Annotated in this window: 50 protein-coding genes (1 of these 50 only partly in view); 25 read left to right on the forward strand and 25 right to left on the reverse strand. The window is 67.3% G+C overall.

Features of this window, described 5'->3' with window-relative positions; genetic code table 11:
• The first annotated feature begins 9 nt into the window (after positions 1-9).
• The 5 genes from AC3WMR_RS15990 (at position 10) to AC3WMR_RS16010 (ending at position 7,457) form a co-directional block, all read left to right on the forward strand.
• Positions 10-4,158 carry a hemagglutinin repeat-containing protein gene (locus AC3WMR_RS15990; RefSeq protein ID WP_492264223.1) on the forward strand — a complete coding sequence of 1,383 codons (4,149 nt, stop codon included), beginning with the start codon at positions 10-12 and terminating at the stop codon, positions 4,156-4,158.
• Positions 4,155-4,607, forward strand: coding sequence for a hypothetical protein (locus AC3WMR_RS15995; RefSeq protein ID WP_492264222.1), 453 nt, complete (start codon positions 4,155-4,157; stop codon positions 4,605-4,607). Before AC3WMR_RS15990 ends, AC3WMR_RS15995 begins: the two co-directional genes overlap by 4 nt.
• Positions 4,608-4,760: 153 nt before the next feature.
• Positions 4,761-5,309, forward strand: a complete 549-nt coding sequence (locus AC3WMR_RS16000) for a hemagglutinin repeat-containing protein (RefSeq protein ID WP_492264221.1) — start codon at positions 4,761-4,763, stop codon at positions 5,307-5,309.
• Positions 5,260-7,113, forward strand: coding sequence for a hypothetical protein (locus AC3WMR_RS16005; protein WP_492264220.1), 1,854 nt, complete (start codon positions 5,260-5,262; stop codon positions 7,111-7,113). Before AC3WMR_RS16000 ends, AC3WMR_RS16005 begins: the two co-directional genes overlap by 50 nt.
• Entirely contained in the window at positions 7,110-7,457 is a 348-nt protein-coding gene (locus AC3WMR_RS16010) for an Imm8 family immunity protein (protein WP_492264219.1), read from the forward strand. The genes AC3WMR_RS16005 and AC3WMR_RS16010 overlap by 4 nt, the downstream gene beginning before the upstream one ends.
• Before the next feature lie 81 nt (positions 7,458-7,538).
• On the opposite strand, the gene AC3WMR_RS16015 is transcribed toward AC3WMR_RS16010, so the two are convergent.
• Positions 7,539-8,012, reverse strand: coding sequence for an Lrp/AsnC family transcriptional regulator (locus AC3WMR_RS16015; RefSeq protein WP_492264218.1), 474 nt, complete (start codon positions 8,010-8,012; stop codon positions 7,539-7,541).
• Between the two features lie 138 nt (positions 8,013-8,150).
• On the opposite strand from AC3WMR_RS16015, the gene kynU reads away from it, so the two are divergent.
• Positions 8,151-9,401, forward strand: coding sequence for a kynureninase (kynU, locus tag AC3WMR_RS16020; RefSeq protein WP_492264217.1), 1,251 nt, complete (start codon positions 8,151-8,153; stop codon positions 9,399-9,401).
• Positions 9,402-9,463: 62 nt separating this feature from the next.
• Complete coding sequence (locus tag AC3WMR_RS16025) at positions 9,464-10,870, forward strand: amino acid permease (protein WP_175191140.1); 1,407 nt, start codon at positions 9,464-9,466, stop codon at positions 10,868-10,870.
• A gap of 16 nt (positions 10,871-10,886) precedes the next feature.
• Here AC3WMR_RS16025 and AC3WMR_RS16030 read toward each other — a convergent pair whose 3' ends face one another.
• Positions 10,887-11,855 carry a LysR family transcriptional regulator gene (locus tag AC3WMR_RS16030; RefSeq protein WP_492264216.1) on the reverse strand — a complete coding sequence of 323 codons (969 nt, stop codon included), beginning with the start codon at positions 11,853-11,855 and terminating at the stop codon, positions 10,887-10,889.
• Positions 11,856-11,956: 101 nt separating this feature from the next.
• Between AC3WMR_RS16030 and AC3WMR_RS16035 the strand changes: the two genes are divergently transcribed.
• Positions 11,957-13,099, forward strand: coding sequence for a threonine synthase (locus AC3WMR_RS16035; RefSeq protein WP_492264215.1), 1,143 nt, complete (start codon positions 11,957-11,959; stop codon positions 13,097-13,099).
• On the opposite strand, the gene AC3WMR_RS16040 is transcribed toward AC3WMR_RS16035, so the two are convergent.
• Positions 13,094-14,023 (reverse strand): LysR family transcriptional regulator, encoded by a 930-nt coding sequence (locus tag AC3WMR_RS16040; protein WP_492264214.1) that lies wholly within the window; start codon positions 14,021-14,023, stop codon positions 13,094-13,096. The genes AC3WMR_RS16035 and AC3WMR_RS16040 overlap by 6 nt on opposite strands.
• Positions 14,024-14,144: 121 nt before the next feature.
• Here AC3WMR_RS16040 and AC3WMR_RS16045 point away from each other — a divergent pair, with 121 nt between their 5' ends.
• Positions 14,145-15,455, forward strand: a complete 1,311-nt coding sequence (locus tag AC3WMR_RS16045) for an SLC13 family permease (RefSeq protein ID WP_492264213.1) — start codon at positions 14,145-14,147, stop codon at positions 15,453-15,455.
• Here AC3WMR_RS16045 and AC3WMR_RS16050 read toward each other — a convergent pair.
• The 4 genes from AC3WMR_RS16050 to AC3WMR_RS16065 form a co-directional block, all read right to left on the reverse strand.
• Complete coding sequence (locus AC3WMR_RS16050) at positions 15,427-15,849, reverse strand: VOC family protein (protein ID WP_025139316.1); 423 nt, start codon at positions 15,847-15,849, stop codon at positions 15,427-15,429. The two genes, AC3WMR_RS16045 and AC3WMR_RS16050, sit on opposite strands and share 29 nt — an antisense overlap.
• A gap of 87 nt (positions 15,850-15,936) precedes the next feature.
• Complete coding sequence (locus AC3WMR_RS16055; RefSeq protein WP_492264212.1) at positions 15,937-16,629, reverse strand: helix-turn-helix transcriptional regulator; 693 nt, start codon at positions 16,627-16,629, stop codon at positions 15,937-15,939.
• A 157-nt stretch (positions 16,630-16,786) separates the two neighbouring features.
• Positions 16,787-17,746, reverse strand: a complete 960-nt coding sequence (locus AC3WMR_RS16060) for an alpha/beta hydrolase (protein WP_492281577.1) — start codon at positions 17,744-17,746, stop codon at positions 16,787-16,789.
• Positions 17,746-18,744: a tripartite tricarboxylate transporter substrate binding protein gene (locus AC3WMR_RS16065; protein WP_492264210.1), complete on the reverse strand. Its 999-nt coding sequence runs from the start codon at positions 18,742-18,744 to the stop codon at positions 17,746-17,748. The genes AC3WMR_RS16060 and AC3WMR_RS16065 overlap by 1 nt, the downstream gene beginning before the upstream one ends.
• Positions 18,745-18,901: 157 nt before the next feature.
• Between AC3WMR_RS16065 and AC3WMR_RS16070 the strand changes: the two genes are divergently transcribed.
• Positions 18,902-19,843, forward strand: coding sequence for a LysR family transcriptional regulator (locus tag AC3WMR_RS16070; RefSeq protein WP_492264209.1), 942 nt, complete (start codon positions 18,902-18,904; stop codon positions 19,841-19,843).
• A gap of 87 nt (positions 19,844-19,930) precedes the next feature.
• Here the strand turns inward: AC3WMR_RS16070 and AC3WMR_RS16075 are convergent, their stop codons facing one another.
• A complete protein-coding gene (locus tag AC3WMR_RS16075) occupies positions 19,931-20,794 on the reverse strand; it encodes a hypothetical protein (RefSeq protein WP_492264208.1) in 864 nt (287 codons plus the stop codon).
• 157 nt (positions 20,795-20,951) lie between these two features.
• Complete coding sequence (locus tag AC3WMR_RS16080) at positions 20,952-21,419, reverse strand: CopD family protein (protein WP_492264207.1); 468 nt, start codon at positions 21,417-21,419, stop codon at positions 20,952-20,954.
• A 162-nt stretch (positions 21,420-21,581) separates the two neighbouring features.
• On the opposite strand from AC3WMR_RS16080, the gene AC3WMR_RS16085 reads away from it, so the two are divergent.
• The 8 genes from AC3WMR_RS16085 to AC3WMR_RS16120 all read left to right on the forward strand — a co-directional run bounded on the left by AC3WMR_RS16085 (position 21,582) and on the right by AC3WMR_RS16120 (position 30,103).
• Positions 21,582-22,091: a sigma-70 family RNA polymerase sigma factor gene (locus AC3WMR_RS16085; RefSeq protein ID WP_492264206.1), complete on the forward strand. Its 510-nt coding sequence runs from the start codon at positions 21,582-21,584 to the stop codon at positions 22,089-22,091.
• A complete protein-coding gene (locus AC3WMR_RS16090; protein ID WP_492264205.1) occupies positions 22,088-23,071 on the forward strand; it encodes a FecR domain-containing protein in 984 nt (327 codons plus the stop codon). Before AC3WMR_RS16085 ends, AC3WMR_RS16090 begins: the two co-directional genes overlap by 4 nt.
• A gap of 121 nt (positions 23,072-23,192) precedes the next feature.
• Positions 23,193-25,805, forward strand: coding sequence for a TonB-dependent receptor (locus AC3WMR_RS16095; protein WP_492264204.1), 2,613 nt, complete (start codon positions 23,193-23,195; stop codon positions 25,803-25,805).
• A gap of 82 nt (positions 25,806-25,887) precedes the next feature.
• Positions 25,888-26,934 (forward strand): hemin-degrading factor, encoded by a 1,047-nt coding sequence (locus AC3WMR_RS16100; RefSeq protein WP_492264234.1) that lies wholly within the window; start codon positions 25,888-25,890, stop codon positions 26,932-26,934.
• A 10-nt stretch (positions 26,935-26,944) separates the two neighbouring features.
• On the forward strand, positions 26,945-27,778 hold the full coding sequence (locus AC3WMR_RS16105; protein WP_492264203.1) for a heme/hemin ABC transporter substrate-binding protein: 834 nt from the start codon (positions 26,945-26,947) through the stop codon (positions 27,776-27,778).
• The gene (locus AC3WMR_RS16110; RefSeq protein WP_492264202.1) at positions 27,762-28,760 is read left to right on the forward strand and encodes a FecCD family ABC transporter permease; all 999 of its coding nucleotides are present in this window, start codon (positions 27,762-27,764) and stop codon (positions 28,758-28,760) included. Before AC3WMR_RS16105 ends, AC3WMR_RS16110 begins: the two co-directional genes overlap by 17 nt.
• Positions 28,757-29,545: a heme ABC transporter ATP-binding protein gene (locus tag AC3WMR_RS16115; RefSeq protein ID WP_492264201.1), complete on the forward strand. Its 789-nt coding sequence runs from the start codon at positions 28,757-28,759 to the stop codon at positions 29,543-29,545. The genes AC3WMR_RS16110 and AC3WMR_RS16115 overlap by 4 nt, the downstream gene beginning before the upstream one ends.
• A gap of 75 nt (positions 29,546-29,620) precedes the next feature.
• Positions 29,621-30,103, forward strand: coding sequence for a YajQ family cyclic di-GMP-binding protein (locus tag AC3WMR_RS16120; RefSeq protein WP_006390968.1), 483 nt, complete (start codon positions 29,621-29,623; stop codon positions 30,101-30,103).
• A gap of 599 nt (positions 30,104-30,702) precedes the next feature.
• Here AC3WMR_RS16120 and AC3WMR_RS16125 read toward each other — a convergent pair.
• Positions 30,703-32,151, reverse strand: coding sequence for an AlkA N-terminal domain-containing protein (locus AC3WMR_RS16125; RefSeq protein WP_492264233.1), 1,449 nt, complete (start codon positions 32,149-32,151; stop codon positions 30,703-30,705).
• A 148-nt stretch (positions 32,152-32,299) separates the two neighbouring features.
• On the opposite strand from AC3WMR_RS16125, the gene AC3WMR_RS16130 reads away from it, so the two are divergent.
• Positions 32,300-32,878, forward strand: coding sequence for a methylated-DNA--[protein]-cysteine S-methyltransferase (locus AC3WMR_RS16130; protein WP_492264200.1), 579 nt, complete (start codon positions 32,300-32,302; stop codon positions 32,876-32,878).
• A 5-nt stretch (positions 32,879-32,883) separates the two neighbouring features.
• Here the strand turns inward: AC3WMR_RS16130 and AC3WMR_RS16135 are convergent, their stop codons facing one another.
• The 10 genes from AC3WMR_RS16135 to urtA all read right to left on the reverse strand — a co-directional run bounded on the left by AC3WMR_RS16135 (position 32,884) and on the right by urtA (position 44,099).
• Positions 32,884-33,489: a phosphatase PAP2 family protein gene (locus AC3WMR_RS16135; protein ID WP_492264199.1), complete on the reverse strand. Its 606-nt coding sequence runs from the start codon at positions 33,487-33,489 to the stop codon at positions 32,884-32,886.
• Positions 33,490-33,580: 91 nt separating this feature from the next.
• Positions 33,581-34,009, reverse strand: coding sequence for an arsenate reductase (glutaredoxin) (arsC, locus tag AC3WMR_RS16140; RefSeq protein ID WP_492264198.1), 429 nt, complete (start codon positions 34,007-34,009; stop codon positions 33,581-33,583).
• A gap of 144 nt (positions 34,010-34,153) precedes the next feature.
• The gene (locus AC3WMR_RS16145) at positions 34,154-35,701 is read right to left on the reverse strand and encodes a PepSY domain-containing protein (protein WP_492264197.1); all 1,548 of its coding nucleotides are present in this window, start codon (positions 35,699-35,701) and stop codon (positions 34,154-34,156) included.
• Between the two features lie 7 nt (positions 35,702-35,708).
• Complete coding sequence (locus AC3WMR_RS16150; protein ID WP_492264196.1) at positions 35,709-37,910, reverse strand: TonB-dependent receptor; 2,202 nt, start codon at positions 37,908-37,910, stop codon at positions 35,709-35,711.
• Between the two features lie 180 nt (positions 37,911-38,090).
• Positions 38,091-38,489, reverse strand: coding sequence for a DUF2946 domain-containing protein (locus tag AC3WMR_RS16155; protein ID WP_492264195.1), 399 nt, complete (start codon positions 38,487-38,489; stop codon positions 38,091-38,093).
• 43 nt (positions 38,490-38,532) lie between these two features.
• Positions 38,533-39,231 carry an urea ABC transporter ATP-binding subunit UrtE gene (gene urtE, locus AC3WMR_RS16160; protein ID WP_492264194.1) on the reverse strand — a complete coding sequence of 233 codons (699 nt, stop codon included), beginning with the start codon at positions 39,229-39,231 and terminating at the stop codon, positions 38,533-38,535.
• Between the two features lies 1 nt (position 39,232).
• Positions 39,233-40,072 (reverse strand): urea ABC transporter ATP-binding protein UrtD, encoded by an 840-nt coding sequence (gene urtD / locus AC3WMR_RS16165; protein WP_492264193.1) that lies wholly within the window; start codon positions 40,070-40,072, stop codon positions 39,233-39,235.
• The gene (gene urtC / locus AC3WMR_RS16170; RefSeq protein WP_492264192.1) at positions 40,069-41,196 is read right to left on the reverse strand and encodes an urea ABC transporter permease subunit UrtC; all 1,128 of its coding nucleotides are present in this window, start codon (positions 41,194-41,196) and stop codon (positions 40,069-40,071) included. Before urtC ends, urtD begins: the two co-directional genes overlap by 4 nt.
• Positions 41,193-42,824 carry an urea ABC transporter permease subunit UrtB gene (gene urtB, locus AC3WMR_RS16175; protein WP_492264191.1) on the reverse strand — a complete coding sequence of 544 codons (1,632 nt, stop codon included), beginning with the start codon at positions 42,822-42,824 and terminating at the stop codon, positions 41,193-41,195. The genes urtC and urtB overlap by 4 nt, the downstream gene beginning before the upstream one ends.
• 21 nt (positions 42,825-42,845) lie before the next feature.
• Positions 42,846-44,099: an urea ABC transporter substrate-binding protein gene (gene urtA, locus AC3WMR_RS16180; protein WP_175194010.1), complete on the reverse strand. Its 1,254-nt coding sequence runs from the start codon at positions 44,097-44,099 to the stop codon at positions 42,846-42,848.
• Between the two features lie 378 nt (positions 44,100-44,477).
• On the opposite strand from urtA, the gene atzF reads away from it, so the two are divergent.
• The 4 genes from atzF to AC3WMR_RS16200 all read left to right on the forward strand — a co-directional run bounded on the left by atzF (position 44,478) and on the right by AC3WMR_RS16200 (position 51,701).
• Positions 44,478-46,313 (forward strand): allophanate hydrolase, encoded by a 1,836-nt coding sequence (atzF, locus tag AC3WMR_RS16185; protein ID WP_492264190.1) that lies wholly within the window; start codon positions 44,478-44,480, stop codon positions 46,311-46,313.
• Positions 46,314-46,340: 27 nt separating this feature from the next.
• Positions 46,341-49,976 carry an urea carboxylase gene (uca, locus tag AC3WMR_RS16190; RefSeq protein WP_492264189.1) on the forward strand — a complete coding sequence of 1,212 codons (3,636 nt, stop codon included), beginning with the start codon at positions 46,341-46,343 and terminating at the stop codon, positions 49,974-49,976.
• A gap of 2 nt (positions 49,977-49,978) precedes the next feature.
• Positions 49,979-50,695, forward strand: coding sequence for a GntR family transcriptional regulator (locus AC3WMR_RS16195; protein WP_492264232.1), 717 nt, complete (start codon positions 49,979-49,981; stop codon positions 50,693-50,695).
• Positions 50,696-51,266: 571 nt separating this feature from the next.
• The gene (locus AC3WMR_RS16200) at positions 51,267-51,701 is read left to right on the forward strand and encodes a hypothetical protein (protein ID WP_492264188.1); all 435 of its coding nucleotides are present in this window, start codon (positions 51,267-51,269) and stop codon (positions 51,699-51,701) included.
• Between the two features lie 54 nt (positions 51,702-51,755).
• Here AC3WMR_RS16200 and AC3WMR_RS16205 read toward each other — a convergent pair whose 3' ends face one another.
• The 5 genes from AC3WMR_RS16205 to AC3WMR_RS16225 all read right to left on the reverse strand — a co-directional run bounded on the left by AC3WMR_RS16205 (position 51,756) and on the right by AC3WMR_RS16225 (position 54,981).
• The gene (locus tag AC3WMR_RS16205) at positions 51,756-52,571 is read right to left on the reverse strand and encodes an anti-sigma factor family protein (protein ID WP_492264187.1); all 816 of its coding nucleotides are present in this window, start codon (positions 52,569-52,571) and stop codon (positions 51,756-51,758) included.
• Position 52,572: 1 nt separating this feature from the next.
• Entirely contained in the window at positions 52,573-53,085 is a 513-nt protein-coding gene (locus AC3WMR_RS16210) for an RNA polymerase sigma factor (RefSeq protein WP_025137262.1), read from the reverse strand.
• Between the two features lie 31 nt (positions 53,086-53,116).
• On the reverse strand, positions 53,117-53,485 hold the full coding sequence (locus AC3WMR_RS16215; protein WP_025137263.1) for a COG4315 family predicted lipoprotein: 369 nt from the start codon (positions 53,483-53,485) through the stop codon (positions 53,117-53,119).
• Between the two features lie 99 nt (positions 53,486-53,584).
• Entirely contained in the window at positions 53,585-54,046 is a 462-nt protein-coding gene (locus AC3WMR_RS16220) for a GNAT family N-acetyltransferase (protein ID WP_492264186.1), read from the reverse strand.
• The gene (locus tag AC3WMR_RS16225; protein ID WP_025137265.1) at positions 54,043-54,981 is read right to left on the reverse strand and encodes a LysR family transcriptional regulator; all 939 of its coding nucleotides are present in this window, start codon (positions 54,979-54,981) and stop codon (positions 54,043-54,045) included. Before AC3WMR_RS16225 ends, AC3WMR_RS16220 begins: the two co-directional genes overlap by 4 nt.
• Before the next feature lie 61 nt (positions 54,982-55,042).
• Here AC3WMR_RS16225 and AC3WMR_RS16230 point away from each other — a divergent pair, with 61 nt between their 5' ends.
• Both AC3WMR_RS16230 and AC3WMR_RS16235 read left to right on the forward strand, forming a co-directional pair.
• Entirely contained in the window at positions 55,043-56,176 is a 1,134-nt protein-coding gene (locus tag AC3WMR_RS16230; RefSeq protein ID WP_492264185.1) for a 4-oxalomesaconate tautomerase, read from the forward strand.
• Between the two features lie 142 nt (positions 56,177-56,318).
• Positions 56,319-56,493, forward strand: the beginning of a protein-coding gene (locus AC3WMR_RS16235; RefSeq protein ID WP_492264184.1) for a tripartite tricarboxylate transporter substrate binding protein. The gene runs 797 nt beyond the window's last position; only the first 175 of its 972 coding nucleotides appear in the window; it begins with the start codon at positions 56,319-56,321; the stop codon falls past the right edge of the window.

Below are 56,493 nucleotides of genomic sequence, written 5' to 3' on the forward strand. Positions count from 1 at the left end.
GCTCGCATCGTGGGCAGCGACGTCGTTGCCGGCAAGGCGGCGGGCGACGTGACCGGCAGGACAGGCAACATCGACATCCAAGCCGAGAACGTCGCCATTCTGGCCGGACGCGATACGGAAAGGACGCACAGCGACTACGCCAACAAGCAAAGCAGCTTTGGCGTGAAGATCGTGGGTACGCCCGTGGACACTTTTAAGAACCTGTCCAACGCCGGTTCGGCAAAAGCCAAGGTCCAGGAATTGGCCCACAGCGGGGCCACCACGCCTGGCGTAACCCTTAACTTCAGCAGCAGCAAGCGTAGCGGCTCGCAAGATACCTACAGCCAGGTCAGCAGCGGCTCGGACCTGAGCGCCGCGGGCGACATCCTGATCCGCGCCACCGGCAGCGGTGCCAAGGATGCTTCCGGCCGCGCGATGGATGGCGACATTGCCCTGGTCGGCTCCAACCTGCGCGCCCAGGGCGGCGTGGTGCTGGATGCCAAGCGCGACATCGCCGTTGTCGGCGCGCAGAACCAATACCGCCAATCCAGCAAGAACGACAGCAAGAGCACCAGCTTCTCGTTTGGCAGCATCAGCCTGGGTGATATGGGCCGTGCCATCGACGGCGGTCCGAACGCGAGCGGTGTCAAGACGTTCCCCTACGGCAGCCAGATCGCAAATTCGCGCGACCTGGCCTCGGGCAGCTGGCAGACGGCATCGCTGATCACCGGCAACACGGTCTATATGAATAGCCGCGATGGCGATATCCGTATCGCCGGATCGGCCATCGACGCCGTCAAGAACGTGGGGCTGTCCGCCAGCCAGGGGTCGATTTCCATCGACACCGGCACGGCTACCCGCGATCACACCAGCAGTCACAGCAGCAAAAGTATCGGTGACCTGAGCGGTGAAGTCGGCGGCGACGCGGTGGGTATACGCAAGACCCGCGGCGGTTTGACGGAGAGCAGCAAGACGACCAGCGGCGCAGGCAGCACCATCGTCAGCCGCCAGGGCGACGTGTCCATCATCGCCAAGGAAGACCTGCTGATTCGCGGCAGCGACATCCGTGCCGGCCGCGATGTGCTGTTGGGCGGTCAGGCGGTCACCATCGACGGCAGCTTCGACACGTCGGCCTTCCGGGATTTCCAGAAGCGCAGCCAGATCGCGGTCACGACCAGCGTCAACAGCCCGGTCATCAAGGCGGTGGAGACCATCGACCGCATGCGCCATGCGGCACAGGACACCAACAACGGCAGAATCCAGGCGGTCGCGGCGGTCGCCGCTGGCCTGGCTGCCAAGAACCTCTACGACTCGGTGGCGACGAATCCCGCGCAGATGGGAGGCATCAGCGTCAACGTCGACGTGGGCGCCAGCAGCGCCAGCCAGACCCGCAGCGGACAGCGCAGCACCGCCATCGGTTCGGCCGTCTCGGCAGGCCGGGACCTGGCCATCATCGCCACGGGGAACGGCGCTCAGTCCAACATCACGGTGTCGGGCTCGAACCTGACTGCGGGTCGCAATGTGCTGCTGAACGCAGAGGGCGACATCCTGCTCACCGCGCAGCAAAACACCTCCAGCCAGAAGCGCGAGGGCAAGAGCAGCAATGCCAGCATCGGCGTGGGCTTTGCGGTGGGCGGCAGTCAGAATGGCTTTGCCATCAACGTCGGCGCTGGCGGCAGCACCAGCAAGAGCAACGGCCAGGACAGCACCTGGAACAACACCCATGTGGTGGCGGGGGACAAGCTCACCCTCAGTTCGGGTGGCGATACCGTGCTGCGCGGCGCGCAGGCCAGCGCGGCGCAAATCGTTGCCACCGTCGGCGGCAATCTCATCATCGAAAGCCTGCAAGACATCAGCAACTATGCGGCGCGCGACCGCAGCGGCGGCGTGCAGGTCAGCCTGTGCATTCCACCGCTTTGCTACGGGGCAAGCAGCGTCAGCGGCAACTATGGCCAGACCAAGATCAACAGCCAATACGCCAGCGTGACCGAGCAAACGGGTATGTGGGCCGGCGATGGCGGCTTCCAGTTGAACGTAGGCAAGAACACGGGGTTGATTGGCGGTGTGATTGCCAGCAGTGACAAGGCTGTGACTGACGGCAAGAACGTGCTGATCACCGGCACCCTGACTAGTCGAGACATCGAGAACCGCGCTAGTTACGAGGGTCAGTCCTTACAACTGGGCGGGGGCTTCAACTTCGGTGGCGGGGGTTCGGGCGGCAAGGACGGCGGCAAAGATGGCGCCAAGGGCGGCGGTGCCGGCAGTGGCAATAGCGCCATCGGCACCGACAACCAAGGCAACGTCGCCGGCGGCAGCAAAGCCACGCCGGGTTCCACGCTGCCCAGTTTCGACGGCGTGAGCGCCAATGTGCCGATTGCGATGGGGGCGAGTGGCGAGGCCAGCTCCACTACGAAGAGCGCTATCAGCGGCGGCACCATCGTCATTCGGGACGAGGCGGGCCAAAAGGCGCTGACGGGCCAGACCGCCGCGGAAGCGATTGCGGCGTTGAACCGGGATACCAAGGACACGTTGAACGCGCTGGATCGGATCTTTGACGAGAAGGAGATCCGGGCGGGGTTTGAGGTGACGAAGGCCTTGGCGCAGGAAACTGGGACGTTCTTGGCGAATCGGGCGGCGGAGGCGGATGCGCTGAAGGAAGCGATGCGCACCGAGAACGATCCGGCTAGATACGCAGACCTGGAACGGCAGTTTAAGGCTGCAAAAGAATGGCTACCCGGTGGGACCTATCGCCAATTTGCCAACGCCGTTTTGGCTGGACTCGGCAGCAATGTGACCGGCGCTGCTACAGGCATCGCGCAAAACGCTTTGGTCAACTATCTGCAACAGCAAGGCGCTGCGCAGGTCGGTAAGTGGGTGAGCGAAGGCCTCGTGCGAAATGGCTCACCCGAACATGCCGCATTGCAGGCGATCGTGGGTTGCGCAGGCGCAGCCGCGAGCGGCCAGAGTTGTGGCGCGGGAGCGACGGGCGGCGCCGCTGCGATCCTCGTGAACGCATTGCTGGATAGGACTAGTGGGAATACCAACGCCGAGAAAGAGGCACGTCGCAATCTTGTCGCGTCGCTCATTGCCGGCGCAGCGGCAGTTGCAGGTGCAGATGGCATCGCGACGATCACGAATGCGGCGATTGCTGAGCTGGACAACAACACGCTGAATCTGGCGCACGATCAGGATCTCATCGGCCGGCTGTCGCAGATCGACAAGTTGGATTCGAAGCAGCAAGACGATTTGATGCAGCAGATCAAAGCCGCGCACGCCGCGGGTACGCAGGCAGCGTTGGATCAGATGAAGAGTATCTTCGGTCCCGGCGAGTTGCAGGAAACGCGGGACCAGTTGGAGTCGATGCTTGGCAGTGGATCGGCATGTGGGCAGGTGCCTGCTTGCGCGTTCCAGCTGACGAAGTCAATTAAAGAACTCGACGGCCTGCTGGCTCAGTACAAGACGCAAAGCGAATTGACGCCCAAGGTTGATGCGGCGCTGATGGTTTTCGACATCGCTACGAGCGGCATCCTGGGCGTAATTCGAAATTCGGCGATTGACATAATTCGCCTGAGTGCTACGCGTGCAGCGGGTGGATCATTGGAAATGACGGTCGCCAAGATGGCCTATACGGATGGCGCATCTTGGACGGTCCGCAACGGGGAGGTGCTGCTGGCCGAGGGCAATACGGTCATAGCGAGGCAGAATCCTATTACAGGAAAATATGAGACGGTTTTTGCTTCTCCCGCGCGACCGACGGTTATTCCTCCCCCTGCTGAATTCATCCCACCGGGGATGGACAGGCCGTTCCGTCCTATCAATCCGAGCTTTCCGCCTGAGGCAACGGTGGTTGATGCGATGAATAGCCCTCTACTTCGGGAAATGATCAATAGGTGTGGACAGGTTGATTGCTCTGACATAGCTGCAAAATTGCTAGAGAGCGCAGGCGGTAAAGGGATAATTCTGGAAGTGCGCCCCAAAAATCCCGGCAATCTAAACGTTTACGAAAATAGTATTTTCCAAAAGAATTATACGTATCACCAAATTTATACTGATGGTAGATACGTTTATGATCCAAGGTTGTCTAGTTCTCCCATTCCGAAGGGGGATTGGGAAATGCACATTAAAGGAATTAACCCTGATGGTGTGTACATTTCTTCAAAGCTAAAGGGGCTGGAATGAATTTAAAAATAATCGAAGACAGAGAAGGTGCTTTGCTAAACATCATTGATAAGCTGGAGCCTTTGGCCTGGCGGACCTATAAGCAGAGATATCCGCAAGTATGGGTGCGTGATCATGCTGAAGTTCAGGATCATTCAATTTTTCCGCCCTATGTATCTTTCAGATTCGTCAATGAAAATATTTCCGCAGTGGGTGCATTGAAAGACGCATTATCTAGCTATAAGGGGAAGCTGCGGTGGTCTATGGAATCTTATAAAAGGATTGCGATGCCCGGAGTAAATTGGTCTATTACTCCGGAGGAAGTAATTTTGATGGATAGAAAGCTAAATGATAGTTCCGTAGAAATATATGATTATTTTTCGAAAAATTATCCGTTATTTGGGCCAATAGCTTATGATGACTTAGGTGAATTGACCGAGCACGTTGAGAGGAAATTGTTTGGTATATAGTAAAGAAATAAAATGGCGAAATAAAAAATAACGAACCCCGGTGTCAGACTACGTTTTCGGCGAGCGCCTCTGGAAACGGTTGTCTGAATTGAGGTTTTTAGTCCGACACTGAGGATTCAAGAACCCCGCGCGGACGGAGGCGTCAACGTCGACGTGGGCGCTAGCAGTTCCAGCCAGACCCGCAGCGGACAAAGCAGCACCGCCAGCGGCTCAGCTATCTCGGCGGGTCGGGACCTGGCCATTATCGCTACGGGCAACGGCGCCCAGTCCAACATCACGGTGTCGGGCTCGAACCTGACTGCGGGTCGCAATGTGCTGCTGAACGCGCAGGGCGACATCCTGCTCACCGCGCAGCAAAACAAGTCCAGCCAGAAGAGCGACGGCAAGAGCAGCAACGCCAGCATTGGCGTGGGCTTAGCGCTGGGTGGCAGCCAGAATGGCTTTGCCATCAACGTCGGGGCTGGCGGCAGCTCCAGCAAGGGGAGCGGCCAGGACAGCACCTGGAACAACACCCATGTGGTGGCGGGTGACACGCTCACCCTCAGTTCGGGTGGCGATACCGTGCTGCGCGGCGCGCAGGCCAGCGCGGCGCAAATCGTCGCCACCGTCGGCGGCAACCTCATCATCGAAAGCCTGCAAGATATCAGCAACTATGCGGCGCGCGACCGCAGCGGCGGCGTGCAGGTCAGCCTGTGCATTTGACGGCAAGAACGTGCTGATCACCGGGACCCTGACCAGCCAGGACATCGAGAACCGCGCCAGTTATGACGGGCAGTCCATGCAGCTTGGCGGAGGCTTCAACTTCGGTGGTGGCGCCGCTGGCGGAAAGGCCGGTGGCAAAGATGGTGTGAAAGGCGGCGGCAGCGGCGGTAGTCAAAGCGCCATCGGCACCGACAACCAAGGCAACGTCGCCGGCGGCAGCAAAGCCACGCCGGGTTCCACGCTGCCCAGTTTCGACGGCGTGAGCGCCAATGTGCCGATTGCGATGGGGGCGAGTGGCGAGGCCAGCTCCACTACGAAGAGCGCCATCAGCGGCGGCACCCTCGTCATTCGGGACGAGGCGGGCCAAAAGGCGCTGACGGGCCAGACCGCGGCGGAAGCGATTGCGGCGTTGAACCGGGATACCAAGGACACGTTGAACGCGCTGGATCGGATCTTTGATGAGAAGGAGGTCCGGGCGGGGTTTGAGGTGGCCAAGACCTTGGCGCAGGAGACGGGGACGTTTCTGGCGAATCGGGCGGCGGAGGCGGATGCGCTGAAGCGTGCCATTGATGCGGCGCCTCCCGGGCCTTATCGCACCGAACTTGAAGGGCAGTATGCCCAGGTCCGCAATTGGGGAATGGGGGGCGAGTACCGTCAGCTTTTGACCGCATTTGTGGCGGCAGCGGGCGGCAACGTAACGGGAGGAGTGGGGCAGCTTGTCCAAGCCGCGGGCGTCAACTATTTGCAAAGTCTCGGCGCAGCACAGATCAAGGAGATCTCCGCCAGCCTGGGCGGCGAAGGTTCGCCGGCGCATATCGCACTCCAGGCTGTATTGGCTTGTGGCGGCGCTGCGGGGCAAGGAGCAAGTTGCAGTGCTGGAGCAATTGGCGCATCCGCGAGCATCGTGATCAGTGGCTTGCTGGACAAGCTTCAAGGCGAAGCCTCTGGAGGCTTGACGCCCGAGGACAGGGAGGCTCGCGCGAACCTTTTGAGCACGATATTGGCTGGTATATCGAGTGCATTGTCGTCTGAGCAGGTTGCGAGTCTTGTCTCCGCTGGGCGGATAGAAGTAGAGAACAACACCTTAAAAGATTACACAAAGGTCAGCACCCCATTATTTGCTGAAAAGGTCAAGGGGTTGGCAGAGTGCATTGGTGACCGGTCTTGCCAGACTGCGGCAGAGCACTTCTTGGGGTGGATCAAGGTCATTGATGAGCAAGACCTGCCTGCATGCCAAGGTGATGTGACATGTGTCAAGAACAGAGCCCTTGAGCGTGAAGCCTACTTGCAAGGCTATGCCTCCGCGACGGCGCGGTTGAGTGACCCGTTGATCGCGGGCATGGATTTGCTGGATGCGACTCCAGGTGCGGAGGCTTTTGATCGATTTAAGCTGAAAGACGCGTTAGTGCGGTTTCGGAATGGGACGCCCGATTACACGAGCAAGGCGGACCAGTTCGTGGCCAACACGATGTCTTCGTCGCTTGTGGTTATTGCCGCTCAGGATCCAAGGCTGGCCGCTGCAGTGAGGGGTAGTGGGAGCAGCAATCCGAATTTCTCTGTGGGCGAAGGGACGTATGTGGAAGCGGAGCGTCTAGGAAAAATATGGGTCGGTGATGGTGCTCAACCATTGAAGGGTATTCCGGGTGGATATATAAGCGCTGATGGGGCTAGGGTATATCGACCGCCGACGGCCAAGCCAAACACTCCTATTGAATACAATCCAACAGGGATTCAGGCGAATTTTCAGCTCCGGGATCCCAGAACTGGTGCATTCTTATCAAATGGGCATTTGATTGTAAAATGAAAAAACTAATCCTAAAGCACGTTGGGTTCGGTAACGAAAGCCTGGACGTTTTTATTCCAGAAAATCCAAATAGCTTTTGTTTGTGGCTGGATCTGTCAATAGGATATTCGGATGAGGACGGAGGGAATTTTTTTCAAGTGGGCGTTTGCACCCCGGTTTGGTTGGCGCATCAGGTATCCATTCGGCAAATAATTGCACCACGGCATCTGTTAATTGTTGAGAAATTCTGTTTTGATGTCATCAGGAATAAAGTAGAGGAAATAATAAGTCAATCCACTCGAGATAGTGGAGCCGATAGTATGAGGGCGCTATGTAGGTACTTCTCGTGGGAATTTGATATTTAAATTAAAAGACAAGATGTCGCACTACGTCTTTGGCCTGAAGAGGTCGCTTTGAAAACGTAGTCTGATGCAACCTGGCCCCAACTACCGCCATCCCCCGAGCGGCAGCATGCCGCCGCGGTTCTTCACCTTGCGCATGACCAGATGCGAACACAGGTCGCGCACGCCGGCGATCTTGCTGAGCTTTTCCTCGACGAACTGCGAGAACGCCGCCAGGTTGCGGGTGCGCACCGTCAGGATGTAGTTTGACGCGCCGGTGACGATGCTGGCTTCGGTGATTTCGTCATACAGGGCGATGCCCGCCAGGAATTGCTCGTGCCAGCCGGGGCGGGACTGGTCCAGCGATACGTGGACGATGGCTTCCAGTTCGAAACCCAGTTTGTCGGCGTCGAGCACGGCGCGGTAGCCGCGGACGAAGCCGCCTTCTTCCAGGGCGCGCACCCGCCGCAGGCAGGCCGACGGCGACAGGGCCACCTGCTCGGCCAGGTCCTGGTTGCTGAGCTGGCTGTTCTCTTGCAGGCGGTACAGAATGCGCTGGTCGATGGCGTCTAGTTGCACGGTGCAATCCAATTCGAAAAAAAGGTCCAGGACGCAATTTAATGCGAAATCCTAGGGTAAGCCACGCCTGATTTTGCAACTCTTCGGCTCGTCGGCGCTGCTAGTATGTTCGCAGCATAATGCCCGAAGGAGCTTTGAATGCATACCCGCGAAGCCTGCGTTGCCGCAGACCGCCAGGACCCCCTTGCGCCGCTCAAGGCGCGTTTCGACCTGCCGCCCGGCGTGCTCTATATGGATGGCAATTCGCTGGGCGTGATGCCCCGCGCCGCCGCCGCCCGCGCCGCCGACGTGATCACCCAGGAATGGGGCACGGGCCTGATCCGCAGCTGGAACACCGCCGGCTGGTTCGAACTGCCGTCGCGCCTGGGCGACAAGCTGGCCGGTCTGCTGGGCGCCCGCGAAGGCGAACTGGTGATCACCGACACCACCTCGCTGAACATCTTCAAGGCCCTGGCCGCCAGCCTGCGCATCCAGCAGAAGCAGCAGCCCAAGCGCCGCGTGATCCTGTCGGAACGCGACAACTTTCCGACCGACCTGTACATGATCCAGGGCATGATCGACCTGCTGCAGCAGGGCTACGAAATGCGCCTGATCGACGACGAACTGCCGCTGGACCAGGCGCTGGACGATTCCGTGGCGGTGGTGCTGCTGTCGCACGTGAACTACCGCAGCGGCCAGATGCACGACATGGCCGCCGTCACGCGCACCGCCCACGAGCGCGGCGCGCTGGTCATCTGGGACCTGGCTCACGCGGCTGGCGCGGTGCCGGTGGACCTGAACGGCTCGGGCGCCGACTACGCCGTGGGCTGCACCTATAAGTACTTGAACGGCGGCCCCGGCGCGCCGGCCTTCATCTGGGTGGCGCCGCGCCACATCCAGGACTTTTGGCAGCCGCTGTCCGGCTGGTGGGGGCACCAGCGGCCCTTCGACATGACGGTGGCCTACGAGCCCGCGGGCGGCATCCGCCGCTACCTGTGCGGCACGCAGCCCATCGTGTCGCTGGCCATGGTCGAATGCGGCCTGGACGTGGCGCGCGAGGCCGACATGGCCGAGGTGCGCAAGAAATCGCTGGCGCTGGGCGACCTGTTCATCGCGCTGGTCGAGGAACGCTGCGCCGGCCATCCCCTGACGCTGGTGACGCCGCGCAACCATGCCGATCGCGGCAGCCACGTCAGCCTGCGCCATCCCAACGGCTACGAGGTCATGCAGGCGTTGATCGCGCGCGGCCTGATCGGCGACTACCGCGAACCCGAAGTGCTGCGCTTTGGCCTGACGCCGCTGTACTTCGGCTACGCCGACGTGTGGGACGCGGTCGAGATCCTTAAAGACGTGCTGGACAGCCGCGCCTGGGACAAGCCCGAATTCAAGCAGCGTTCCGCCGTGACCTGATACGCGGCGCGCAAGACCGGCAATCACCGCATCCATCAAGAGAGTGCAGTACCGGAGGAGACATGGGACAACAACAAGGGTTCGGGAAAATCACCGAACGGGAACAGGGGCTCAAGCGGCGCCTGACATCGGGCCAGATGAGCATGATCGCGATCGGGGGGGCCATCGGTACGGGCCTGTTCCTGGGCAGCAAGTTCGCGATCGGCTTTGCCGGCCCCAGCGTGATCATCAGCTACGCCATCGGCGGGCTGATCACGCTGCTGCTGATGGGCTGCCTGGCCGAGATGACGGTGGCGCATTCCACGTCGGGCTCGTTCGGCGCCTACGCCGAGCACTACATTGGGCCGCTGGCGGGCTTTCTGGTGCGCTATGCGTACTGGTCGTGCGTGGTGCTGGCAGTGGGCACGGAAGTCACGGCGGTGGCCGAGTACATGAAGTACTGGTTCCCCGGCGTGCCGGGGTGGCAGTGGGTGTGCCTGTTCTCGGCGGCGCTGATCTTCATCAACGCCATGAGCGTGAAGGCCTTCGGCACCATCGAATACTGGTTCTCCACCATCAAGATCAGCGCCATCGTGGCGTTCATCATCCTGGGCGCCTATGTGGTCTGGGGCAATCCGCAGTTCGGCACGGCGCAGTACACCGCGCACGGCGGCTTCTTTCCCAATGGCGTGTGGGGCATGTGGATCGCGGTGGTCATTTCCATTTTCAGCTACCTGAGCGTGGAGATGATCGCGGTGGCGGCGGGTGAAGCCGAAGACCCCGAGCGTGCGGTGAAAAAGGCCTTTCGCGCCACCATCGTGCGCCTGGTGATCTTCTACCTGCTGACGCTGGCACTGATCCTGGCCATCGTGCCATGGGACCAGGCCGGCAAGGGCGGCAGCCCGTTCGTGACGGTGATGCAGGCGGTGAACGTGCCGTACGCGGCGGGCGTCATCAACTTCATCGTGCTGGTGGCGGCGTTGTCGGCCATGAACAGCCAGCTGTACATCACCACCCGCATGATGTTCAGCCTGTCGCGGGCCGGCCATGCGCCCGCGGCGATGGGCAAGCTGACGCGCAGCGGCACGCCGTTGAACGCTTTGCTGCTGTCCACCAGCGGCATCGCGATTGCCACCGTGCTGAACGTGCTGTACCCCGAAAGTTCGTTCACGCTGATGATGGCGATTTCGATGTTCGGCGCGCTGTTCACCTGGATGATGATTTTCGTCACGCACTATTTCTTTCGCCGCCGCTGGGCGCGCGAAGGCGGTGCGGCGCTGTCGTTCCGGATGCCGGGCTTTCCGCTGTTGACGCTGTTGGGGGCGGGCGCGATGCTGGCGATTCTGCTGACCACCTATTTCACGGGGGTGTTCAAGATGACGTTGGTGTTCGGCGTGCCGTTCCTGCTGGCGCTGGCGGCGCTGTATCACCTGCTGTTCAGGAAGTCTGCGCAAGCGCTGGTGCTGAAGGCGCGTGAACAGCGCCCCTGACATGGCTTCGTAGTGTTCAGGCCGGTCGGCGCTGCCCGGGGTTTCCTGGCGGCATCGACCGGCCTTGCTGCTTCGGGGCCTGGAGGTCTTCGGCGCACTCGCGGATGGCGGCCAGCATGGCGCGGGCCCGCGCCGGCAGGGTGCGCGACGCGTACACGGCATGCATCTGCGGCGACGCGCCTTGCGCCGACGTGGCGGTGTACCCCGGGCAGACCTGCACCAGGGTGCCGCGGGCGATCTCGGGGGCGGCGGCCCAGTCCGCCAGCCGCGCGATGCCCACGCCTTGCAGCGCCAGCGCCATCAGGCCGCTGCCGGTGCTGACGCGCACCGCAGGGTTGGCATGCATGCGCACGATGCGCTTGTCGCGGCGCAGGTGCCAGTCCTTCAGCACGCGGGGACCGGTGTGCATGATGAGCCGGTGGCGGACCAGTTCTTCCGGTTCGCGCGGCAAGCCCATGCGGGCGACGTAATCGGGGCTGGCGCACAGCAGCCGCGCGTAGGGCCAGAGCCGCGCGCCCAGCAGGTCGCTGGACGCCGGAAAGCCGCCGCGAATGGCGAAGTCCAGTCCTTCGGCGATGGGGTCGACCGATTTATCGGTATAGGTGATGTCCACGGTGACGCCGGGGTAGTCGGCGGCATAGCGGCGCAACACGGCCGGCAGCAGGGTCACGCCCAGCAGGTCCGGCGCCGAGAATCGCAGCCGGCCCTGCGCGCCCAATTGCGTGTCGCGCAGCGCCTCGCGCGCTTGCGCTTCCCGCCCCAGCAGGTCGCGGGCCGACTGGAAGTAGCTTTCGCCCTGCGGTGTCAGCACCACGCTGCTCTTGCTGCGCAACAGCAGCTGCACGCCCACCTGGCGTTCCAGCGCCTGCACCGCGCGGGTCACGGCGCTGGGCGACGCGCCCAGCGCGCGCGCCGCCAGCACGAAGCTCTGGCGTTCGGCGACGGTGCAGAACACCTGGTATTCCCATAGCGCGCCTCGTTCCATGGCGATTCTCCATTGCGTTTATCGCAACATGATATTGCAACGTGGCGTCGGTCTGCGGACTTAGACTGCGTGCATCGCCATTCCGTCTTGCAGTGATTGCCATGTCCGATCCCCATTCTTTCGACCCCCATTATTTCGACCCCGTCACCGGCGCGCGCCACGCGCTGGACGAAGCGCGCTGGTGTTCCGATGCCCGCACACCGCTCATGATCTCGCCGCTGCCCGGCATCTCGCGCGACGATATCGACCGCAGCCAGCGGTCGCTGTGGCGCTACCGCGCCGCCTTGCCGCGCGACGTGGCGCAGCCGGTGTCCCTGGGTGAAGGTTGCACGCCGATGGTCGAGCGCGCCTGGGGCGGCCTGCGCCCGCACTTCAAGCTGGAATGGTTCAACCCCACGTGCAGCTTCAAGGACCGGGGGGCCGCCGTGATGTTGTCGTGGCTGCGCCAGATTGGCGTGCAGGCCATCGCCGAAGACAGCTCGGGCAATGGCGGCGCGGCCATTGCCGCCTTCGGCGCGGCCGCGCAGATGGGCGTCACGATCTTCGCGCCGGCCTATACGTCCAGCGCCAAGGTCGCGCAGATTCGCGCCTTTGGCGCCGACGTGCGGCTGGTGGAAGGCCCGCGTGAGAATGCCGAGACCGAGGCGATCCGCGCGTCCGCCGAGATTTTCTACGCCAGCCACAACTGGCAGCCGTTCTTCCTGCAGGGCACCAAGTCGATCGCCTACGAAATGTGGGAAGACTTCGGCTTCGAGGCGCCGGACAACATCGTGATCCCGGCCGGAGCGGGCAGCAATGTGCTGGGCTGCGCCATCGGCTTTGCCGAGCTGCTGGCGGCCGGCCAGATCCGCCGCCTGCCGCGCCTGTTCGTGACGCAGCCGCTGCATTGTTCGCCGGTGGACGCCAGCTTTCAGGCGGGGGTGGATACGCCGGTGGCGCGCGAGGTGTTGCCCACGGTGGCCGAAGGCACGTCCATCAAGCGGCCGGTGCGCCTGCGCGAGGTGTTGCAGGCCATTCGCGCGAGTGGCGGCCAGACCGTGGCGGTGCCGGAAGCCGACATCATCGGCGCGGTGCGCAAGCTGGCGGCTATGGGGCTGTATGCCGAACCCACCAGCGCCACGGCTGCGGCCGCGCTGGACCTGCTGGCCGCGCGCGGTGCGATCAGCCAGGCAGAGCGCACCGTGGTGCTGCTGACCGGCACCGGCGTGAAGGCCACGCAATTCATGACCGATCTGTATTCATGAGGGCTCGGCATCCGGCGCCGGCATGAAGGGCGCTGCGCCGGTGTCCGCCAGCAGGTGATCCAGCAAGCGCCGGGCGCGCGCATTGAGCGCCTGGCGCGATTGCACGCACACCAGCAGTTCGCGCGAGGCCCAGGCATCGGACAGCGCTACCGGCACCACCTTGAGCAGCCGCCGCATGCTGTGCGCGGTGGTCTCGGGCACGATGCCCACGCCGACGCCGGCTTCGACCAGCCGGCACATGGCGTCGAAGCTGCGCAACTGCACCCGCAGCTTGATGGGCTTGCCGGCCACCAGCGCCTGGCGCGCCAGGAAGCGCTGCAGAGCGCTGCTGCGGTCCAGCCCGATGAAGTCTTCGTCCAGCACGTCGCGAAACGCGATTTCGTCCACGCCGGCCAACGCGTGGGCGGCCGGCACGATCAGCACGAAGCGGTCGGAGCGATAGGCATAGGTTTCCAGCGCGCCGGTATCGACCGTGCCGGCGACGATGCCGATGTCGGCCGAGCCGTCGGCGATGCATTCGACGATTTCGTCGCTGAGCATTTCCTGCAGTTCGACGTTGATGCGCGGATGCGCCGCCAGGAAGCCGGAAAGCGCCTCGGGTAGAAACGCGGTCAGGGCGTTGGTGTTGGACAGCATGCGCACCGAGCCGCCGAATTCGCCGGAAAAGCCGGCCAGGTCGTCGCGCAGGCGGTCGGCCTGGGCCAGCATGACGCGGGCGTGCGCGGCCAGCTTCAGGCCGGCCGGGGTGGGAACGACGCCCTGGCGGCGCCGTTCGAGCAGCGGTGCGCCAAGCGAGGCTTCGAGATTGCGGATGCGGGCGCTGGCGGCGGCCAGCGCCAGGTTGGCGCGGGCGGCGCCGTGGGTGATGCTGCCGGCCTGCACCACGTGCAGGAACAGCGCCAGGTCGGTCAGGTCGAAACGCATGGTCGGGGTCTGTGCGGCGAGCCTACGCGGCACGTTGAGGCAGCCTCTGCGAATCGCGCATTTCCAGCGGCGGACAGGGTCCGTACACTGCGCCGATCCGTGTTACCGCCGTAGGTTGCCCATGCATCTTGTCGCCTCCAATTTTCCGATTCTACCCGCGCTGCTCACGGCCATCACGATCGCGCTGTGGGCCTTTTCGCGCCTGCCGGAATACCTGACCGCGCTGCTGTTCTTCAGCGCCGCGACGATTCTGGCGGTGGTGCCGCGCGAGGTGGTGTTCTCGGGGTTTGCGTCGGCGGCGTTCTGGCTGGTGCTGAGCGGCTACGTGCTGGGCCTGGCGCTGAAGAACACGGGCCTGGCCGACCGCCTGGCCGGCGCCTTGTCGCAGCGCCTGTCGGGGTCGTATCCGGTGGTGGTGGCGGGCGTGGTGCTGCTGACGTACCTGCTGGCCTTCATCATGCCGTCGAACATGGGCCGCATCGCCTTGCTGATGCCGATTGTGTTGGCCTTTGCTGACCAGATCGGCCTGGCGCCGGGCAGCCGGGGCCGCATCGGGCTGGCGCTGGCGGTGGGCTTCGGCACGTTTCAGCTGTCGACCTCGATCCTGCCGGCCAACGTGCCGAACCTGGTGATGGCGGGCAGCATCGAGACCAGCTATGGCCTGCAACTGGGGTATTTGCCCTATCTGTGGTTGCACGCGCCGGTGCTCGGCGTGCTGAAAGGCGCGGTGCTGGTGGCCTGTATTGCGGGGTTGTTCCGCGATACGCCGCAGCCGGCCGCGCCGGCACCCGCGCCGCTGCCGCTGTCTGCGGCCGAAAAACGCCTGGCTGTGCTGTTGGGGCTGACCCTGCTGGGCTGGGTGACGGACGGCTGGCATGGCGTGTCGCCGGCCTGGGTGGGCCTGGCGTCCGCCTGCGTGTGCCTCTTGCCCAAGGTGGGATTCGTCAGCGGCGAGCAGTTCGGCAAGGAAGTGAATTTTCGCACCGCCATCTACGTGGCGGGCATCCTGGGCCTGGCCGCAATGGTGGCCGACAGCGGCCTGGGCGGCATCATCGGGCGGGCGTTGCTGGCGTGGCTGCCGCTGTCGCCCGAGGCGCCGATGCAGAGTTTCTTTTCGTTGGTCGGCTTGTCGGCCGCGTTGAATTTCGTGGTGACGGCCAACGGCGTGCCGGCCCTGTACACGCCGCTGGCCGAGACGCTGGCGCAGGCGTCGGGCTTGCCGTTGATGACGGTGTTGATGGCGCAGGTGGTGGGCTATGCCACGATCGTCATGCCATACCAGGCCTCGCCCATCGTGGTGGCGATGGGCATGGGCCAGGTACCGGCGCGCAGCGGCCTGGCGCTCTGCCTGGCGACGGCGCTGGTGTCGTTCGTGCTGCTGGTGCCGCTGGATTACCTGTGGTTCAGGCTCCTGGGAATGCTGGGATCGTGATGAGTTCGGCCTCGGCCGCAGCGGGTTCGGGGGCCGGCGCGAACACCCGCAGGCGGTGGCCGTCGGGGTCCAGCGCGACGAAGGTGCGGCCGAAGTCCATGTCGGTGGGCGCTTGCAGGATGGGCAGGCCGCGCAGGCTCCAGTCGATGTGGCGTTGGTTCAGGGCGTCGGCGTCGGGCACGGTGAAGGCCAGTTCGGTGCAGCCGCCGCGTCCGGCTGCGGCCGGTTCCACGGTGTGGCGCGACCACAGGCCCAGCATCAGGCCGGAATCCAGGGCAAACAGGGCAAAGGTGGGCGAGCTTTCGACGGGCGGGCGGTTCAGCAGCGCACTGTAGAACGCGGCGCTGGCCGAGGGCTTGTCGACGTAGAAAATGACGAAATTCTTGGCGGACATGATGCGCTCCTGGGTGAATGAGCGCTCATCTTAGAAAGGCATGCTGTCAGATTTTGTCAGTAGTGTTTTGGGCGATGTCGCACCGGCTCAGCAGCCGTCGCGTTTGACGGCATTGATGGCGCGCCATTCCTTGAGCAAGGCGTGGCGGCGGCGCGGGTAGCGTTCCCCGGATGCCAGCGTGGCGATGCGGTCGGTGCGGAAATGGCGATAGTCCTGGCGCAGTTCGCACCAGGCCATGACGATGCGCACGCTGTCGAAAAAGCCCAGCGCGAAGGGCCAGATCACGCGTTCGGAATCGGCCCCCTTGTCGTCGCGGTAGGTGATGGCAATCTTCTGTTCGCCGCGGATCGCCTGGCGGATGAGCGCCAGGTCGACCTTGTCGACCACGGCCCAGGTGCTGGGCCCGACCAGCAGCGGAATGGCGTCCAGTTCGTCGCGCAGTTCCTGCGGCAGCACCGCACTGATCTTGGCCAGCGCGTTGGCGGCCGCCTGCCCCAGGCGCGGGTCCGAGCGGTCGGCCACCCAGCGGGTGCCCAGCACCAGGGCCTCGATTTCCTCGGTGCTGAACATCAGCGGCGGCAGCATGAAGCCGGGGCGCAGCACGTAGCCCACGCCAGGTTCACCCTCGATCTCGGCGCCCTGGGCCTGTAGCGTGGCGATGTCGCGGTACAGCGTGCGCAGGCTGATGCCCAGGTCGGCCGCCAAGCGATGGCCGCTGACGGGCAGGCGGTGGCAGCGCAGGGTTTGCAGCAGATCCAGAAGGCGTTCGGCGCGGGACATGGGGGGAAGGCGGGGCTTGAGGCGGGATGGCTGCAATGCTGCCACGAATTGGCAGTGGCAGGAAGCGCCGCGCAAGGCAGTCCCGGCCGACGTCGCCGCGGCGGCCGGCCAGGCATCCCCCGGCCTGCCGCGCGGTACTGCGTTCAATGCGCCGGGATTACGCCGTCTGCCCGATCAGCCAGTCGTGCACCCGCTCGGCGATATCGAGGCTGTTGCGGTCCATCATCAGCATGTGCGAATTGCCGTGGATGGCCAGCTCCGGCAGCGTCAGCAGCGTGACGCTGGGGTGGCGGGCGGCGAATGCCTGGGCCCGCTGGCGCATGCGCGGCCAGCGCGGGTCGGTGTCCATGTGGTCGCCCATCACGATGAGGGTGGGCGTGTCGTAGATGGCGTCGGGTTCCAGGTCGGGAATGCTGGCCGGTTCCAGCGCCACCAGCGCCCGCACGCCGGCCGGGCGGGCATGCGCGGCGCGGATGCCGAACACGCCAGCCTGCGAATGGCACACCACCACGGCCGGGCCGATGCGGTCCAGGAAGGCCAGGTAGGCGCGCAGGATGGCCGCGTCGGTGTGGACCCAGCGCGGCACCATCTGCGCGGCCAGCTGGCCGAACGATTCCAGCGGAAATTGCGTGTCGGGGTAGGCGCTGCCGGGGCCGGGCCGGGTGCCCGGGCGGCCGATGCGAAAGCGGGTGTAGCAGTCTTCCTGCGCCTGCACCACGGGCGCTTCCGGCCAGACGTGCGGCGCGGCGCCGGCGCGGCCGCGTTCGACGGCGTCGCACAGGTAGGCGTCCCAGCCGCGCCGCAGGAAATAATGCAGCCAGCCCTGGCGGCCATCGGGCGTGGTTTCCCAGGCGGCGCCGGTCATGCCGCCGCCGTGCCAGAAGGCCACGGGCGGGCGGCCGCTGGCCGGCTCGGCCAGGAAGTACTGGGCGTACATCTGCTCGACCCGGTAGGTGCCGTTGGGGTCCAGCGGTACGGGTTGGCCGCCTTCGGCCATGACCAGCTCGCGCCGCGGCAGGCCGGCCAGCGTGACGTCACGGCCGCCGATGTGGAAGGCGCCCATGTCGCGCAGGCGGATGGGGGAGAGGGCCGGCGCGGCGGCCGCGACTTGCGCCATCATTCCGCCTTGATGTGATTGGCCTGGATGACGCCTTGCCATTTCACGGTTTCGGCGGCGACGAAGCGGGCAAGGTCCGCGCGCGTGCCCGGGGCCGTTTCCACGCCCAGTTCACGCATCTTGGCGGCCACCTCGGGCGACTTCAGCGCCTGGTCGAAGGCATCGTGCAGCGTGTCCAGCACCTGCACGGGCGTGCCCGCCGGGGCCATCACGCCGAACCAGGGCGTGATCAGGAAATCGGGCACGCCGGCTTCGGCAAAGGTCGGCACGTCGGGGATGGCCGGCGCGCGCGTGGCGCTGGCCACGGCCAGGGCGCGCAGCTTGCCGGCGCGGATGTTGGCCAGCGACGCGGGCAGGTTGTCGAAGTACATGTCCACCTGTCCGCCCAGCAGGTCGGCTGCGACCTGGCCAGCGCCCTTGTAGGGGATGTGGGCCAGGTCGATGCCGGCGCGCAGCTTGAGCAGTTCGGTGGCCAGGTGGGCCGACCCGCCGATGCCGGACGAGGCCGAGTTCAGCTTGCCGGGGTTGGCGCGGGCGTAGGCCAGCAACGCCGGCAGCGTGTCGGCCGGCACCTTGGGGTTGACCACCAGCACGCTGGGCACGGTGCCGATCATGGCGACGGGCGCGAAGTCCTTGACGATGTCGTAGGGTGCCGGCTGGTACAGCGACGGCGCCACGGTGCAGCCGAAGGCGCACATCAGCAGCGTCTGGCCGTCGGGCGCGGCGCGGGCCACGGCCTGCGCGCCGATGTTGCCGCCGGCGCCGGCGCGGTTTTCCACGATCAGGGGCTGCCCCAGTCGCCTGGCGATGCTGTCGCCCATGAGGCGGGCCAGGATGTCGGGCGTGCCCCCGGCGGGAAACGGCACCACCAGCGTGATGGGGCGGCTGGGGAAGTCGGCGGCGCGGGCGGCCAGCGGCAGGGCGGCGGCCAGCGCCAGCACGGCGCTGCCGGCCCAGCGGGCCAGGGCCGGCAGGCGGCGGAAAGAGTGGGGGGCCATGGGTGTCTCCGTAGCGGGGCGGCCGGGTCGAAACGCCCGGTCCGAGGCGGACTGTAGCCAAGGCCGCGCCGCTTGCCCAATGCCGGCGGCGCAAGCACGCCATATCGAAATCGATATGGGTATTTCAAGGCATTCATTTACGGCATAGCATGGCAGCATGACCGACGCCGCTCCCTTGCCCTACCTGCGCAGGCTCGACATGAACCTGCTGCTGACCTTCGACGTGTTGATGCGCACGCGCAGCGCCACGGCCAGTTCGGCCTTGCTGCACAAGACGCAGCCGGCCATCAGCCGCGACCTGGCGCGCCTGCGCCTGCGGCTGGAAGACCCGTTGCTGGTGGTGGTGAAGGGCCGCTTCATTCCGACCGAGCGGGCGCTGGAATTGCACGCGGCGGTGCACGATGCGCTGGCGCAGATCGAGACGGCCTTGCGTCCGCCGGAAGCCTTCGACCCGGCACGGGCCGAGGGCGTGGTCAATATCGGCACCGGCGCACACAGCGAAATCCTGTTGGCCGCGCCGCTGATCGAACGGTTGCACCGCGCCGCGCCCGGCGTGACCCTGCGCTTTCAGTCGCTGCACGGCGACTTCGCGCCCGACGACCTGGACACCGAGCGCCTGCACATCGCCATCGGCCTGTTCGGCAAGATGCCGGCGCGGTTTCATCGGGATGCGCTGCATACCGATCGCCGCGTCTGCGTGCTGTCGGCGCGGCATCCGTGGGCGGATCGGGGCGCCTTGACGCTGGCCGACCTGGGTGCGATCAAGTGGTTCGCCTTCGAGCAGATGTACGGCCGCGAGACCACCTTCGACCGCTTGCTGAAACCGGGCGCCGGCCGCATGGCGTTTTCGGCCTACCTGTCGGGCTTTGGGGTGGCGCCGTACGTGCTGGTGGATACCGATTACGCCACCACCATGCCGGCCAGCGTGGCGCGGGTGCATTGCCGCCACTTTCCGCTGGCAATGCTGGAGATGCCGGCGCGGCTGCGCAAGATGGAACTGGCGATGGTGTGGGCGCGGCGCCAGCACACCTCGCCCTTGCAGGCGTGGCTGCGCGGGCAGGTGCGCGAGGTGCTGCGCGAGCGCTTGGCCGAGGGCTGAGCCGCCGCCGGCGGGGCGGGATACGTACCTGCGCCCCGCGCCTTGGGCAAGCTGCCGCAGCCCCGTTGCAGGGCTGCGGCGACTGACTTAGCGGCTGACGGCCTTGCCCGTGGCCACGTCGGTAACGGTGCCGTCTTCCAGGCTGATGCGGTAGATTTCGCGCGTGACGTTGCCGGCAAAACCCAGTTCAACGATGGACACGTCCTTGAAGGTCGTTTCGATGCCGTCGGGCAGCACGGCGTTGAACTTGTCCGATTCCTGCTTCATGGCGTTGGCGAGGCGCTCGTCGTAGATCGCCATGCTGTAGACCAGCGTGTTGTGCGGGTTGTGGGCGCGCACTTCCTTGCCGTCCTTGACCACATTCACGCCGCTCACGCCCAGGGTCTTGACCAGATCGCGGCCGGCGTCGGCCATCTTGGCGTAGACCGGGCCGGTCACACGCGGCAGGGGGCCGTCACGCAGCGGCGCCAGGGCGGCGGTGGCGGTGGTGTTGTAGGCCATCATGGCCTCATAGCCCGCGCCGCTCTTGACCACGCCCAGGTCCAGCCACCACGGATGGCCCGCGCCCTTGGCGGCTTCGGTCGGGTAGAAGTTCTTGAGCGTGATGGCCAGCGGGGCCGGCGGCTTGGGCAGGGCCTTGAGCATGCGCTGCGGCGTGGCCGGGTCAGCGTTGTGGATGTGCACCACCGTCACGTGCGGGATGTTGGGCGTTTCGGCCTCGGCCGGGAGGCCCAGCGCCACCAGGTCGGGGCGCAGCGCGCTGTAGACCTTGGCGTCCAGCACGGCATTCACTTCCTTGGGCAGGCGGTACACCAGGCCGTAGGTGGTCTTGTGTTCGCGAAAACCGGGCTGCTCCAGTGCGCTGTTGTCGATGGGCGCGGCGGCGAAGGCGGCGCAGAAGGTAGCGGTGGACAGGCCCAGGGTGGCCAGTTGCAAGACGCGTTTGATCATCGGTTTTCCTTTTATGTTGTAAGACCCGCGAGAGTCCGGCCCAGTGTGGCCACGCCGGATGTACAGCGTATTGCACCAAACCGAAGAATTCCGATAGCCAACCGAGTTGGCCCGATAGGTGGGCCGACTTCGTCTGCTATTTACCTGGCCCGAAGCCTCAGGCCAGGAACACCGCCGCCACGATCAGCAGCCCCAGCACCAGGTTCACCCCCACCCAGCGGCGGATGCCCGCCATGGCCTGGCCGCCCGCCGGCCACGTCGAGGCCGCCACCGCCGTGCGCAGCCGCGGATACAGCACCGCGCGGATATAGGCGTAGATCGCCGTCATCACCAGTCCGCCCGCGGCCATCAGCGTCCAGCTGCGCGGCATGAAGAACGTGCCGCCGGTCTGCGTGGCCTGGCTGGCCTCCTGGCCGATCATCATCGCTCCGGTCGCCAGGATCAGCACGATCGCGGCCAGCACGGCGTTCAGGAACGGGCCCAGCACCGCGGCCATCAGGCGCAGCCGCTGCGGCGGCTCAAGCTGCGCGGCCGCCGGCCGCAGGAAACAGTGGGCGAACAGCATGCCGCCCACCCACAGGATGACGGCGAGCAGGTGCACGAGTTTCAGAACGCTGTAGAGCATGGGGAAGGGCCTGGAAAGGGGGGCGCCGCGCAAGCCGCGGACGAATCTGTCCCCATCATATCGCCGCACGGCCCGCGCAACGACGGCTTGACCTGCATCATGGTTTTGCATTTAGAATGAGATTGATTGTTATTTGTAATCAAGAATGTTCGGGAGTCCGCCGTGTCCAACCTTGCGCTTGCCTCTGGCGACGCCGTCCACCTGCTGTACCGCGCGCACCATGGTTGGCTGCACAACTGGCTGCGGGCCAAGCTGGGCAATTCATTCGACGCCGCCGACCTGGCGCAGGACACGTTCCTGCGCGTGCTGCGCCATCGCCACGAACTGGACGCGCTGCGCGAACCGCGCGCCTACCTGACCACGATCGCCAAGCGCCTGGTGCTGAACCACCACCGGCGCCGTTCGCTGGAACAGGCCTACCTGGAGGCCCTGGCCGTGCTGCCCGAGGCGATGGCGCCGTCGCCTGAGCAGCGCCTGCTGATCCTGGAAACCCTGCAGGAAATCGATGAAATGCTGGCCGGCCTGCCGCTGCCGGCACGCCAGGCATTCCTGATGGCGCAGCTGGAAGGGCTGAGCCACGGCGAGATCGCGGCCCGATTGAATGTGTCGCTGCGCTCGGTGCACCGCTACATCGCCAAGGGCTACGAACAATGCATCATGGCGGTGATGTGAGCGCGCAATGGGGCTTGGCGGGAGAGCTGCCCGCCGTCGAACGCAAGGTGGCGCGCGAGGCCGCGCGCTGGCTGCTGCGCCTGAGCTCCGAGCGCGCCACCGACGCCGACATCCACGCCTGCGAGCAATGGCGCGCCAGCAAGGCCGAACACGAACACGCCTGGCAGCGGGCGCAGCGGGTCAACCAGCGTTTCGGGCTGATTCCGTCGGCGCTGGGCATGGCGACACTGAACCGCCCCGAATCCGGCGACCGCCGCCGCGCGCTGAAGGCGCTGGCCGCGCTGATCGTGGCCGGCCCCGTGGGCTGGGCCGCGTGGCGCGCCAGCCCGTTCGAATGGACGGCCGATTACCGCAGCGCCACCGGCGAGCAGCGCCAGGTCGCCCTGGCCGACGGTTCGTCGCTGCGCCTGAACACCGCCAGCGCGGTCGACGTGCTGTTTGACGCCGACCTGCGCCTGGTGCGGCTGCGCGCCGGTGAAATCGCCGTGCATGCGGTGGCCGAAACCGGCGAGCATCCGCGGCCCTTCGTGGTGCGTACCCGTCAGGGCGACGTGCGCGCGCAGGCCTCGCGCTTTTGCGTGCGCCAGGACGGCAACGCCTGTCTTGTCAGCGTGCAGGAAGGGCAGGTCAGTCTGTACAGCGGCGGTGCCGTGGTGCCGCTGGCGGCCGGCGAACAAGCCCTGCTGACCGGCAACGCCGAGCCGCAGGCCGAACCCGCCGACCCGCACGCAGCCGACTGGACCCGCGGCGTGCTGCACGCCAGCGCCTGGCGCCTGGATGCCTTCGCCGCCGAACTGGGCCGCTATCGCGCCGGCATCCTGCGCTGTGACCCGGCGGTGGCGGGGCTGCGCATTTCGGGCGCGTTCCAGTTGCAGGACACCGACGCGGTGCTGGCGGCGTTGCCGTCGACCTTGCCGGTGCAGGTGCGCTATCGCAGCGCGTACTGGGTGACGATCGCACCGCGCGAGGGCCAGGCCTGAACGCGCGGATTTTCCACTGTTACAAAAAAGACGAGGACGCGCTGTCCGATCCGCGATTGCCGAGGGTCATGGTCAGTAGAGGCACACGAATGCCGATACCCGTTGGATCGAAAGGACGACCATGGCTTACTTCCCTGCCGGCCGCGCAAGCGGCTTACCCCACCCGGGCGCCCACAGCCGCCTGACCCGCCTGGCGCTTGCGCTGCGCCTGGCCACGGCGCTGGCCGCGCCGGCCGTGATGCTGTGGCCGGCCGCCGCGGCGCAGGCCCAGGCGGCCCAAAGCGCGGCCCGCAGCTACCGCATCCCGGCCGGCCCGCTGGCCGAGAACCTGTCGCGCTTTGCCGACAACGCCGGCGTCACGGTGCTGTTTGATGCCACGCTGGTGGGCCAGCGCCGTGGCGCGGGGTTGAACGGGGAATACTCGGTGGCAGACGGTTTCGCCCGCCTGCTGGCCGGCAGCGGCCTGGCCGCGCGGGAACGCAGCCCCGGCGTGTTCGTGCTGCAGCCGGCGCCGCAGGCCGGCGTCACGCAGTTGTCGCCCGTCACCGTGGAAGGCGAAGGCGCGGTCGCCACGCCCGCCTGGGAAACGCGCACCGACCGCAAGCGCATGGACGACCTGCAGATCAAGAACTGGAGCGACCTGGGCAAGCGCGCCGAGCCGGGGGTGAGCTTCAACCGCCAGAACAACAGCATCAACATCCGCGGCCTGGACCAGGACCGCGTGCTGACCCGCGTGGACGGCATCCGGCTGCCGTGGCTGGACGACGGCGCCCGCGGCGTCAAGGGCGGCCTGGAAGCCGTGGACTTCAATTCGCTGTCGCGCCTGGACATCGTGCGCGGCGCCGACGCCAGCTCGGGCGGCTCGGGCGCCATTTCCGGCATGGCCGACCTGCACACGCTGGACCCGTCCGACCTGCTCACCGACGGCAAGACCTTCGGCGCGCTGGCCAAGACCGACTACGACACTGCCGACAGCAGCTGGGGCGCCAATGCCGCCCTGGCCGGCCAGATCCACAGCAACACCTTCTGGCTGGTGCAGGCGGGCCTGCGCAACGGCCACGCGCTGGACAACCGCGGCGACATCGGCGGCTACGGCCCGCGCCGCACCGAACCCACGCCTGAAAACTACGACCAGCGCAGTTTCCTCTTGAAGCTGCAGCAGCGCGTCGAAGGCGGCCACCGCTTCGGCCTGACCGGCGAATACTTCAAGCGCAACGCCACCCAGGACAGCATGTTCGAGCAAGGTCCGGGCACGAGCTACCTGATCGGTGAAAACACGACCAAGAAGGAAACCGAGCGCGAGCGTGTGTCGTTCGATTATTCCTACAAGGCGCCCAGCACCGGCGGCCTGATCGACAGCGCCACGGCGGTCGTGTACTGGCAGCGCATGCAGCTGGACAGCGCCCTGGATGGCGAACGCAGCCGCGACGCGCGCGCCGACATCATTCGTGGCGACCCCTTCCGCTATGGTTTCCCCAGCGGCGCCTACGGCCGAAACAACTCCATCCGCCAGACCATGTTCGGCGCCAACGCCGAACTGACCAAGCGCTTTGCGGGCGACGCGGTGGCGCAATTGTGGACGGTGGGCGGCGAATGGTTCGGCAACAAGACCCAGCAGAACTCCAGCGGCTACGACAACTGCCCGGTGGTGCGCCCGGGCACGCCGGCCCCGTTCGGCCCGCGCGCTTGCGACATGCTGCACACCAACCAGGCCGACGTGCCCGAGTCCAAGGGCAGCCAGTGGGCGGTGTGGGTGCAGGACGAATTCAGCTTCGCCGACGGCCGCTACACGGTCATGCCGGCGCTGCGCTACGACCACTACGAACAAAAGCCACAGGCCACCGAAAGCTACACCAGCAACCCCAATGCGGGTGCGTTGCCGTCGACCAACAGCGGGGGGCGCTTCTCGCCCAAGCTGCTGACCACCTGGAAGGCGGCCGACGAACTGAGTCTGTACGCGCAATACGCCTACGGCTTCAAGGCGCCCAGCCCGACGCAGCTCTACACCAACTACGGCGGCCCGGGCACCTATCTGCGCGTGGGCAACCCCTACCTGAAGCCGGAGACCAGCAAGGGCTGGGAACTGGGCGCCAAGCTGGGGTCCGACGCGCTGGGCGGCGCACTGTCGTTCTTTGACAACCGCTACCAGAACTTCATCGACAGCAACGTGCCGCTGGATGCCGGTTCGCCGCAGTGGCAAGCGGGCTGGGCCGGGCAGTACCCGCTGGGCGTGACGGGCAACGTCAACCGCGCCAAGGTCCGCATCTATGGCGCCGAGGCCAGCGCGCACTGGAAGTTCTCGCCGGGTTGGCGCACCTGGGGCTCGCTGGCGTGGGCCGTGGGCAAGGACGAAGGCACGGGCCAGTACCTGAATTCGGTGGCGCCGCTGAAGGCCGTGCTGGGCGTGGGCTACGGCCGCGACGTCTGGGGCGTGGACGCCATGCTGACCACCGCCCTGCGCCGCAACAAGGTGGAATATCCTGATGCCAGCGCCACCACGCCCAACCGCGACTTCCAGGCGCCGGGTTACGGTGTGGTGGACCTGATGGGCTACTGGCGCCCCACGCAGGTCAAGGGTTTGCAAGTGCAGGCTGGCGTGTTCAACCTGTTCGACAAGAAGTACTGGGAAGCCATCAACGTGCCGACCGCCGGCGCCACGGCGCTGCCGCGGCCGGTGGATTGGTACACGGAACCGGGACGCAGCCTGCGCGTCTCACTGACTTATCAATACTGACCCCCACGCTGCCGCCGCTGCGCGTCAGCGGCGGCAGTTTCGATTTTCCATTCCGGCCGGAGAGCCCGCAATGAGCAACGAGATGAACCAGACCGATTTCAACACCCGCGCCGCCGAGCTGCGCGCCCGCAACGAAGCCCTGGCGGCGGCCAAGCCCGGCCTGCGTGCCCGCAACCTGGCCCAGGAATTGGGCGTGTCCGAAGCCGAATGGGTGGCCGCCGGCTGTGCCGGGGTCAAGGCCACCGAGCTGCACGGCCAGCCCCAGGCGATCTTTCGCGAACTGGGCACGCTGGGCCCGGTGATGGCCTTGACCCGCAACGACTGGTGCGTGCACGAGCGCCACGGCGCCTACCTGGACATCCAGGCCGATGGCCCGGTGGGCCTGGTGCTGGGCGCCGACATCGACCTGCGCGTGTTCTTCTCGTGCTGGAAGTCGGCCTGGGCCGTCGAGCAGGACGGCCGCCACAGCCTGCAGTTCTTCGACGGCGCGGGCGTGGCAGTGCACAAGGTGTACCGCACCGAGGCCACGGACGTGGCCGCGTACGACGCGCTGGTGGCCAAGTTCGCCGGTGAGTCGCGCTGGCCCGAGACCACGCCCTATGCCGCTGCCGTTGATGCGCCGCAGGTGGACGACGCCGCGGCCTGGCGCGAGGCCTGGCTGGGCATGCAGGACACGCACGAATTCTTCCCGCTGCTACGCAAGTTCAAGGTGTCGCGTCTGGCGGCCCTGGCCGCGGCCGGCGAAGACCTGGCCCAGACGGTGCCGGCCGACGCGGTCGAGCGCATGCTGGAATCGGCCGCGCAAGGCGGCCTGTCGATCATGTGCTTCGTGGGCAACCGCGGCATGATCCAGATCCACACCGGCCCGGTGCAGCAACTGCGGCGCACAGGCCCCTGGTATAACGTGCTGGACCCGAAGTTCAATCTGCATCTGGACACCACCGCCATTGAATCGGCGTGGGTGGTCAACAAGCCCACGTCCGACGGCTGGGTGACCTCGCTGGAACTCTATTCGTCCAGCGGCGACCTGATCGCGCAGTTCTTCGGCGAACGCAAGCCGGGCAAGCCTGAACTGCCGGCGTGGCGTGAATTGATGCTGGGCCTGTGCCGCGTGCCGCTGGCCGCTTGAGGAAGACGCGATGAAGACATGGTTGGCGGTAGTGGCGGGCTGGATGCTGGTGGCGTGCGCGCAGGCGGCGCCGCCGGCGCGGGTGGTGACCCTGGGCGGCAGCGTGACGGAAATCGTGTACGGCCTGGGGCAGGGCGACAGGCTGGTCGGCGACGACCAGTCCAGCCTTTACCCGGAAGCCGCCACCAAGCTGCCGCGTGTCGGTTACTACCGCGCGGTGCCGGTCGAAGGCGTGCTGGCGCTGAAACCCGACCTGGTGCTGGCCTCGGAGCAGGCCGGCCCGCCCGAGGCGCTCAAGCGCCTGGGCGAGGTCGGCGTGCGCGTGGTGCGCGTGCCGGATGCGCCGTCGGTGGATTCATTGAAGGCGCGCATCCGCGCCGTGGCGGACGCGCTGGGTGTGGCCGCGGCGGGCGAGCAGATGGTGGCCGACGTGTCGCGCGACCTGGACAAGGCCCAGGCCTTGCCCGCGACGCGCGCGCGGGCGCTGCTGCTGATCAACCGCAACGGCGCGCCGCAAGGCGCCGGCCGCGACACGGCCGCGGCCGAGGTCATGCACCTGGCCGGCCTGGTCAATGTGCTGGACGGACAGCAGGGCTACAAGCCGCTGTCGCCCGAGTCCATCGGCGCGCTGGCGCCCGACCTCATCATCGTCACCCGGGAATCGCTGCAGGCCAGCGGCGGCCTGGAAGGCTTTGCGCGCCTGCCCGGCATTGCCGTCACGCAGGCGGCGGCCAGGCAGCGCATCATCGTGATGGATGATCTGCTGATCCTGGGCCTGGGCCCGCGGCTGCCGCTGGCCCTGAGCCAGCTCAAACAAGAGGCCGCGCATGTCATGGCGCGCTAATCCGCCACTGGCGCTGGCGGCCTTGGCCGTGGTGCTGGTGGCGGCGGTGCTGGCCGCCAGCGCCAGTGGTGCGGTTTCGATCCCGCTGCGCGAACTGCCTTCGCTGCTGGGGGGCACGCCCACGCCCGAGCAGGCGCTGTGGCGCAACGTGCTGATCGACATCCGCCTGCCGCGCGTGCTGCTGGCCGTGGTGATGGGCGCGGGCCTGGCGATCTCGGGCGCGGCGCTGCAGGCCTTGTTTCGCAATCCGCTGGCCGAGCCGGGCCTGATCGGCATTTCGGCGGGCGCCTCGCTGGGCGCGGTGGCCGCGATTGTGCTGACGCACGGCGGCTTCTGGTACACCGCGCCGGGCGCTTTCTTCGGCAGCCTGATCGCAACGCTGTCGGCATACGCGGTGGGCCGGCGCGTGCCGGGGGTGGCGGGCTTGCTGCTGGCCGGCGTGGCCATCACGGCCATCGCCTTCAGCCTGATCGGGCTGTTCACCTTCATGGCCACCGATGCGCAATTGCGCGACCTGACGTTCTGGAACATGGGCAGCCTGGCCGGCGCAAGCTGGAAGCTGCTGGCTTTCCTGGCGCCGTGGGTGCTGGTGCTGTCGTTGTGGCTGATGCGCCAGTGGCGCGTGATGAACGCGCTGCTGCTGGGCGAACGCGAGGCCCAGCACCTGGGGTATTCGCTAAAGCAGGCGCGAGCCCGGCTGGTGCTGGCGTGCACGCTGATCGTCGGCCCGCTGGTGGCCGCCAGCGGCACGATCGTATTCGTGGGCCTGGTGGTGCCGCACCTGGTGCGCATGACGCTGGGCGCCAACCACCGCTTGTTGCTGCCGGCCTGCCTGCTGGGCGGCGGGCTGGTGATGGTGCTGGCCGACTGGCTGGCGCGCATCGTGGTGGTGCCGGCCGAGTTGCCGATCGGGCTGGTGACCGGCCTGGTGGGCGGGCCGTTCTTTTTGTGGCTGCTGGCGCGCGGCCGGAGGCACGGTTGATGCTGGCCGCTGAAAACCTGACGCTGGCGCGCAACGGCACGCGCATCCTGGACCAGGTATCCCTGAGCATCCGTCCGGGCGAGGTGGTGGGCCTGCTGGGCAGCAACGGCGCGGGCAAGTCGACGCTCTTGAGCGCGCTGTCGGCCGAACTGGCCGCGGACGGCGGCAGCCTGACGCTGGACGGCCGCTCGCTGGCCGCAATGCCGCCGCGCGAGCAGGCGCGCAAGCGCGCGGTGTTGCCGCAAAAGCCGGGGCTGACGTTCGACCTGGGCGTGCGCGAGGTGGTGGCGATGGGGGCGTATCCGTTTCCCGAGCTGGCGCCGGCCGAGGTGGATACGCTGGCGCAGCAGGCGCTGGACTGGGCGGACGCCACGCACCTGGACGGCCGCCGCTATCCCGAACTGTCGGGGGGCGAGCAGCAGCGGGTGCAGTTCGCGCGGGTGCTGGTGCAGTGCGGGGCGGGGCGCGCGGCGGGCGAGGCGCGCTATCTGCTGCTGGACGAACCGACGGCCAGCCTGGACCCCCGCCACCAGGCCGACCTGATGCGGCGTGCGGCGCAGCTGGCGCACGAGGGCAATACGGGGGTACTGGTGATTCTGCACGATATGAATCTGGCGGCGCGCTGGTGCGACCGGCTGTTGCTCTTGAGCGGCGGGCGCGCGGTGGCGCTGGGCACGCCGGCGCAGGTGCTGACGCCGGCAAATCTCTATCTGGCCTATGGCATCGAAGCGCAGGTGATCGCGCATCCGTTGCAGTCGGAGCGGCTGCTGGTGCTGATGACGTGACGGGGGCGCGGGGGCCGGTAAAATGGGGCAAACGGCGTTAGCCGGATTTTTCATTTACTGACGGGACTTTTTGTCATGCCTACTTTCGACGTCGTTTCCGAAGTCGACAAACACGAGCTCACCAACGCCATCGACCAGGCAAACCGGGAACTCGCGACGCGCTTCGATTTCAAGGGCACGGATGCCAAGTTCGAGCTGGAAGGGTTTGTGGTGACGCAGGTGGCGTCGAGCGCGTTTCAGTTGAAGCAGATGCTGGATATTCTGCGCGGGCGCTTGTCGGCGCGCGGGATCGATGTGCGCTGCCTGGATGTGGCGGATCCGCTTGAGAATCTGGGCGGGGCGCGGCAGAAGGTGACGATCAAGCAGGGGATCGAGCAGCCTGTGGCGAAGAAGTTGATCGCGGCTATTAAGAACGCGAAGTTGAAGGTCGAGAGTCAGATCAACGGGGACAAGTTGAGGATCAGTGGCAAGAAGCGCGATGATCTTCAGACTGCTATCGCCTTGCTCAAGAAGACGGATGTGGATCTGCCTTTGCAGTTTGAAAACTTTCGGGATTGAGTTTTTTTAGGCGTTCTGTTCTTCGTAGGTCGCCCCTCGGGGCGGCGGCTTGCGGAGCGGGCGCCCACGATTGCGGTCCGGAGCCTTCGCTCCGGACTGCCCCTGCCTCATCCTCGTCCAGGCCTGCGGCCTTCCCTACGGATTCCGTCGGGCGCATCGAGGTTGCCCGCTCCGCAAGCCGCCGCCCCGAGGGGCTACGGGTTTCGAGAAATGGGGTGCCGCTAGATCGAGGGAGGGGGCGAGGTTGGCGTCGCCCGCCAAAACCGGCTGCGCGGGCAGCCGGTTTTGGCATACGCGGTGTCTTGCGTCGTAGCGATGTTCGCTGCGCGTGGGTGAATGGCGGTTTCTTCTTCGGTGCCTGTTCCTGGCATCGGTTTGTGGCGCCAGGCGGCAGGCCTGTGCAGCGCGCGCGATCTACATCCCCTCAATAGAACAGCCGCCCGGCCGCCCGGCCGCCCGGCCGCCCGGCCGCCCGAAGGCCGGGCAGCCCCCTTGGGGGGCAGCAAGCACGCGCAGCGTGTGCGGCGTGGGGGCCACCACTCTCCGGGCAGCCCCCTCGGGGGGCAGCAAGCACGCGCAGCGTGCGCGGCGTGGGGGTCTCAATATTCAGCCCACAGGTGTTGGGCGGCATAGGCGCGCCAGGGGCGCCAGGATTCTGCGCGGGCCAGCAGTTGGGCGGGGGTGTATTCGCGGGATTCCAGTTTTTCCAGGGCGCGGATCAGGCCGATGTCGGACGCGGGGAAGGCGTCGGGTTCGCGCAGTTGGCGCAGGGCGATGTATTGGGCGGTCCATTCGCCGATGCCGCGGATGGCGCGCAGGCGGGTGATGGCGGTTTCCAGGGTGTTGGAGGGGGCGAAGAGGTGGGGGTCGGCCAGGGTGGCGGCGGCGACGGCGGAGAGGGTGGCGGCGCGGGTGCGGGGCATGCCCAGGGGGGCGAGGTCGGCTGGGGCCAGGGCGTCGGGGGTGGGGAAGAGGTGGGTGAGGGGGGCGTCGGGGTGGGTCAGGGGCTGGCCGTAGGCGGCGACGAGTTTGCCGGCGAGTTTGATGGCGGCGGTGACGGTGATCTGTTGGCCCAGGACGGCGCGCAGGGCGAGTTCGAAGCCATCCCAGGCGCCGGGGACGCGCAGGCCGGGGCGGCGGGCGGTGAGGGTGGCCATGATGGGGTCGTGGGCCAGTTGGGCGGCGAGCGCGGTGGGGTCGCTGGCCAGGTCGAAGACGCGGCGCAGGCGGGCGATGAGGGTGGGCAGGGATTGCAGGCGGGGAAAGCGCACGGTGGCCTGCAGGGCGTGGCCGGGGCCGGGCTGGACGTGGACGGTGCCTTGGCTGCCGTCCAGGCTGATGCTGCGGGCGTAGCTGTTGTCGGTGACGTGTTCGATGCCGGGAATGGCGCGGGCGCGCAGGAAGGCGAGCATGGCGGGCCAGTCATAGGGCGGGCGGTAGCGCAGCAGCAGTTTGATTTCGCCCTGGGGGCCGGCGGACACGTCGGGCTGGCTGGAGCGGCGCAGGTCGCCGGGGGCGCGGCCGAACAGGTCCTGGAAGATTTCGTTGAAGCGGCGGATGCTGCCGAAGCCGGCCGCGAAGGCGATTTCGGCCATGGGCAGGCGGGTTTCGTGGATGAGCTGTTTGGCGAGCAGGACGCGGCGGGTCTGGGCGACGGCGACGGGCGAGGCGCCCAGGTGCTGGCGGAACTGGCGCCGCAGTTGGCGCTCGCCGACGCCCAGGCGGTCGGCCAGGGCGTCGATGCCGGCGTCGTCCAGGGCGCCGAGTTCAATTTGGGCCAGGGCGCGCGAGACGCTGTCGGGCAGGTCCTGGCCGGGGCCGGCGGCGGGGGCGGTTTCGGGGCGGCAGCGCAGGCAGGGGTGAAACCCGGCTTCCTGGGCGGCGGCGGCCGTCGGGTAGAAGACGACGTTGCGCGATAGCGGGGTGCGCGCCGGACAGACGGGGCGGCAGTAGATGCCCGTGGTCTTGACGGCGGTGAAGAAGCGGCCGTCGTAACGGGCGTCGCGCACCTGGATGGCGCTGTAGCAGGCATCGTGGTCGAGGTTCATGCGGTCCATGCTAGCGCCGCACGCGGTGCCGGGCTAGCGGTTTTCGGACAGTGTTGTCAGGCTCACTGCCATGTCCGAAAACCGCCAGCGCAAGGTTTGCGGCAGGCCTATATTGATTGCCAACCCGACGCTTTTCAGGAGTGACACCATGTCCAGAACCCTTGTTGCCGCCGCTGCCCCGCTGGCGTTTTCGCTTGAACGGGTGGCGACACCGCTTGGCACGATGCTGGTGCTGACCGACGATGCGCAGCGCCTGCGGGCGGTGGATTGGGAGGATTACGAACCGCGCATGCACGCGTTGCTGCGCCGCCAGTACGGCCAAGGGGCGGTGCAGGTGAAGGAAACTGCGCAGGCGTCGTACGCGACGCGGCAATTGCTGGCGTATTTCGGCGGTCAGGTCGACGCGATCGATGACGTGGCGGTGGCGCTGGGCGGCACCGACTTTCAGCGGCAGGTGTGGCAGGCGCTGCGCGGCATTGCGGCGGGCGATACGGTCAGTTACGGGATATTGGCTACCCGCATCGGCCGGGCGTCGGCGGTGCGGGCGGTGGGGATGGCCAACGGCGCCAATCCCGTGGGCATCGTGGTGCCCTGCCACCGGGTGGTCGGCGCGGACGCGTCACTCACGGGCTATGGCGGCGGCCTGGACCGCAAGCGCTGGCTGCTCGAACACGAAGGGCGCTGGCGTGCGGCCCGGCCGGCTGAATCGCTGGCGCGGGCGGCCTGAAGGGGTCAGGCCCGAATCCAGCCGCGCGCAATCGGCAGCGCCAGCACTTTGCGGTAGATGGCCTGCAGCAGCCCGGTCAGCGGCGCGCCGACGCGGTTCCACACCGGGACCGCCAGGCCCGCGGCGACGGGCGCCAGCACCAGGCCGCCCGCGATATCCAGCGGGAAGTGCACGCCCAGGTAGACGCGCGAGGTGCCGACGATGGCGGCCAGGAGCAGCGTGGCCCAGCCCCAGCCGGCCCAGCGCCGGTCGAAGATCAGCGCGAACGCCATCGTGGCGATGATGATGGTGTGGTTGCTGGGGAACGAGGCGGTGGCCTTGTGATGGAAGAAGGCGTGCCCCAGGCCGATGGTGAAGGGCCGCGGGTGCGGCCACAGGGCGCCGAACAGGTAGCTGATGCACAGGCCGGCGCCGATGCTGGCCAGGATTTTCAGGGTCAGGCTGCGTTGTTCCTGCCCGCCCCACAACCACAGGGCCGCGAGCGTGCACGGCACCAGCAGGATCAGCTTGTTGGCGATGAGCAGGGCGGCATGGATGCGCCAGACCGGCGTGGCCGGGTCGGCGTTGACCAGCAGAAAAAGGGACTGATTCAGGGGTTCAAGAAAATCCATGACACGTCATCACGATGCAATATTTCAATAGCCGCGATGGTAATGGGGTTTCCCGTCAGTCCGCTTACAAATTGCGCCGAAACCCGCGCATTTACTTCTGGATGCGTTTGCCGTCGGCGTTCACGACCTGTTCGCCGTCTTCCTTGGTGAAGGCGCCTTGCTGCGGGGCGGGCAGGATGTCCAACACCAATTCCGACGGCCGGCACAGGGCGGTGCCCAGCGGGGTCGACACGAACGGGCGGTTCAGCAGGATGGGGTGCTGTTCGATGGCGTCCAGCAGGGCGTCTTCGGGCAGGGACACATCGTCCAGGCCCAGTTCCAGGTAGGGCGTGCCTTTTTCGCGCAGGGCGTCGCGCACGCTGATGCCGGCGCGCTTGAACAACGCCTTCAGGGTGGCGCGCGACGGCGGGGTTTCCAGGTACAGCACCACTTCGGGCTCGATGCCGGCGTTGCGGATCATGGCCAGGGTGTTGCGCGAGGTGCCGCACTTGGGGTTGTGGTAGATGGTGACGTCGGACATGGCGGGCTCCGCAGATAAGGGAATCAGCGGGGCCTGGCGTCAGGCCCCGGGGGCAAGGCGATGAGCATAGTGCATTCCCGCGCGGCTTTCAGGTGCGTACATCCAGGTGCGTACTTTCAGGTGCGCACTTTCCGGCCCGTGCTTTCAGGCGCGCAGCTTGCGGCCCAGCCGGCGCCAGCCGATCACCACGCCGGTCAGGCTCAGCGCCGCGCCGCCCAGCGACAGGAACACCAGCAGGATGTCCCACAGCGGCCGGTTCGCCAGCAGGCCCGTCCAGTCCCAGCTGTGCAGAAAGGCGAACAGCCAGCGGCTGGCGCGGTTGCCGCGGTCCTGCTTGCCCAGCACCTGGCCGGTGCGCGGGTCCAGGTAGACCCAGGTGGCCTGGGGGGTGTCGAACACCAGGCGCCACGCCGGCAGCGGCTTTTCGATGTGGCCGAGCATGGCGTGTTCGTCGCGGGCGTAGTAGTAGAAGTCGTAGCGGTCCAGCACCTGCACGTCGGTGAGCGTGGCGCCGGGCACCAGCCGGGCCGCGGCTGCGCGCAGGGCCGCGGGATCGAGCGTGACGGGGTGGGCGTCGGTGGCGGACAGCAGCGTGGGGGCGCCCGGGCCGCTGCGCGCCAGCACCAGGTCCTGACCGTCCACGCGGCTCCAGCGTAGTTCGCGCGGGGCGGCGGGCAGGGCGCGGATCAGCGCGGCGGGCGACGCTTGCTGCGCTTGGGTCGAAGCCACGGCGGCCGGCGGACTGCCCGCATACGCATTCATCGCCAGCGGCGCCGCGTCGCTGGTGAAGACCTTCCACGGGTTCATCGACATCAGCCCGCTGAAGATCCACGTGATGGTGATGACGGCGAACAGCAGGCCGCTCAGGTGGTGCCAGCGCATCATGTTGTCGCGGTAGGGCGAACGGCTGCCGCTGGCGTAGGGCCGCGAAAAGCGCCAGCGCAGGATGCCGACCACGGTGCCGGTCACGGCCACCGCCACGCCGATGACGGACAGCCACACCACGATGTCGTGCCACCAGGGGTCGAACAGGTTGCCGCGAAACGGGTACAGCCAATGGATCCAGGCGCCGACGTAGTTCCACAGCCGTTCGCTGCGGGTGGCGTCCAGCACCACTTCGCCGGTGGCCGACGACACGTACAGGCGGGTGTGCTCGGGGTCGTCCAGGTCGATGCGGTGCAGCGGGCGATGCGGGTCCAGCGCGCCGGAATGGGTGTAGACGTCTTCCTCGACCTCGCCCTGGTAGTGCGCGGCGTAGTCGCCGCCGAACCAGGCCGCGGCGCTGGCGGTGGCGACCTGGGCGTCGGCGCGCGGCAGCAAGGCGCCGCTGGCGCCATCCACCACCTTGGGCGCCTGGCCGCGGCCCGCCGGCACCAGGTACACCGGTGCGCCGCCGCGCACGGCGGCCAGGCTCAGGCCACGGGCGTCCCGGGCGCCCGCCGCCGCCAGCGCCTGGGCGGGCGTGGCGGTGACTTGCGCCGGGTCCAGCGGGGCCAGGTGCGTCATGCGCTCGTGCGGCGTGAGCTTGGGGTAGCCCACGTACATCATCACCACGCCCGACACGAACCACATGGCAAAGAACAGGCACAGCACGATGCCGGCCCAGCGGTGGATCAGGTACAGCCAGCGCTTGGCGCGGGTGGACCAGGCGGGGGGCGCGGGCCGGGGACGGGCGGGATGGATGGCGGTCATGGCGGCCTCAGAAGCGGGCTTGCACGGATAGTTCGAACGTACGCGGCGCGCCCAGGTAATACATGGGCGTACCGGTGACGTTGGCCGCGTACACCTTGTCGGTCAGGTTGCGCACGCGGCCGGTGACGGTGAAGTGGCGGTCGATGCGGTGCGACAGGGCCGCGTCGAAGATCGTGTAGGACGGCGCCCACACGGTGTTGGCGGCGTCGGCATAGGCGCGGCCCACGTAGCGCGCGGCGACGCTGGCGTTCCAGTCGGGCAGGAAGGCGTAGTCCAGCCATAGGTTGGCCACGCGGCGGGGCGTGTTGGTGGGGACGTTGCCGTTGCGCGATACGGCCACGCCGTTGACGGTTTGCGAGAAGTCGTCGTACTTGGGGTTGACGAAGGCCACGTTGCCCTGCAGCGACAGCGTGCGCGTCAGGCGCAGGCCGCCGGCCAGTTCCAGCCCGCGGGCCGACTGCTGGCCCACCGGCACGCTGACCGCCGGATTGTTGGGATCGGGCGCCGAGATGTTCTTGCGCGTGATCTCGTAGGCGGCGATGGTGGCCGTGCCGCGGCCGTCCCAGAATTCGAACTTGCCGCCCACTTCCTTCTGCGTGCCGGTGGTGAGCTTGTCGTTGTTCAGCACGTCGGCGAACGAGGCCGTGGCCATGATGCCGGACGGGGGATCGGCGGCGGTGGCGTACTGCGCATACAACGAGGCTTGCGACGTCACCGCCCAGTTGACGGCCAGGCGGCCGGTGGTGGGCGAATAGTCGCGCGACGCGGACGCGGGCGAACTGGCCGAGACGGCGCGGCGGTTGGTCAGGTCCAGGTCGATGAAGTCGCGGCGCAATGCAGACACGACAGCCACGCCGGGCAGCACCTCGGTGCGGTTTTCCAGCGTGAAGGCCAGCGTGCGGATGCGATTGTCGCGGTCCGGATTGTGGCCGCGCGTCATGCCGGGAATGTCGTAGAAATAGCCGGGCGAAAAATCGTAGGGGTCGACCGCGTCGACCGTGGCGGGCAGGCTGGTGGGATAGCGCGTCTGCTTGTTCACGCTGAGGTCGGCGCCGAACGACCAGCTGCTGGGCAGGCCGGCCAGCGTGGATTCGACCAGCCCTTCGACCCGGTTGCCGACCAGGCTTTGCTCGTGCCGCTGCAGCAGCGCGCCCGAGCGCAGCACGCGGCTGTTGGTGGCGTTGTAGCGGTAGGTTTCGAGGTTGCGGAAATCGCGTTCGGCGCGGTAGTAGTACAGCGTATTCTTGAACGTCACGCCGGGCGCCGCGCGCCATTCGGTCAGCGAGCGGGCCCACAGCACCGATTGGTCGTACAGGCCATCGTCGACGTTGTAGTTCTTGAACCGCGTGCCGCCGCGGATGTGGCCTTCGCCCGTGACCTTGCCGTCCGCGCCCACCGTCAGCGGCGTGCCCCAGTACGGCCGCTCGACCCGCTCGCGCTGGTATTCGAAGGCCCAGGTCTGCGTCACGTCGTCGCCCAGGTCCGACAGCAACGAGGCCGCGACCTGCGTGGCGTTCGAGTGGTTGCCGTCGACCCACCCACGGCTGGAAGTGTTGTTGGCGTCGATGCGCAAGTAATGGCCGCGCCCGCCTGGCGAGCCGGCCAGTTGCTGGTTGATGCCGGCCGACACCTGGCGCGTGTCGTAGGAACCCCACCGCAGCTGGCCTTCGTAGAAGGTGTCGCGCTGGGCCAGCTTGGTGACGTAGTTGATGGCGCCGCCGACCGCGCCCGCGCCGAACAGAAAGGTCGACGGGCCGCCGATGGCCTCGACCCGGTCGTAGATCCAGCTGTCCACCGGCCGCGCCGCGGCCGAGTCGTATTGCACCGAGATGCCGTTGAACAGCTGCGACACCTGGCCCCCGCTGAAACCCCGGTAGCTGACCGAGCCGGCCGACCCCGGGGGCGAGGCGTTGTCCACGCCGGGGATGCCGCGAGCGATTTCCTGGGTGTTCTGCGAGCCGCGCGCCTCGATCTGGGCGCGGTTGATGACGGTGACGGACGCGGGCGTTTCGCGCAGGGTCAGGCCCAGGCGGCTGCCGGTGCCGTCGATGCGGTTCAGGTCCAGCGGGCCGTTGGGCTTGCCGTCGGCATCGTCGCCTTCCACCACGGTGGCGGCCAGCGTTTCGATGGCGGGGTCGGTGGTCAGCGCCAGGGCGGGGTTGGCCGCGCAGGCGCTGGCCAGCAAAGAGGCTGCGTAGGTTTTTTTCATGATCCAGGCCGGCGGGGGCCGGCTTGCGCGCCCGCGGGCCGCGCCGCTTGCAGGGGCGGCGTCGGGGACGGGCGATGATTTCCGGAATGCCGCCAGCGCGCGAAAACGGCCGGCGGGGGGCTCAAGCGCAATGCGGCGCAGGGCCAGCCCGTCAGCCGGGCCGGCGGCCTGCGCGCGGGATCAAGCCGCGGGCGGGGCGCGCGGCTGGGCCGCGCTCCAGGCGTAGAGAGGATGCGAGGCGCGGTAGAACAGCGCCGGATAGCTGACCCGGCCGGGCGGGGCGCGCAAGACGAGCAGCGGCGCGGGCAGGATGCCGATGTCGGCCTGGGGATTGCGGCAGAACGGGCAGTGGGTGCTGTCGCCGTGGTGCGCCGCGTGGTCGGGGGGGGTGTCGTCGCCCTGCACGTCGATGGTCAGCGACGACTTGCCTTCAGGGGCGCAGTAGTCGACGGTGACCTGGCGGCTGGCGCCGCCCTCGGCATGGCTGCCATGCGCCAACGACGGAACCAGGGACGCCCACAGGATCGCGATAAGGGCGATCCAGGCGTAGCCGCGGTTCAGGAAGTGGGCAAGGTGCATGACGGCGCATTATATCCAGGCTCCGCTGGCACCAAAAGGCGCCTCAGACGGAAAGGTGGCGCCGCACGTCCTCGCCGTCGATGGCCGTCCGATCGCCGCTGGTCACCACTTCGCCGCGCGACAACACCACGAAACGGTCGGCCAGCTCGCGGGCAAAGTCGAAATACTGTTCGCACAGCAGGATGGCGATGTCGCCGCGCTGGCGCAGCATGTGGATCACCCGCGCGATGTCCTTGATGATCGACGGCTGGATGCCTTCGGTGGGTTCGTCCAGGATGATGAGCTTGGGTTCGGCCACCAGCGCGCGGGCGATCGCCAGCTGTTGCTGCTGCCCGCCCGACAGGTCGCCGCCTCGGCGCGCCAGCATGCTTTTGAGCACCGGAAACAGCTCGAACACTTCTTCCTTGATGCGGCGGGCGCGCGCGGCGGGCTTGGTCGCCATGCCCATCAGGATGTTCTCCTCGACGGTGAGCCGGGCGAAGATGTCGCGCCCCTGCGGTACGTAGGCCATGCCGCGCGCGGCGCGCTGGTGCGGCGCCAGCCGGGTGATGTCGGCGCCGTCGAAGGCGATGGCGCCGCTGGCCACGGGCAGCACGCCCATCACGCACTTGAGCAGCGTGGTCTTGCCCACGCCGTTGCGTCCCAGCAGCGCCAGGCATTCGCCCTGGTTCACCGCCAGCGAGACGCCGCGCAAGGTGTGGCTGCCGCCGTAGTACTGGTCGATGGTGGATACGTTCAGCATGTCAGCGCCCCAGATAGACTTCGATCACGCGCGGGTCGGCCTGCACTTTCGCCATGGGCCCTTCGGCCAGCACCGAGCCTTCGTGCAGCACCGTCACCTTGCCGTCGCCGGCAATCTGGTTGACGAAGTCCATGTCGTGTTCGACCACCATCAGCGAATGGCGGCCGCGTAATTCATTGAGCAGTTCACCGGTGCGTTCGGTTTCGGCATCGGTCATGCCGGCCACCGGTTCGTCCAGCAGCAGCAACTGCGGTTCCTGCATCAGCAGCATGCCGATCTCCAGCCATTGTTTCTGGCCGTGCGACAGCAGGCCGGCCGGGCGGAAGGCTTCGGGCCGCAGGCGGATCAGGTCCAGCGTTTCGCCGATCCTGTCGGCCTGCGCGCCGGTCAGGCGCGAGAACAGCGTGGGCCGCACGCGTTTGTCGGTCTTCATCGCCAGTTCCAGGTTCTCGAACACGCTGTGTTGCTCGAACACCGTGGGCCGCTGGAACTTGCGGCCGATGCCGGCATGGGCGATCTGGGCTTCGGTCAGTGTGGTCAGGTCGATGCTCTGGCCGAAAAAAGCGGTGCCGGCGGTGGGGCGGGTCTTGCCGGTGATGACGTCCATCATGGTCGTCTTGCCCGCGCCGTTGGGGCCGATGATGCAGCGCAGCTCGCCCACGCCGATGTCCAGCGTCAGGTCATTGAGCGCCTTGAAGCCATCGAAACTGACGGTGATGCCTTCCAGGTACAGGATGGCGCCGTGGCTGGTGTCCAGGCCCTTGGGGCTGACGCGGCCGTAGCCGGCGTCGCCGCTGGGGCCACCGTCAAGCTGGGCGGTTTCGGAATGCGTGCTGGTCATGCGCGTCGCTCCTGGTAGCGGGTGGCCAGGCGGCGCGCCAGGCCGACGATGCCGGTGGGCAGGAACAGGGTCACCAGGACGAAGATCAGGCCCAGCGCGTACAGCCAGAATTCGGGCAGCACGCTGGTGAACCAGGTCTTCAGGCCGTTGACCACGCCCGCGCCGAGGATGGGGCCGATCAGCGTGCCGCGCCCGCCGGTGGCCACCCAGATCACCATTTCGATCGAGTTCTCGGTGGACATCTCGCTGGGGTTGATGATGCCGACCTGAGGCACGTACAAGGCGCCGGCAATGCCGCACAGCACGGCCGACAGCGTCCACACGAACAGCTTGAAGCCCAGCGGGTCGTAGCCGATGAAGCGCAGCCGGCTTTCGGCATCGCGCACCGCCGTCAGCACGCGGCCCAGCTTGGACTGCGTCACGGCGCGCGCCAGCACCAGCGCGCCGGCCAGCGCCGCCAGCGTGATCCAGTACAGCGCCGCGCGGGTGCCGGGCGCCGTGATGTCAAAGCCCAGGATGCGCTTGAAGTCGGTAAAGCCGTTGTTGCCGCCAAAGCCCGTGTCGTTGCGAAAGAACAGCAGCATGGCCGCGAAGGTCAGCGCCTGCGTGATGATCGAGAAGTACACGCCCTTGATGCGCGAGCGGAACGCGAAGTAGCCGAACACGAAGGCCAGCACGCCCGGCACCAGCACCACCAGCAGCATGGCGTAGCCGAAGTGCTCGGTGAAGGCCCAGTACCAGGGGTAATCCTTCCAGTCCAGGAACACCATGAAGTCCGGCAGGCGGCTCTGGTAGACGCCATCGCTGCCGATGGCGCGCATCAGGTACATGCCGTGGGCATAGCCGCCCAGCGCGAAGAACAGGCCGTGGCCCAGCGACAGGATGCCGGCGTAGCCCCACACCAGGTCCAGCGCCAGGGCCGCCATGGCGTAGCACATGAACTTGCCCAACAGGGCCACGGCATAGGCCGAGACGTGCAGCGGATGGCCGGCGGGAAACACCAGGTTCAAGAGCGGCACCAGCGCCAGCGCCAGCGTGGCGGCGGCCAGGGCGATCCAGGCGCGTCCGCTGTACAGCGGACGATGCGCCTGCAAGGTCAGGTCGGTCAGGGCGGTCTGTTTCATTCGACGCTCCGGCCGCGCGGGGCGAACAGGCCTTGCGGCCGCTTTTGCACGAAAAGCACGATGAGCACCAGGATGGTGATCTTGGCCATGACCGCTCCCGCGTAAGGCTCCAGGAACTTGTTCACGCCGCCCAGGCCCAGCGCGGCGATGACGGTACCGGCCAACTGGCCCACGCCGCCCAGCACCACCACCATGAAGGAATCGACGATGTAGCCGCGGCCCAGGTCCGGGCCCACGTTGCCCAGCTGCGAGAGCGCCACGCCCGCCAGTCCGGCAATGCCGGAGCCCAGGCCGAACGCCAGCATGTCGACGCGGCCGGTGGGCACGCCCACGCAATCGGCCATGCGCCGGTTCTGCGTGATGGCGCGCACGAACAGGCCCAGCCGGGTGTGGTTCAACAGCGCCCACACCAGGAACACCACGAACAGCGCGAAGCCGATGATGACCAGGCGGTTGTAGGTCAGCACCAGCCCGCCCAGCACCGTGATGCCGCCCGACATCCAGCTGGGGTTGCCCACTTCCACGTTCTGCGCGCCGAACAGCGTGCGCACGCCCTGCATCAGCATCAGGCTGATGCCCCAGGTGGCCAGCAGCGTTTCCAGCGGCCGTCCATACAGCCAGCGGATCACGGTGCGTTCCAGCGCCATGCCCACCAGCGCGGTGAACACAAAGGCCAGCGGCAGCGCCGCGGCCACGTACCAGTCCAGCCAGCCTGGCAGCCACGCGCGAAACGCCGTCTGCACCAGGTAGGTGACGTAGGCGCCGATCATCAGCAGTTCGCCGTGCGCCATGTTGATGACGCCCATCAGCCCGAAGGTGATGGCCAGCCCCAGCGCCGCCAGCAGCAGCACGCTGCCCAGGCTGAGGCCGTAAAAGAGGTTGCCGGCCCATTCGATGGTGGCCAGGTGCCGGTCGATGCGCTTTAACGCATTGGCCGCGGCCTCGCGCACGCCGGCATCGGGTTCGGCGTAGACGCCGTCCTGCTGCTGCGTCAGTGCGGCCAGCGTGGGGCGAAACGCCGCGTTGTCGGTGCGCCCCAGCAGGTCGACGGCGTGACGCCGCACGGCAGGGTCGGCGCTTTTGAGTTCAAGATTGGCTTGCGCGATTTCCAGTGCGGCGCGCACGGCCTCGTTCTTTTCGGCGGCCAGGGCCTTTTCCACTAGCGGCAGGCGCGCCGGGTCGCCGGTCTGTTGCAGGCGGCGGGCAGCGGCCAGCCGTTCCTGCGGGTTGTCGGAAAACAGTCGCGATCCCGCCAGCGCCGCCTCGATGGCGCGGCGCAGCCGGTTGTTGATGCCGATGGTGGCGGCGCCCGCGGGTAGCTCGGTCGCCGCGCCGGTGGCGGCATCGGTGGCCGGGCCTTTGCCGTTGCTGATCAGCACGCGGCCATCGGGCAGCGCATACAGCTGGTCGTTGCCCAGCGCCTGCAGCACGGCGGCCGCACCGGGGTCGGGCAGCTGACCCAGGGCGGCAATGGCTTGCAGCTTGGCGTCGGTGTCGTCGCCGGCCAAGGGGGCCAGCAGCGCCGGGTCCACGCCGGGCGCCGCCGCGTGAGCGGACAGCGCCGGCGCGGCCAGCAGCCATGCAAGCAGGAAATGACGCAGGAATTTCGCGATAGCCGCATTCAGCATGGCTGCGTGTCCGGTTCCGGTTTAAAGACCTTGCTTGCCTTCGTTGCCCGGGATGTACGGGCTCCAGGGTTGCGCGCGGATCGGACCCTTGCTCTTCCAGACCACGTTGAACTGGCCGTCCGCCTTGATCTCGCCGATGTAGACCGGCTTGTGCAGGTGGTGGTTGGTCTTGTCCATTTCGATCTTGAAGCCGCTGGGCGAATTGAACGTCTGGCCGCCCATGGCCGCGATCACCTTGTCGACGTCGGTGGTCTTGGCCTGCTCGACCGCCTGCTTCCACATGTAGATGCCGATGTAGGTGGCTTCCATCGGGTCGTTGGTGACGACCGTGCTGGCGTTGGGCAGGTTCTTGGCCTTGGCATAGGCCTGCCACTTCTTGATGAAGGCCTCGTTGACCGGGTTCTTGATCGATTCGAAGTAGTTCCAGGCGGCCAGGTGGCCCACCAGCGGCTTGGCGTCCACGCCGCGCAGTTCTTCTTCACCGACCGAGAACGCCACCACCGGCACGTCGGTGGCCTTCAGGCCGGCGTTGCCCAGTTCCTTGTAGAACGGCACGTTCGAATCGCCGTTGATGGTGGAGATGACGGCGGTCTTGCCGCCCGCGGCGAACTTCTTGATGTTGGCCACGATGGTCTGGTAGTCGGAATGGCCGAACGGGGTGTAGACCTCGTCGATGTCGCTGTCTTTCACGCCCTTGGAATGCAGGAAGGCGCGCAGGATCTTGTTGGTGGTGCGCGGGTAGACGTAGTCGGTGCCCAGCAGCACGAAGCGCTTGGCGCCGCCGCCGTCTTCGCTCATCAGGTATTCCACCGCCGGGATGGCCTGCTGGTTGGGCGCGGCACCGGTGTAGAACACGTTCTTTTCCAGCTCTTCGCCTTCGTACTGCACCGGGTAGAACAAGAGGCCGTTCAGTTCCTTGAACACCGGCAGCACCGACTTGCGCGACACCGAGGTCCAGCAGCCGAACACCGCCGCCACCTTGTCCTGCGCCAGCAGCTGGCGCGACTTCTCGGCGAACAGCGGCCAGTTCGATGCGGGGTCGACCACCACGGCTTCCAGCTTCTTGCCCATCACGCCGCCGTTGGCGTTGATTTCATCGATGGTCATCAGGGCCACGTCCTTGAGCGACGTTTCCGAGATGGCCATGGTGCCCGACAGCGAATGCAGGATGCCGACTTTGATGGTGTCTTCGGCGGCGTACAGCTGCGGCATCCAACCGGACAGGGCCAACAGGCTCACGGCGGTCAGTTGCTTAAGGACTAGTCTGCGTTTCATGGTGACTCCTCTGGAGGAAGAAGCCGGCGGCGCCGGCGGCATGGGCGTGACCAGGACTTCAAAGCAAAAGCCGTGCCAACCGCTCGGCAAGGCGGCATCGCTGTAGCAAGGCGGCATCGCTGTAGTAAGGGGAAGGGTTTTCGATGACGCGGTGGCGGCCGCTGGCGGCGCCGTGCGCGGTTCAATCTGGTGCCGCGTGCACAAAACCGGTGCGCCGGTTGCCCGTTGCAGGTGCGCATCGCGGGCGCATGGGCGAGGGCAAGGGAACGCGCCGCGGGCCGGCGGCACCTTGCGTCAGAGGGAAGGTTGCGGCGTGCGGCCAACATGGCACGCGTATTGCTTGGGTATCCGTACTTGTATACAAGAAAGGATTCCAGCATGAATGCCGTAGCAACGCCGCAGTGCCCCACGACCGGTTGGACGATCACGCAATGGCTGTCTGCCTATCGCGAGGGCGGGGCCACCCCCGACGCGCTGTTGATGCCCCTGGCTGAGACGCCGGCCACGCCGGCCGACAACGCCTGGATCACGCGGGTCAGCCCCGCGGTGCTGGCGCGCCAGCTGGATGACCTGCGCCTGCTGCTCGCCGCGGCGGGCGGCGACGTGACGCGGCTGCCGCTGTACGGCGTGCCGTTCGCCATCAAGGACAACATCGATGCGGCCGGCTGGCCCACCACGGCGGCCTGCCCCGCATTCGCCTATACGCCTGACGAAGACGCGACGGTGGTGCGGCGCCTGCGCGCAGCTGGCGCGATCCTGGTGGGCAAGACCAACCTGGACCAGTTCGCCACGGGGCTGGTCGGCACCCGTTCGCCGCACGGCGCGGTGGCCAACGCTTTCAATCCTGACTACATCAGCGGCGGTTCCAGTTCGGGCTCGGCCTCGGTGGTGGCGCGCGGCCTGGTGGCGTTTTCGCTGGGCACCGACACGGCCGGGTCCGGCCGCGTGCCGGCGGGTTTCAACAATATCGTCGGCCTCAAGCCGACCAAGGGCTGGCTGAGCACGGCGGGTGTGGTGCCCGCCTGCCGCACGCAGGATTGCGTGTCGATCTTCGCGCTGACGGTGGACGACGCCGAACAGGTGGCCGGCATCGCGGGCGGCTACGACGAACGCGATGCCTATTCGCGCGCGCAGCCGGCGGGGGCCGCCGCACCGTGGCCGAAGGCGCCGCGCCTGGCCATTCCCGACCGTCTGGAATTCTTCGGCGATGCGCAAGCGGCCGAAGCCTTCGAGGCCGCGCTGCAAGCCTTGACGGCGGGCGGCGCGCAGGTCGAGACGATCGACTTCGCGCCGTATGCCGAACTGGCCGCGCTGCTGTACCAGGGGCCGTGGGTGGCCGAGCGCTTCGCCGCGGTCGAGGCCCTGTGGCAAGAGCACCCCGCCGCGATTCACCCGGTGGTGCGCGGCATCGTCGAAGGCGCGGCGAACTACAGCGCGCTGGATGCCTTCAAGGCCGAATACCGCCGCGCAGAATTGACGCGCCGGATCCAGCAGTCGCTGCAAGGCTTCGATGCGCTGGTGGTGCCGACGTCGCCGTCCATCTACACCATCGCGCAGTTGCAGGCCGACCCGGTGCGCCTCAATTCACAGCTGGGCGTGTACACCAACTTCGCCAACCTGGCCGACCTGTCGGCGCTGGCGCTGCCGGCCGGTATGCGCGCCGACGGGCTGCCGGCGGGCATCACCGTCATTGGCCTGGCCTGGCAGGACCGCGCGCTGGCGCAGTTCGGCCGCCAGTGGCAGGCGCAGCGCGGCTTGCCCCTGGGCGCCACGGGCCGGCCGCTGCCGGGGGCAGCGCCCCAGCCGGCAGACCCGAACACCTTGCGCGTGGCCGTGGTGGGCGCCCACCTGACGGGCATGCCGTTGAATCATCAGCTGACGTCCCGCCGCGCCGTGCTGGTGGAAAAGACCCGCACCGCGGCGGATTACCGGCTGTATGCGCTGGCCAACACCACGCCGCCCAAGCCCGGATTGGTGAAGTCCGACAGCGGCGCGCCGATCGAGGTCGAGCTGTGGGATATCCCCGTGGCCGCCTTTGGCGCCTTCGTGGCGGAGATCCCCGCGCCGCTGGGCATCGGCACGCTGGAGCTGCATGACGGCCGCCTGGTCAAGGGCTTCATCTGCGAGCCGCGCGGCCTGCTCGGTGCGCGCGACATCACCGACTTCGGCGGCTGGCGTGCCTATCTCGCCAGCCTGAACGCCACCCCCCGTTAATCCAAGACCGCCCCTGGGAGCTGCCCCGTGTTCGATACCGTCCTGATCGCCAATCGCGGAGAAATCGCCGTCCGCGCCATTCGTACCCTGAAACGCCTGGGCATCCGCAGCGTTGCCGTGTATTCCGATCCCGACCGCAACGCGGCCCATGTCAAAGAGGCCGACGTGGCCGTGGCGCTGGGCGGCGAGAAGGCCGCCGACAGCTACCTGCGCATGGACCTGCTGCTGGACGCGGCCCGTGCGCACGGCGCGCAGGCCATCTACCCCGGCTACGGCTTTCTGTCGGAGAGCGCCGAATTCGCCGAGGCCTGCGAAGCGGCGGGCATTGCGTTCGTGGGCCCGACGCCGCTGCAGATCCGCGAGTTCGGCCTGAAGCACCGTTCCCGCGAGCTGGCGGCCGACGCAGGCGTGCCGATGACGCCGGGCACGGGCTTGCTGGCCAGCCTGGGCGAAGCGCTGTCGCAGGCCGAGCGCATCGGCTACCCGGTGATGCTCAAGAGCACCGCGGGCGGCGGCGGCATCGGCTTGTCGCGCTGCGAGAACGAGGCCGAATTGACGGTGGCGTTCGACAGCGTGCAACGCATGGGCGAACACTTCTTTCGTGACGGCGGCGCCTTCATCGAGCGCTACGTGGACAACGCGCGCCACGTTGAAGTGCAGATCTTCGGCGACGGCGCGGGCCGCGTCGTGGCGCTGGGCGAACGCGACTGCTCGGTGCAGCGGCGCAACCAGAAAGTGATCGAGGAAACCCCGGCGCCGCTGCTGCCGGCCGCGACGCGCGCGGCCTTGCTGGACGCCGCAGTAAAGCTGGGCACATCGGTGGGCTACCGATCGGCGGGCACGGTGGAATTCATCTACGACCCGGCGCGCGACAGTTTCTATTTCCTGGAGGTCAATACGCGCCTGCAGGTCGAACACCCGGTGACCGAAGCGGTGACGGGGCTGGACCTGGTGGAATGCATGCTGCGCGTGGCGGCGGGCGAGCCGCTGGATTTCGACGCCATGACGCGTGCGCCGCAGGGCGCGGCCATCGAGGTGCGCCTCTACGCCGAAGACCCGCTGCGCCAGTTCCAGCCGTCGCCCGGCGTGTTGACCGACGTGTATTTCCCGGACGGCGTGCGCCTGGACGGCTGGGTGGCGACGGGCACTGAGGTGCCGGCGTTCTACGACCCGATGCTGGCCAAGCTGATCGTGCACGCCGACACGCGCGAAGCGGCGCTGGACAAGCTGGCCGACGCGCTGGCCCGCACGCGCCTGCACGGCATCGCCACCAACCTGGACTACCTGCGCCAGATCGTGGCGGATGCGCGCTTTCGCGCGGCGCAATTGTCGACCCGTTTCCTGGACAGCTTTGCCTACCGGCCGGCCGCCATCGAAGTGCTGGAAGCCGGCACCTACACCAGCGTGCAGGACTACCCGGGCCGTACCGGCTACTGGAATATCGGCGTGCCGCCGTCGGGTCCGATGGACGACTACGCGTTTCGCCTGGCCAACCGCATCGTCGGCAACGCGCCGGACGCCGCCGGCATCGAGGCCACGCTGGTCGGCCCGACGTTGCGCTTTCATGGCGATGCCCTGATCGCGCTGACCGGCGCCGAATGCGCCGCCACGCTGGACGGCGAACCGGTGCCGATGTGGCGGCCGGTGACGGTGCGTTCGGGCCAGGTGCTGGCGACGGGGCGGGCCGTGTCCGGCTGCCGCAGCTACCTGGCGGTGCGCAACGGGCTGGACGTGCCGGTGTACCTGGGCAGCCGCTCGACCTTTGCGCTGGGCCAGTTCGGCGGCCACGCCGGCCGCACGCTGCGGGTGGGCGACATGCTGCCCGTGGTGCAACCCGGGTTGCCGGCGGCCAACGCCGCGCCGCCCGTGGCCGCGCCGCAGGCGGCGGCGCCGGAATTGATCCCCACCTATGGCAACACCTGGGAAATCGGCGTGCTGTACGGTCCGCACGGCGCGCCGGATTTCTTCCGGCCTGAAGCCATCGACGAATTCTTCGCCGCCGATTGGGAAGTGCACTACAACTCGAACCGGCTGGGCGTGCGCCTGACTGGGCCCAAGCCCACCTGGGCGCGCGAGAATGGCGGCGAAGCCGGTCTGCATCCGTCCAATATCCACGATTGCGAATACGCCATCGGCAGCATCAACTTCACGGGCGACAGCCCCGTGATCCTGACGCGCGACGGCCCCAGCCTGGGCGGCTTCGTCTGCCCGGTCACGATCGCTCGCGCCGAACTGTGGAAGGTCGGCCAGGTCAAGCCGGGCGACCGCATCCGCTTCGTGCGCATCGATTACGCCGACGCAGTGGCGCGGGAAGTCGCGCAGGATCAGAGCGTAGAGGCGCTGGGCCATGTGACACCGCAGGCCACGACGCCAGCCCCGGTGCCGCGGACGGCCTCGGAAACCATCGTGGCAGCCCTGCCGGCCGAGGGCGCGCGTCCGTCGGTGTCGTACCGCCAGGCGGGCGACGGCTATCTGCTGCTGGAATACGGCGACAACGTGCTGGACCTGGCGCTGCGCATGCGTATCCATCTGCTGATGGAAGCGCTGGCGGCGCAGCCGATCGATGGCGTGCAGGAACTGTCGCCGGGCGTGCGCTCGCTGCAGATCCGCTACGACAGCCGGGTGATCCGGCAAGACGCGCTGATTGCGCGGCTGCTTGAGATAGAGGCCGGGCTGGCGGACGTGGCGACGCTGAAGGTGCCGACGCGGGTGGTGTACCTGCCAATGGCGTTCGAGGATTCGGCGACGCTGGGCGCGGTGCAGCGCTACCAGGAGACGGTGCGCGCTAGCGCGCCGTGGCTGCCGAACAATGTGGATTTCATCCAGCGCATCAACGGGCTGGCCAGCCGCGAGGACGTGCGGCGCATCGTGTTCGACGCGAGCTACTTGATCATGGGGCTGGGCGACGTGTACCTGGGGGCGCCGTGCGCGGTGCCGATCGATCCGCGCCACCGGCTGCTGACGTCGAAGTACAACCCGGCCCGCACGTTCACGGCAGAAGGCACGGTGGGCATCGGCGGGGTGTACATGTGCATCTACGGGATGGATTCGCCGGGGGGCTATCAGTTGGTGGGCCGCACGCTGCCGATCTGGAACAAGTTCCTGAAGAACCCGGTGTTCCAGGACGGCAAGCCCTGGCTGCTGCGCTTTTTCGACCAGGTGCGGTTCTACCCGGTAAGCGAGGCCGAGCTGGATACGCTGCGCGAGGATTTCCGCGAGGGCCGGGCGGCGGTGCGGATCGAGGAAGAGATGTTCGATTTCGCGGCGCACCAGCGTTTCCTGGCCGCGCAGGCGGACAGCATCGCAGTGTTCCAGGCGCGCCAGAAGACGGCGTTCGATGCCGAGGTGGCGCTGTGGAAGACCGAGGACGTGGCGGCGGCGCCGGTGCAAGCCGAACCAGAACCGGAGACGGCGCTGCGTGAGGGCGAGCGGCTGGTCAGCGCGGACATGTGCGGCAATATCTGGAAGATTCCGGTGCAGGTGGGCCAGAGCGTGTCGGCGGGCGATACGCTGGTGGTGGTCGAGGCGATGAAGATGGAACTGTCGGTGATCGCGCCAGCATCAGGCACGGTGGCGGCCATCCGCTGCGTGCCGGGCAAGCCGGTGAACGCGGGCGACCCGCTGATCGTGCTGGCGGAAGACGCCACGTGCCCCGTGACCTGACCATGGCGGGCGAATCGGTGCGGATCAGTCCGGCGCTGCGGCAGGCGCCGACGTTGGCGGGGTCGCTGGCGGACCAGGTGTACCAGCGCATCAAGGACGAGCTGTTCGATTTCCAGCTGCTGCCGGGGGATCGTTTCACGGAGGCGGAACTGGCGTTGCGGCTGGGGGTGAGCCGCACGCCGGTGCGGCTGGGGCTGGCGCGGCTGGAGCGGGAAGGCTTCGTGCTGCCGAGTCCGCGCAGCGGCTGGCAGGTGCGGCCGTTCGATTTCGAGCGGTTCGAGGCGCTTTACGATGTGCGGGTGGTGCTGGAACTGGCGGCGGTGGAACGGCTGTGTGCGCGGGAGCACATGGACGAGAGCGGGATGCTGGGGGCGCTGACTGACGTGTGGCTGGTGCCGCCCGCGCAGCGGATTCTGGATGGGCGGCTAGTGGCTGAGCTGGATGAGGCGTTTCATTGTTCTCTTGTGGCGGCGGCGGGGAATCCGGAGATGGCGTTGATCCATCGGGAGGTGACGGAGAAGATCCGGATCGTTCGGCGACTGGATTTCACGAAGGAGTTTCGGGTGGATGCGACCTATGAGGAGCATGGGGCGATTTTGCGGGCGGTTTTAGCGCGTCGGGCGGAGGCGGCGGGGAGGATGTTGCGGGGGCATATCGAGATGAGCAAGGCGGAAGTGCGGAAGATTACGTTGCATATGCTCTATGAGGCTCGGGGGTGATTTTTTTGCAGCGATTGGGGTTCTTTAGACGCGCTGGGCAGCGGCGGCCGGCCGGGAGCGGGGCTACGATTGCGGTCCGGAGCCTTCGCTCCGGACTCCCCCTTCCTCATCTTCGTTGTCGCCTTCGGCGACTGCCTTCAGATTCCGTCGGGCGCATCTACACGCCCCGCTCCCGGCCGGCCGCCGCTGCCCAGCGCTCGCACCTTGGGGCGCGGTGACAGGGGCAGCGTTTGCTGGCGTGTTGCTCAGCGGTGGAGTGGGGCGGTGGGGGTGCGGGGCCCGCTGCAATCGGCCGCGCGGGCGGCCTTCTGCAGCGTACGCGGCGGTGGGGCGTAGGGGCGGTGGACGCTGCGCGCGTTGGTTGGGTCTCGCGCTTTTGCCTGGAGCGTGTTATGAACGGGCCGGGCTGCACTTCGTCGTATTTGGCATGCTCAGGCTGTCCTTATGCCGAAGCCACGACATGCTTGGTCTTGCCGGTGTTCGGATTGACATCAAATGCCGGGGGGCGGGTACAGTGCCGCCTAGCCGTTCATCACTCCTTCACGCCGATTCTCGGCAGGTAATCCGAACCATGAAAATTCTTGCAGCAGCGTCGCTAAGCCTTTCGTTCCTGGTGGCGGTGCCCTGCGTGGCGGATAGTGACGCGGATCAAGCGGAGGTCCTGGGGACGCTGAGTGGCGGAAGTTGGCGTTCCGTCGATGGGCAGGGTTCCTACCGGGTGATCCTGGAGAACGTGGGTTTCGAGCATGTGAGCTGCCGTGTCTGGATCGAGTGGCTGGCCAGTACGACATCCGGAAAGAAGCAGGCCGGGCAACCGACGCGCCTCGTCGCCAGGGTGCCGTACGACGAAGTCTCCAGCACCTTCTGGTCTTGCAATCCGAAGCAGGTGGGGTTGGCCGGCGCCACGCTGACCATTCACGCTACCCACGCCTATTCCGGCGAAAGTCGCAAGTTCTGCGCCGTGCTGGGTGCACCGGGTGAGTATCGCGATCAGGGCTTGTGTTGAGGCTGCTTCCATACCCTTGCGATAGCCGTTCCCCGGCCATGTTCATGACGCGCGCTAGCCTTGCAGCTGGTTGTAGACCTCTTGCGAGATTCTTTGCAGTTCGTCTCGGCTGACCGCGCCTGACAGGGCGTAGCCGAATTGGCCTTCGGCCCAGTAGAAGACGCGGACGGGGCCTTCCTGGGTGAATTGGAAGGCAGTCTGGCCGCCCGTGGCTTCCCGGGTGACGTAGAGGGTCAGGCGTTGGCCGTCCGGGGCGCCGTACATGAAGAGGGCGACGGGGCCGGTGCCGCCGGGTAGCAGGCGGCCGCCGACGAGGTCGTAGCCGGCGTGGGACAAGTTGGGGGCGCGCACGGGGGCGCCCAGGCGTTTGGTGAGCCAGGTGACCAGGGCTTTTTCGTTGTCGCCGCTGACTTCCACCGGGCGGCCCATGTCGGGGGCGTAGACGGCGTGGGCGATGGCGGCGCGTTGGGCGTAGCCGCCGGCGGCGTGGTCGGGGCTGGCGGTGGCCAGGACGGATTGCAGGTGGCGGGCGTCCAGGGCGCCGCGGGTGAGCCAGGCGACGCTGGCGCTGATGGCGGCGATGGCGATGCCGGCGGCCAGGGCGCGCCAGGGCAGGTGGCGGGCGGGCGGCGCGAGGGGCAGGCGCAGGGGCAGGGGCTCGTCCAGAACGGGGTCGAGCAGGGCGTGCAGGGCGCGGCGTTGGGCTTGCCAGGCGTGGACGCGGGCGAGGTCCTGCGGGTGGGCGGCGAGATAGGCGTCGACTTCGGCGTGGCGGCCGGGGGGCAGCTGGCCGTCGGCGTAGCCGTGCAGGTCGGCTTCGGTAATGGGGGGGCCGGCGGCGGGGACGGGGTGGAGGCGTTTGTCGTTCATGTCATTTCACGCGATGGAGCCGGCCGGCGGGTTCCTGGCCTTGCATCAGGGCGCCGAGCCGTTCGCGGGCACGCGACAGGCGCGACATGACGGTGCCGATGGGCACGCCCAGGACGTGGGCGGTTTCCTGATAGGACAGGTCTTCGACGCAGACGAGCAGCAGCACTTCGCGCTGTTCGGCGGGCAGGCCTTGCAGGCAGCGATCCAGGTCGCGCACCTCCAGGTGATCGGTTTGGGTGGCGCGCACCGGCACGTCGGGCAGGTCGCTGGTGCTGGCCTCGCCGGCTTGCCGGTGGTGGGCGCGCACGCCGTCGATGAAATGGTTATGCATGATGCCGAACATCCAGGCCCGCAGTTCGCCGCGCCGTTGCCAGCGCGAATAGCGGCTCCAGGCGCGCTCCAGGGTGTCCTGCACCAGGTCGTCGGCCCGGTGCGGGTCGCCCGTCAGCCCGCGGGCGTAACGCCGCAGGCTGGGGATGCAGGCCAGGATCGATGCTTCGTCTTCGGCGCGCATGGTCTGAGGCGGATGGGCTTGGGCGTCCGGATCAGGGCTTGATGACGTGCCAGACGTCCTTGAAGTTGTCGCCGGTCTTGTCGCCGGGCTTGGCGTCCTTGGCGTACAGGTAGACGGGCTTGCCCTTGTAGGCCCATTGCTTGGAACCGTCGTCGCGGGTGATGACGGTCAGGTCGCCCGAGGCCTTGGCGTCGGCGGCGGCGGTGACCGGGGGCCAGATCTTGGCACACTGGTCGTTGCAGGCGCTCTTGCCGCCGGCATCTTTGTCGAAGGTGTACAGGGTCATGCCGGCGCTGTTGACCAGGACGCCGTCCTGGGTCTTGACGGCCTGGGCGTGGGCGCCGGCCGAGAACAGGGCGGCAGAGGTGAGAACCAGGGCTGCGGCGATTTGATTGCGCATGTCGTGCCTCGCGTAGATAGGAAAGTGGGGGACTGCCCTCTACAGACGCCGGCCGGGGCGGCGATATTCCACCCGGCGCAAAAATATTTCCGCGAGGGCTCAGGGGGCCGCCGGTGGCGGACCGGGTTCGTAACGCATTTCGGTTTCCTGGCCGACCTCCTCGACGGCGCGAAAGCCCAGCGACTCGTAGAGCCGGCGGGCGGGGTTGCCCTGCAAGACGGACAGGGTGACGGCGGCGCCTTCCTGGTCGGCCTGGCGCAAGAGGCCGGTCAAGAGGCGCCGGCCCAGGCCCTGGCCCTGGTAGGCCGGGTCGATCTGGATCTGCACGACGCGCCAGCCGTCGGGGTCGCGCAGGGTCTTGAACAGGCCCGCGGGGCGGCCGTGCAGCCAGACGATCTGGGCGCCGTCAAAGCCGTAGCGGATGCGAGCCAGGTGGTGTTCGTCGTCCTGCGGGGCGCCGGCGCGGGCCAGGTGTTCGGTCATGGTGGCGCGGCGCAGCGACAGCAGGAAGGGCAGGTCGTCTTCGGTGGCGGGCTGCAAGGCCAGGGAATGGGGGCTCATGGGGCGGTTTCGGGTTGCTTGGACGGACCACGCTTGGCGCTTTTGCCGGCCTGGTGGATCAGGTTATAGAGCTGTTGGGCCGCCGGCGCCAGGGGGCGGCCGCGGCGCGAGATGAGTCCCAGGCTGCGGGTGACGCGCGGATGTTCCAGTTTGACGCCGGCCAGGGTGGCGTGGCCGGCCGGCGGCATGGCCAGCTGGGGCACGGCGGCCACGCCCAGGCCGGCCTCGACCAGGCCCAGCAGCGTCATGACGTGGCTGACCTCGAAGGCGCTGACGGTGCGCTTGCCGCTCTTGGCCAGGGCGTCGTCGATCAAAAGGCGGTTGCCGCTTTCCTTGGCCACCGTCATGAAGCGTTCGCCGGACAGTTCTTCCCAGGACACGCTGCGGCGGGCGGCCAGCGGGTGGTCGCGGCGCACGGCCAGCACGAAGTCTTCGCGCAGCACGGCCTTGAAGTCCACGTCGGGTTCCTGGGTGCCGAAGAAACTGATGCCGAAGTCGGCGCGGCCGGTGACGACGCTGTTGAGCACGGTGTGCGCGGTTTCGTCGATGATGCGCACGCGGATGCGCGGAAAGCGTTCGGCGTAGTCGTGGATGATGGCGGGCAGGAAGTAATAGGCCACCGACGGCACGCAGGCCACGGTGACCAGCCCGCCGCGCTGTGCAGCCAGGTCGCCGATGCTGAGCACGGCGCGTTCCAGTTCGTCGATGGCGCCGCGGGCGCGTTCCAGGAAGATGCGGCCCACGTGCGTGAGCGACACGCGGCGGGTGGTGCGTTCGAGCAGGCGGGCGCCCAGCAGGTCTTCCAGTTTTTCGATGCGGCGGCTCAGCGCGGGTTGCGACAGGTTCAGGTCTTCGGCGGCGGCGCGAAAACTGGCGCGCTCGGCCACGGCCACGAAGGCCTGCAATTCCTGCAAATCGAAATTGATGCGTGCCATGCATTAATCCATCCGTAAGTTGCAATTCAAATAATAGCCGCACCGTCGCAGAATGCACCGCATGGAAACGATCATCCCTTGCGTACTGATGCGCGGCGGCACCTCCCGCGGTCCCTTCTTCCTGGCCGACTGGCTGCCCGCCGACCCGGCCGAGCGCGACCGCGTGCTGCTGGCCGCCATGGGCTCGCCCCACGCCTTGCAGGTCGACGGGCTGGGTGGCGGCAACTCGCTGACCAGCAAGGTCGCGATCGTGTCGCGGTCCCGCCGGCCGGGCTGCGATATCGACTACCTGTTCGCCCAGGTGTCGGTGGACCGCGCCAGCGTCGATACCCGGCCCAACTGCGGCAACATGCTGTCCGGCGCCGCGCCGTTTGCCATCGACGAAGGCCTGATCGCCGCGGCCGATGGCGAGACCTCGGTGCGGGTGCACAACGTGAACACGGGCGCCGTCATCGAAGCGGTGGTGCAGACCCCGGGCGGGCGCCTGACCTACGAGGGCGACGCCCGCATCGACGGCGTGCCGGGCGCGGCCGCGCCGGTGCGGCTGAACTTCCTGGATGCCTGGGGCGCGCTCACCGGCCGCCTGTTCCCCACCGGCCAGCGCCAGGACATCGTGGACGGCATAGCGGTGACGCTGATCGATGCCGCGATGCCGATGGTGCTGCTGCGTGCGGCCGACTTCGGCTTGCGTGGCGATGAATCGCCCGCCGAGCTGGACGCCAATGCCGCCTTGCTGGCGCGCCTGGAACGCATCCGCCGCGAAGCCGGCGCGCGCATGGGGCTGGGCGACGTGACGGACAGCGTCATCCCCAAGCCGGTGCTGCTGGCGCCGGGCGACGAGGCCGCCGGGCTGTCGCTGCGCTCGCGCTATTTCACGCCACATGCCTGCCACCGGGCGCATGCCGCGACCGGCGCGGTGGGCGTGGCCGCCGCCTTCCTGATGCCGGGCACGGTGGCACACGATTGCGGCGGCGCCGCGCCGCAGCCGGGCTATCGCAGCGTGCGCATTGTGCATCCGTCCGGCGGCATGGATATCGACGTGAGGCTGGACGAGCGCACGGGCGAGGTCGCCGCTGCCGGGCTGGTGCGCACGGCCCGCAAGATCATGAAAGGAGTGCTTTACCTGCCCCAGGTGGCGCCGCAAGCGCGCGTGGCGCAGCCGTTGCGCGCCGCACCGATGGCGGTAGCCGCCTAGCGTCCGTATCGGCTACACCGACAACAGCATCCGGGCCGCTTGGTCGAGCGGCCCGCCTTGAACCAGGCAGGCGCCGGCCCGGTGCCCGCAAGCGATTCAACGGTCCACAGAGACCGTTCCCAAAATCATCAGGAGACTCGACATGGCATTTCCCACCCGCAGCAGCATTCTTGGCGCCGCCGCGCTGTGCCTGGCCCTGGGCGGCCAGGCCGTCCAGGCGCAATTTCCCGACCGCGCCATCACCATGGTGGTGCCCACCGCCGCGGGCGGCGGCAACGACACCCTGGCCCGCGTGATCGGCCAGAAGATGGGCGAAC

Source organism: Achromobacter sp. FW305-C-28 (assembly GCF_058783235.1).

Excerpts from the sequence above, each read along its gene's own strand:
- AC3WMR_RS15995 (WP_492264222.1), top strand. The coding sequence starts at position 4,155 with ATGAATTTAAAAATAATCGAAGACAGAGAAGGTGCTTTGCTAAACATC.
- AC3WMR_RS16005 (WP_492264220.1), top strand. The coding sequence starts at position 5,260 with ATGCGGCGCGCGACCGCAGCGGCGGCGTGCAGGTCAGCCTGTGCATTT.
- AC3WMR_RS16010 (WP_492264219.1), top strand. The coding sequence starts at position 7,110 with ATGAAAAAACTAATCCTAAAGCACGTTGGGTTCGGTAACGAAAGCCTG.
- kynU (WP_492264217.1), top strand. The coding sequence starts at position 8,151 with ATGCATACCCGCGAAGCCTGCGTTGCCGCAGACCGCCAGGACCCCCTT.
- AC3WMR_RS16025 (WP_175191140.1), top strand. The coding sequence starts at position 9,464 with ATGGGACAACAACAAGGGTTCGGGAAAATCACCGAACGGGAACAGGGG.
- AC3WMR_RS16030 (WP_492264216.1), bottom strand. The coding sequence starts at position 11,855 with ATGGAACGAGGCGCGCTATGGGAATACCAGGTGTTCTGCACCGTCGCC.
- AC3WMR_RS16035 (WP_492264215.1), top strand. The coding sequence starts at position 11,957 with ATGTCCGATCCCCATTCTTTCGACCCCCATTATTTCGACCCCGTCACC.
- AC3WMR_RS16040 (WP_492264214.1), bottom strand. The coding sequence starts at position 14,023 with ATGCGTTTCGACCTGACCGACCTGGCGCTGTTCCTGCACGTGGTGCAG.
- AC3WMR_RS16045 (WP_492264213.1), top strand. The coding sequence starts at position 14,145 with ATGCATCTTGTCGCCTCCAATTTTCCGATTCTACCCGCGCTGCTCACG.
- AC3WMR_RS16050 (WP_025139316.1), bottom strand. The coding sequence starts at position 15,849 with ATGTCCGCCAAGAATTTCGTCATTTTCTACGTCGACAAGCCCTCGGCC.
- AC3WMR_RS16055 (WP_492264212.1), bottom strand. The coding sequence starts at position 16,629 with ATGTCCCGCGCCGAACGCCTTCTGGATCTGCTGCAAACCCTGCGCTGC.
- AC3WMR_RS16060 (WP_492281577.1), bottom strand. The coding sequence starts at position 17,746 with ATGGCGCAAGTCGCGGCCGCCGCGCCGGCCCTCTCCCCCATCCGCCTG.
- AC3WMR_RS16065 (WP_492264210.1), bottom strand. The coding sequence starts at position 18,744 with ATGGCCCCCCACTCTTTCCGCCGCCTGCCGGCCCTGGCCCGCTGGGCC.
- AC3WMR_RS16070 (WP_492264209.1), top strand. The coding sequence starts at position 18,902 with ATGACCGACGCCGCTCCCTTGCCCTACCTGCGCAGGCTCGACATGAAC.
- AC3WMR_RS16075 (WP_492264208.1), bottom strand. The coding sequence starts at position 20,794 with ATGATCAAACGCGTCTTGCAACTGGCCACCCTGGGCCTGTCCACCGCT.
- AC3WMR_RS16080 (WP_492264207.1), bottom strand. The coding sequence starts at position 21,419 with ATGCTCTACAGCGTTCTGAAACTCGTGCACCTGCTCGCCGTCATCCTG.
- AC3WMR_RS16095 (WP_492264204.1), top strand. The coding sequence starts at position 23,193 with ATGGCTTACTTCCCTGCCGGCCGCGCAAGCGGCTTACCCCACCCGGGC.
- AC3WMR_RS16100 (WP_492264234.1), top strand. The coding sequence starts at position 25,888 with ATGAACCAGACCGATTTCAACACCCGCGCCGCCGAGCTGCGCGCCCGC.
- AC3WMR_RS16105 (WP_492264203.1), top strand. The coding sequence starts at position 26,945 with ATGAAGACATGGTTGGCGGTAGTGGCGGGCTGGATGCTGGTGGCGTGC.
- AC3WMR_RS16110 (WP_492264202.1), top strand. The coding sequence starts at position 27,762 with ATGTCATGGCGCGCTAATCCGCCACTGGCGCTGGCGGCCTTGGCCGTG.
- AC3WMR_RS16120 (WP_006390968.1), top strand. The coding sequence starts at position 29,621 with ATGCCTACTTTCGACGTCGTTTCCGAAGTCGACAAACACGAGCTCACC.
- AC3WMR_RS16125 (WP_492264233.1), bottom strand. The coding sequence starts at position 32,151 with ATGAACCTCGACCACGATGCCTGCTACAGCGCCATCCAGGTGCGCGAC.
- AC3WMR_RS16130 (WP_492264200.1), top strand. The coding sequence starts at position 32,300 with ATGTCCAGAACCCTTGTTGCCGCCGCTGCCCCGCTGGCGTTTTCGCTT.
- AC3WMR_RS16135 (WP_492264199.1), bottom strand. The coding sequence starts at position 33,489 with ATGGATTTTCTTGAACCCCTGAATCAGTCCCTTTTTCTGCTGGTCAAC.
- arsC (WP_492264198.1), bottom strand. The coding sequence starts at position 34,009 with ATGTCCGACGTCACCATCTACCACAACCCCAAGTGCGGCACCTCGCGC.
- AC3WMR_RS16145 (WP_492264197.1), bottom strand. The coding sequence starts at position 35,701 with ATGACCGCCATCCATCCCGCCCGTCCCCGGCCCGCGCCCCCCGCCTGG.
- AC3WMR_RS16150 (WP_492264196.1), bottom strand. The coding sequence starts at position 37,910 with ATGAAAAAAACCTACGCAGCCTCTTTGCTGGCCAGCGCCTGCGCGGCC.
- AC3WMR_RS16155 (WP_492264195.1), bottom strand. The coding sequence starts at position 38,489 with ATGCACCTTGCCCACTTCCTGAACCGCGGCTACGCCTGGATCGCCCTT.
- urtE (WP_492264194.1), bottom strand. The coding sequence starts at position 39,231 with ATGCTGAACGTATCCACCATCGACCAGTACTACGGCGGCAGCCACACC.
- urtD (WP_492264193.1), bottom strand. The coding sequence starts at position 40,072 with ATGACCAGCACGCATTCCGAAACCGCCCAGCTTGACGGTGGCCCCAGC.
- urtC (WP_492264192.1), bottom strand. The coding sequence starts at position 41,196 with ATGAAACAGACCGCCCTGACCGACCTGACCTTGCAGGCGCATCGTCCG.
- urtB (WP_492264191.1), bottom strand. The coding sequence starts at position 42,824 with ATGCTGAATGCGGCTATCGCGAAATTCCTGCGTCATTTCCTGCTTGCA.
- urtA (WP_175194010.1), bottom strand. The coding sequence starts at position 44,099 with ATGAAACGCAGACTAGTCCTTAAGCAACTGACCGCCGTGAGCCTGTTG.
- atzF (WP_492264190.1), top strand. The coding sequence starts at position 44,478 with ATGAATGCCGTAGCAACGCCGCAGTGCCCCACGACCGGTTGGACGATC.
- AC3WMR_RS16195 (WP_492264232.1), top strand. The coding sequence starts at position 49,979 with ATGGCGGGCGAATCGGTGCGGATCAGTCCGGCGCTGCGGCAGGCGCCG.
- AC3WMR_RS16200 (WP_492264188.1), top strand. The coding sequence starts at position 51,267 with ATGAAAATTCTTGCAGCAGCGTCGCTAAGCCTTTCGTTCCTGGTGGCG.
- AC3WMR_RS16205 (WP_492264187.1), bottom strand. The coding sequence starts at position 52,571 with ATGAACGACAAACGCCTCCACCCCGTCCCCGCCGCCGGCCCCCCCATT.
- AC3WMR_RS16210 (WP_025137262.1), bottom strand. The coding sequence starts at position 53,085 with ATGCGCGCCGAAGACGAAGCATCGATCCTGGCCTGCATCCCCAGCCTG.
- AC3WMR_RS16215 (WP_025137263.1), bottom strand. The coding sequence starts at position 53,485 with ATGCGCAATCAAATCGCCGCAGCCCTGGTTCTCACCTCTGCCGCCCTG.
- AC3WMR_RS16220 (WP_492264186.1), bottom strand. The coding sequence starts at position 54,046 with ATGAGCCCCCATTCCCTGGCCTTGCAGCCCGCCACCGAAGACGACCTG.
- AC3WMR_RS16225 (WP_025137265.1), bottom strand. The coding sequence starts at position 54,981 with ATGGCACGCATCAATTTCGATTTGCAGGAATTGCAGGCCTTCGTGGCC.
- AC3WMR_RS16230 (WP_492264185.1), top strand. The coding sequence starts at position 55,043 with ATGGAAACGATCATCCCTTGCGTACTGATGCGCGGCGGCACCTCCCGC.